Annotated in this window: 47 protein-coding genes, 1 pseudogene and 1 riboswitch (2 of these 49 only partly in view); of the genes and pseudogenes, 40 read left to right on the top strand and 8 right to left on the bottom strand. The window is 29.9% G+C overall.

All coding sequences use genetic code 11. From position 1 onward, the window contains the following. From AXY43_RS12515 to AXY43_RS12485, 7 genes are all read left to right on the top strand, one after another. Window positions 1-1,214 carry the 3' portion of a methyl-accepting chemotaxis protein gene (locus AXY43_RS12515; RefSeq protein ID WP_105411628.1) on the top strand. Its footprint begins 511 nt before the window's first position, so 1,214 of the gene's 1,725 nt are visible here — the last part of the coding sequence; its start codon lies beyond the left edge, outside the window; the stop codon is at window positions 1,212-1,214. 575 nt (window positions 1,215-1,789) lie between these two features. Then, a complete protein-coding gene (gene motA, locus AXY43_RS12510) occupies window positions 1,790-2,575 on the top strand; it encodes a flagellar motor stator protein MotA (protein ID WP_039773013.1) in 786 nt (261 codons plus the stop codon). 17 nt (window positions 2,576-2,592) lie between these two features. Further along, on the top strand, window positions 2,593-3,327 hold the full coding sequence (locus AXY43_RS12505; protein ID WP_039773011.1) for a flagellar motor protein MotB: 735 nt from the start codon (window positions 2,593-2,595) through the stop codon (window positions 3,325-3,327). Window positions 3,328-3,585: 258 nt separating this feature from the next. Then, window positions 3,586-5,655 (top strand): chemotaxis protein CheA, encoded by a 2,070-nt coding sequence (locus AXY43_RS12500; RefSeq protein WP_105411627.1) that lies wholly within the window; start codon window positions 3,586-3,588, stop codon window positions 5,653-5,655. A 52-nt stretch (window positions 5,656-5,707) separates the two neighbouring features. After that, entirely contained in the window at window positions 5,708-7,429 is a 1,722-nt protein-coding gene (locus AXY43_RS12495; RefSeq protein ID WP_087702296.1) for a methyl-accepting chemotaxis protein, read from the top strand. A gap of 15 nt (window positions 7,430-7,444) precedes the next feature. Next, a complete protein-coding gene (locus tag AXY43_RS12490; RefSeq protein ID WP_039773005.1) occupies window positions 7,445-8,260 on the top strand; it encodes a CheR family methyltransferase in 816 nt (271 codons plus the stop codon). 42 nt (window positions 8,261-8,302) lie between these two features. Beyond that, a complete protein-coding gene (locus AXY43_RS12485; protein ID WP_087702297.1) occupies window positions 8,303-9,328 on the top strand; it encodes a protein-glutamate methylesterase/protein-glutamine glutaminase in 1,026 nt (341 codons plus the stop codon). 11 nt (window positions 9,329-9,339) lie between these two features. Here AXY43_RS12485 and AXY43_RS12480 read toward each other — a convergent pair whose 3' ends face one another. Further along, on the bottom strand, window positions 9,340-9,996 hold the full coding sequence (locus AXY43_RS12480; RefSeq protein WP_039773002.1) for a response regulator: 657 nt from the start codon (window positions 9,994-9,996) through the stop codon (window positions 9,340-9,342). A gap of 442 nt (window positions 9,997-10,438) precedes the next feature. On the opposite strand from AXY43_RS12480, the gene AXY43_RS12475 reads away from it, so the two are divergent. From AXY43_RS12475 to AXY43_RS12435, 9 genes are all read left to right on the top strand, one after another. Then, on the top strand, window positions 10,439-10,810 hold the full coding sequence (locus AXY43_RS12475; protein ID WP_023975972.1) for a response regulator: 372 nt from the start codon (window positions 10,439-10,441) through the stop codon (window positions 10,808-10,810). Between the two features lie 98 nt (window positions 10,811-10,908). Beyond that, window positions 10,909-13,533: a methyl-accepting chemotaxis protein gene (locus AXY43_RS12470; protein WP_087702298.1), complete on the top strand. Its 2,625-nt coding sequence runs from the start codon at window positions 10,909-10,911 to the stop codon at window positions 13,531-13,533. Between the two features lie 34 nt (window positions 13,534-13,567). Beyond that, window positions 13,568-14,065 carry a chemotaxis protein CheW gene (locus AXY43_RS12465; protein WP_105411626.1) on the top strand — a complete coding sequence of 166 codons (498 nt, stop codon included), beginning with the start codon at window positions 13,568-13,570 and terminating at the stop codon, window positions 14,063-14,065. 15 nt (window positions 14,066-14,080) lie between these two features. After that, the gene (locus AXY43_RS12460; RefSeq protein ID WP_039772998.1) at window positions 14,081-15,685 is read left to right on the top strand and encodes a methyl-accepting chemotaxis protein; all 1,605 of its coding nucleotides are present in this window, start codon (window positions 14,081-14,083) and stop codon (window positions 15,683-15,685) included. 41 nt (window positions 15,686-15,726) lie between these two features. Further along, window positions 15,727-17,199 carry a hybrid sensor histidine kinase/response regulator gene (locus AXY43_RS12455; RefSeq protein ID WP_039772996.1) on the top strand — a complete coding sequence of 491 codons (1,473 nt, stop codon included), beginning with the start codon at window positions 15,727-15,729 and terminating at the stop codon, window positions 17,197-17,199. A 26-nt stretch (window positions 17,200-17,225) separates the two neighbouring features. Next, window positions 17,226-17,633, top strand: coding sequence for a response regulator (locus tag AXY43_RS12450; RefSeq protein ID WP_023975967.1), 408 nt, complete (start codon window positions 17,226-17,228; stop codon window positions 17,631-17,633). A 118-nt stretch (window positions 17,634-17,751) separates the two neighbouring features. Beyond that, entirely contained in the window at window positions 17,752-18,159 is a 408-nt protein-coding gene (locus AXY43_RS12445; RefSeq protein ID WP_039772994.1) for a bacteriohemerythrin, read from the top strand. 33 nt (window positions 18,160-18,192) lie between these two features. After that, window positions 18,193-18,420, top strand: a complete 228-nt coding sequence (locus tag AXY43_RS12440) for a hypothetical protein (RefSeq protein ID WP_012060969.1) — start codon at window positions 18,193-18,195, stop codon at window positions 18,418-18,420. A gap of 93 nt (window positions 18,421-18,513) precedes the next feature. After that, window positions 18,514-19,071 carry a bacteriohemerythrin gene (locus AXY43_RS12435; RefSeq protein WP_242976408.1) on the top strand — a complete coding sequence of 186 codons (558 nt, stop codon included), beginning with the start codon at window positions 18,514-18,516 and terminating at the stop codon, window positions 19,069-19,071. Between the two features lie 118 nt (window positions 19,072-19,189). Here AXY43_RS12435 and AXY43_RS12430 read toward each other — a convergent pair whose 3' ends face one another. From AXY43_RS12430 to AXY43_RS12420, 3 genes are read right to left on the bottom strand one after another with little or no spacing between them, the layout of a single operon-like run. Next, window positions 19,190-19,552 (bottom strand): Hpt domain-containing protein, encoded by a 363-nt coding sequence (locus AXY43_RS12430; RefSeq protein ID WP_039772992.1) that lies wholly within the window; start codon window positions 19,550-19,552, stop codon window positions 19,190-19,192. A gap of 41 nt (window positions 19,553-19,593) precedes the next feature. Further along, the gene (locus tag AXY43_RS12425) at window positions 19,594-22,533 is read right to left on the bottom strand and encodes an ATP-binding protein (RefSeq protein ID WP_105411625.1); all 2,940 of its coding nucleotides are present in this window, start codon (window positions 22,531-22,533) and stop codon (window positions 19,594-19,596) included. Between the two features lie 29 nt (window positions 22,534-22,562). Continuing rightward, on the bottom strand, window positions 22,563-22,952 hold the full coding sequence (locus AXY43_RS12420; RefSeq protein ID WP_023975963.1) for a response regulator: 390 nt from the start codon (window positions 22,950-22,952) through the stop codon (window positions 22,563-22,565). A 547-nt stretch (window positions 22,953-23,499) separates the two neighbouring features. On the opposite strand from AXY43_RS12420, the pseudogene AXY43_RS12415 reads away from it, so the two are divergent. From AXY43_RS12415 to AXY43_RS12340, 15 genes and pseudogenes are all read left to right on the top strand, one after another. Next, window positions 23,500-23,843 (top strand): annotated as a pseudogene (locus AXY43_RS12415) (phenylpyruvate tautomerase MIF-related protein). Window positions 23,844-23,943: 100 nt separating this feature from the next. Then, window positions 23,944-24,741, top strand: coding sequence for a carbon-nitrogen family hydrolase (locus AXY43_RS12410; protein ID WP_105411624.1), 798 nt, complete (start codon window positions 23,944-23,946; stop codon window positions 24,739-24,741). 23 nt (window positions 24,742-24,764) lie between these two features. Then, a complete protein-coding gene (locus AXY43_RS12405) occupies window positions 24,765-25,793 on the top strand; it encodes a CPBP family intramembrane glutamic endopeptidase (RefSeq protein ID WP_023975960.1) in 1,029 nt (342 codons plus the stop codon). Window positions 25,794-25,843: 50 nt separating this feature from the next. Then, the gene (locus tag AXY43_RS12400; protein ID WP_023977003.1) at window positions 25,844-27,031 is read left to right on the top strand and encodes an amidohydrolase; all 1,188 of its coding nucleotides are present in this window, start codon (window positions 25,844-25,846) and stop codon (window positions 27,029-27,031) included. Between the two features lie 300 nt (window positions 27,032-27,331). Continuing rightward, window positions 27,332-29,095 carry a sensor domain-containing diguanylate cyclase/phosphohydrolase gene (locus tag AXY43_RS12395; protein WP_023977002.1) on the top strand — a complete coding sequence of 588 codons (1,764 nt, stop codon included), beginning with the start codon at window positions 27,332-27,334 and terminating at the stop codon, window positions 29,093-29,095. Between the two features lie 185 nt (window positions 29,096-29,280). Further along, window positions 29,281-30,006: a MurR/RpiR family transcriptional regulator gene (locus AXY43_RS12390; protein WP_031276441.1), complete on the top strand. Its 726-nt coding sequence runs from the start codon at window positions 29,281-29,283 to the stop codon at window positions 30,004-30,006. Window positions 30,007-30,246: 240 nt separating this feature from the next. Next, window positions 30,247-31,842: a PTS transporter subunit EIIC gene (locus tag AXY43_RS12385; protein WP_077829073.1), complete on the top strand. Its 1,596-nt coding sequence runs from the start codon at window positions 30,247-30,249 to the stop codon at window positions 31,840-31,842. Window positions 31,843-31,863: 21 nt separating this feature from the next. Next, the gene (locus AXY43_RS12380; protein ID WP_087702301.1) at window positions 31,864-33,192 is read left to right on the top strand and encodes a 6-phospho-alpha-glucosidase; all 1,329 of its coding nucleotides are present in this window, start codon (window positions 31,864-31,866) and stop codon (window positions 33,190-33,192) included. Between the two features lie 391 nt (window positions 33,193-33,583). Continuing rightward, window positions 33,584-33,850 (top strand): metal-sensing transcriptional repressor, encoded by a 267-nt coding sequence (locus AXY43_RS12370; protein ID WP_012060955.1) that lies wholly within the window; start codon window positions 33,584-33,586, stop codon window positions 33,848-33,850. A gap of 140 nt (window positions 33,851-33,990) precedes the next feature. Next, window positions 33,991-36,420 (top strand): heavy metal translocating P-type ATPase, encoded by a 2,430-nt coding sequence (locus tag AXY43_RS12365; RefSeq protein WP_105411623.1) that lies wholly within the window; start codon window positions 33,991-33,993, stop codon window positions 36,418-36,420. A 149-nt stretch (window positions 36,421-36,569) separates the two neighbouring features. Beyond that, window positions 36,570-36,776: a heavy-metal-associated domain-containing protein gene (locus AXY43_RS12360; protein WP_017212153.1), complete on the top strand. Its 207-nt coding sequence runs from the start codon at window positions 36,570-36,572 to the stop codon at window positions 36,774-36,776. A 315-nt stretch (window positions 36,777-37,091) separates the two neighbouring features. Further along, window positions 37,092-37,925 (top strand): transporter substrate-binding domain-containing protein, encoded by an 834-nt coding sequence (locus AXY43_RS12355; RefSeq protein WP_087702303.1) that lies wholly within the window; start codon window positions 37,092-37,094, stop codon window positions 37,923-37,925. Between the two features lie 499 nt (window positions 37,926-38,424). Next, the gene (locus AXY43_RS12350) at window positions 38,425-39,393 is read left to right on the top strand and encodes an SIS domain-containing protein (RefSeq protein ID WP_105411622.1); all 969 of its coding nucleotides are present in this window, start codon (window positions 38,425-38,427) and stop codon (window positions 39,391-39,393) included. Between the two features lie 26 nt (window positions 39,394-39,419). Beyond that, window positions 39,420-40,262: a fructoselysine 6-kinase gene (locus tag AXY43_RS12345; protein ID WP_023974381.1), complete on the top strand. Its 843-nt coding sequence runs from the start codon at window positions 39,420-39,422 to the stop codon at window positions 40,260-40,262. Window positions 40,263-40,440: 178 nt separating this feature from the next. Further along, entirely contained in the window at window positions 40,441-41,172 is a 732-nt protein-coding gene (locus AXY43_RS12340; RefSeq protein ID WP_023974380.1) for a GntR family transcriptional regulator, read from the top strand. Window positions 41,173-41,632: 460 nt separating this feature from the next. Here AXY43_RS12340 and AXY43_RS12335 read toward each other — a convergent pair whose 3' ends face one another. Continuing rightward, complete coding sequence (locus AXY43_RS12335) at window positions 41,633-42,844, bottom strand: alanyl-tRNA editing protein (RefSeq protein WP_039772973.1); 1,212 nt, start codon at window positions 42,842-42,844, stop codon at window positions 41,633-41,635. 300 nt (window positions 42,845-43,144) lie between these two features. On the opposite strand from AXY43_RS12335, the gene AXY43_RS12330 reads away from it, so the two are divergent. Then, complete coding sequence (locus AXY43_RS12330) at window positions 43,145-43,669, top strand: putative ABC transporter permease (protein WP_023974378.1); 525 nt, start codon at window positions 43,145-43,147, stop codon at window positions 43,667-43,669. A 95-nt stretch (window positions 43,670-43,764) separates the two neighbouring features. Here the strand turns inward: AXY43_RS12330 and AXY43_RS12325 are convergent, their stop codons facing one another. Further along, window positions 43,765-44,955 carry a pyridoxal phosphate-dependent aminotransferase gene (locus AXY43_RS12325; RefSeq protein WP_039770800.1) on the bottom strand — a complete coding sequence of 397 codons (1,191 nt, stop codon included), beginning with the start codon at window positions 44,953-44,955 and terminating at the stop codon, window positions 43,765-43,767. Window positions 44,956-45,623: 668 nt separating this feature from the next. Between AXY43_RS12325 and AXY43_RS12320 the strand changes: the two genes are divergently transcribed. After that, window positions 45,624-46,886 carry a methyl-accepting chemotaxis protein gene (locus AXY43_RS12320; protein ID WP_023974376.1) on the top strand — a complete coding sequence of 421 codons (1,263 nt, stop codon included), beginning with the start codon at window positions 45,624-45,626 and terminating at the stop codon, window positions 46,884-46,886. 60 nt (window positions 46,887-46,946) lie between these two features. Here the strand turns inward: AXY43_RS12320 and AXY43_RS12315 are convergent, their stop codons facing one another. Together AXY43_RS12315 and AXY43_RS12310 are read right to left on the bottom strand one after the other, a co-directional pair. Next, window positions 46,947-47,873, bottom strand: a complete 927-nt coding sequence (locus AXY43_RS12315) for a DUF4097 family beta strand repeat-containing protein (RefSeq protein WP_023974375.1) — start codon at window positions 47,871-47,873, stop codon at window positions 46,947-46,949. After that, window positions 47,870-48,865 carry an HAAS domain-containing protein gene (locus AXY43_RS12310; RefSeq protein WP_023974374.1) on the bottom strand — a complete coding sequence of 332 codons (996 nt, stop codon included), beginning with the start codon at window positions 48,863-48,865 and terminating at the stop codon, window positions 47,870-47,872. The genes AXY43_RS12315 and AXY43_RS12310 overlap by 4 nt, the downstream gene beginning before the upstream one ends. A gap of 847 nt (window positions 48,866-49,712) precedes the next feature. Here AXY43_RS12310 and AXY43_RS12305 point away from each other — a divergent pair. From AXY43_RS12305 to helD, 7 genes are all read left to right on the top strand, one after another. Continuing rightward, the gene (locus AXY43_RS12305; protein WP_023974373.1) at window positions 49,713-50,387 is read left to right on the top strand and encodes a hydrolase; all 675 of its coding nucleotides are present in this window, start codon (window positions 49,713-49,715) and stop codon (window positions 50,385-50,387) included. A 178-nt stretch (window positions 50,388-50,565) separates the two neighbouring features. Continuing rightward, window positions 50,566-50,736, top strand: a riboswitch (Lysine riboswitch). 315 nt (window positions 50,737-51,051) lie between these two features. Then, complete coding sequence (gene lysA / locus AXY43_RS12300) at window positions 51,052-52,347, top strand: diaminopimelate decarboxylase (RefSeq protein WP_105411621.1); 1,296 nt, start codon at window positions 51,052-51,054, stop codon at window positions 52,345-52,347. Between the two features lie 303 nt (window positions 52,348-52,650). After that, window positions 52,651-53,235 (top strand): signal peptidase I, encoded by a 585-nt coding sequence (gene lepB / locus AXY43_RS12295; protein ID WP_051144800.1) that lies wholly within the window; start codon window positions 52,651-52,653, stop codon window positions 53,233-53,235. A gap of 207 nt (window positions 53,236-53,442) precedes the next feature. Continuing rightward, window positions 53,443-53,985, top strand: coding sequence for a signal peptidase I (lepB, locus tag AXY43_RS12290; RefSeq protein ID WP_065418582.1), 543 nt, complete (start codon window positions 53,443-53,445; stop codon window positions 53,983-53,985). 207 nt (window positions 53,986-54,192) lie between these two features. Beyond that, on the top strand, window positions 54,193-54,417 hold the full coding sequence (locus AXY43_RS12285) for a DUF3006 domain-containing protein (protein ID WP_105411620.1): 225 nt from the start codon (window positions 54,193-54,195) through the stop codon (window positions 54,415-54,417). A 209-nt stretch (window positions 54,418-54,626) separates the two neighbouring features. Beyond that, window positions 54,627-56,606, top strand: coding sequence for an ATP-dependent zinc metalloprotease FtsH (gene ftsH, locus AXY43_RS12280; RefSeq protein WP_243099209.1), 1,980 nt, complete (start codon window positions 54,627-54,629; stop codon window positions 56,604-56,606). A 509-nt stretch (window positions 56,607-57,115) separates the two neighbouring features. Further along, window positions 57,116-57,671: the beginning of an RNA polymerase recycling motor HelD gene (gene helD, locus AXY43_RS12275; RefSeq protein WP_077829084.1), read on the top strand. Its footprint extends 1,619 nt past the window's final position; only the first 556 of its 2,175 coding nucleotides appear in the window; its start codon is at window positions 57,116-57,118; its stop codon lies off the right edge, out of view.

Below are 57,671 nucleotides of genomic sequence, written 5' to 3'. Positions count from 1 at the left end.
CAGATGTAATGGAAAAAGCAGCAAGTGAAACTCAGGGCAACATGAAGGAATCTATAGATTTTACTAAAATTCAATTTATTGTGTTGGGAATTTTCTCTGTTTTAATAACTTTGTTTGTTGGAATAGCAATATCAAGAGATTCATCAAAAGTGTTATTTAAAATAAAGAATTTAGCAACTAGACTTTCGAATTACGATTTTTCAGAGGATTTAGTTTTAAAGAGATATGATGAATATGGACAAACAGCAGATACTTTGAATAGGGCACAGCAAAATGTACGTGAACTTATAAGTGCAATAACTGAAAATATACATAATGTAAATTCGTCCAGTGAAAATTTGACTATATCTGTAAATGAAATAAGTAGTAATTTAATTGCAGTAAATGAAGAAACAAAGAAAATAAATACGAGTGTTCAAGAAAATAGTGCAATTGCAGAGGAGATATCTGCATCTGTAAAAGAAGTAAACTTGACCGTTAATATATTATCTGAAAAGGCAATGGATGGAACAAGTAATGTCACAAATATAAAAGTACGGGCAAATACCGTAGAGAATAGTAGTAATAAGGCAATTCAATCTATAAGTAAAGTATATCGTGAGAAGGAAGAAAAGATTATTAAAGCTATTGAAGAAGGAAAGGTAGTGCATGAGATTGGGATTATGGCCAATGCTATTTCTGCAATAGCTGAGCAAATAAACTTGTTATCATTAAATGCTGCAATAGAAGCTGCGAGGGCAGGAGAACAAGGAAGAGGATTTGCTGTAGTGGCAGAAGAAGTTAGAAAACTTGCAGATCAATCTTCAGAAGCAGTTGAAAATGTTAAAAAAGTTATTGGAAAAGTGGAAAAATCTTTCAATGACCTATCTTTAAGTAGTAATGAACTTTTACAGTTCATGGATGTGGATGTAAATAAACAGTTTGAGGAATTTTCGCATATAGGAAAGCAGTATTATAAGGATGCAGACTTCGTAAATTCCATGTCCTCCGAATTAGCAAGGATGTCTGAGGAAATTAATGAAGTAATAAGTCAAGTATCAGATGCGGTTCAACATATGGCCCAAATGTCTCAAAGATCTTCTGAGAGCACTAACAGCATAGAAAATAGTTCGAGTAATTCAATCTCTTCTATGAAGAATATTTCAGTTAATGCAAAAGAACAGCTTACTCTAGCAAAGAAATTAGAAGAGACCATAGAGAAATTTAAAATATAATTTCTAAGAATTTTAGTTATTAAATATGAAGAAATAGATGTACAATTCATATAAAAGATTTTAATTGCTTTAAGTGATTATTAGCCGTAGATGAATTGTACATTAATTTATAATGGGGTAGTAATTAGTGTTTGATGAATTAGTAAAGTGCTCCAATACCTACTTTTTTGTTTAGTAAGGTTTGTAATTGTTTTATATTGAATAAAATTAGTATAGATTTTTAAATAATCCATGTATTAAAGCAGCATTTTTGTATTCATATAACAGAAAGCGAACTCTATTTCGACAATAAAGATAATGCTGATAAATAGATTTTAACTTAAATTTAGCATGTTTAACAAATTAAATGAATAATGGAAAATAAAGATGTGATAAGGTCAGAATATATAGAATTTATGTTATATAATATGTCAAAATATAGTTTTCGATTGTTCAAGATTATGGTATTATAGTTATAGGTTGTAGATTCCAAATGATTAAGAAAAACGACAAAAAATGTAATTATATGTTATATTGCTAATAAAAAGATAACATTTAATCATATGACGTGCGAAGAACAATAAAGGGGGACAAACATGGATATATTTTTAGTAATTGGTCTTATTGGAGGTTTAATAATTGTAGTTGCAGCCATGCTAGAAAAGGGAGCAAGTCTTCAAGTACTTATGAGTGCTGAAGCGATGCTGGTAATCATTGGTGGTACTGTAATAGCCTTGCTAAATTCTTTTCCAAAAGGAGAGTTTACTAAGCTTCCTAAGATTTTTGGTGTTCTTTTTAGTGCTAAGGGGCAAGAAGATCCAGCTGAAATTATAGCACAGCTTGTAGAGATGTCTCAGACAACTAGAAGAGATGGATTACTATCTCTTGAAAGTACTATACAAGGCTTAGAAAATAAGTTTATGAAAAAGGGATTAGAAATGGTGGTTGACGGTTTAGAACCAGATCTTATAAAAGAAGTTCTAGAAATAGAGATTGAGAGTATGGAAGATAGACACCGTCTTGGTGCTACAGCGTTTACAACAGCAGGTGGTACAGCGCCAACACTTGGAGTTTTAGGAGCTGTTATAGGATTAATAGGTGCTCTTGGAAATCTTAATGATATTGAAAAGCTTGGAGAAAGTATAAAATCAGCCTTTGTTGCAACTGTTTATGGTATCTTTACTGGATATTTAATATGGCATCCATTTGCAAATAGGTTAAAAAGAAAATCCCAAGAAGAAATAAAAAATATGAATATTATGCTTGAAGGAATTTTAGCTATTCAGGCAGGAAATAATCCAAAGAGTATTGAAAGAAAGCTAGTAGGAATGCTTGAGCCAAAACAAAGAATAAGATTTGAAGAAAATAATAATGATAACTAGTTAAAAGGAGAAAAGTGATGAGTAAGAAAAAGCAACATCATGAAGAGCATGTAGATGAAGCATGGCTTCTTCCATATTCAGACATGTTAACACTTCTACTAGCACTATTTATCGTTATGTTTGCCATGGGACAAACAGATAAGGCAAAACTTCAGTCAATGGCTAAAGAATTTAATATAATATTTGCTGGTGGATCTGGTGTTATGCATCAAGATGGTAACTCTGCAATTCCTATGGAGGAGTCTGGTATCAGTGATAATAAGGCTGAAGAAGATAAAATGACTGAAATTAAAAAGATGATAGAAGCGGAAATTAAAGAAGAGGGCTATTCTGATAAAGTTAAAGTTGATCTTAATAATGAGGGATTGGCAATTTCTATACAAGATGTTGTACTTTTTAATTCAGGTGAAGCAGATGTACTAAAAGATGTATCACCACTGCTTTTAAAAATTTCACATATGCTTTATGGTTTGGATAATGAAATCAAAGTTGCAGGATATACTGATAATGTGCCGATTAATAACGGGAAGTTTCGTTCAAATTGGGATTTAAGTGCTATGCGTGCTATAAATGTGTTAAATTATATGGTTAGTACAGGTGGTATTAATCAGGAGAAGATATCAATACAGGCTTATGGAGAGCATATGCCCAAAGCATCTAATGCAACAGAGGATGGAAGAGCTAAAAATAGACGAGTGGAAATTTTTGTGGTACGTAAATACCCAGTACCTACAGAGGAGAAATCAAATTAACTAGATAAGAGCTAAGAGATTAATAAGAAATTTTACATATAGCTAACTCAGAGCATTCAATCTATATAGATTGAATGCTCTTTTTATATAAAATTCAAGATATTTTGTGCAATTTGCATTTATGTGTAGTATAGTAGTGCATTTTGCATCAAAATCAATGACTTAAGTGACTTAAAAGATTGTAATAAAAAATTTAATATAGAATATAGAGAGATTAACGTTTTATATAAGAAATATGCAAAAAAGGAGGGAATTAAGATGTCGGAAAGCTTTATAAATGAATCTATGTTAGATATGTATATTTTTGAAACAACTCAGCTTATAGAACAATTAGAACAATTAGTTATTGATGGAGAAAAAGAAAATGGATTCTCAAATTCGATAGATGAAATATTTAGAATTATGCATACAGTCAAAGGATCATCAGCTATGATGCTTTTTAATAACATTTCTGGACTCTCTCATTCTGTTGAAGATTTGTTTTATTATCTTAGAGAAAATAATCCGGATGAAGTTGATAACAATATATTAAGCGATATTGTATTAGATTCAATTGATTTTATCAAAGGCGAAATTTCTAAAATTCAGCAAGGAAATACACCAGATGGAGATTGCGCAAATAAAATTACTAGCATAAAGGAGTTTTTAAATGAACTCAAAGGAATAGAAACAATTGATAGTGATACAGCTCCTAATGAGAATAAATTTGAGCAGCAAAAATTTTTTATAACCAGCGCAAAAAGTAAAAGGGACGCATCTAATCAAAAATACAAAGCTAAAATTCAATTTTCAGAAGATTGCGGAATGGAAAACATAAGGTGCTTTGGCATTCTTCACAAACTATCAGAAGTAGCTGAAATAATATGCAGTTCACCAGAAAATATAATAGATGATGATGAAAAAGCCTGTGAAGAAGTCAGGAAAAATGGGTTTAAAATATTCTTTTCTTCAGATTTAAATCTAGAAGATGTAAAAACGATTTTGAATGAAACTGTTTTTTTAAGTGCACTTGATATTAGATTAATGGGAGAAGATGATGATGAATTTTTAGACAATAAAGAAGTTATAGAAGAAATAGCTATAGAAAAAGAGTGTAGCAAGAAGGAAGAAGAAAAGAAAAATATAGCTGAGGAAAATAAAGGTGAAAAAATATCTTCTCATCAAGGATTTATAAGTCTAAGTGTAGTTAAAGCGGATAGACTTATGGATCTTATTGGGGAGTTAGTAATTTCGGAATCAATGGTTACACAAAATCCGGATTTAATTGGGCTTGAAATTGATAATTTTCAAAAATCGGCAAGGCAACTTCGTAAGATTATAGCAGAGATGCAGGATACAGTAATGTCAATAAGAATGGTTCCACTTTCTGCAACATTTCAAAAGATGAATAGAATCGTTAGAGATATGAGAAAGAAAATGGATAAGGAAGTCAAATTAACGATCATAGGGGAAGAAACAGAGGTAGATAAAAATATAATTGAACATATATCAGACCCTTTAATGCATTTAGTTCGTAATTCCATTGATCATGGAATAGAGACGGTAGAAGAAAGAATTGATAAAGGAAAACAGCAAGTAGGAAATCTGGTGTTAGAAGCTAAAAATGCAGGTAGCGATGTCTTAATTATGGTAAAAGATGATGGCAAAGGCTTGAATGAAGAAAAGATACTAGAAAAAGCAAGAAAAAATGGATTACTTACTAAAGATGAAAGTGAAATGAGTAAAAAAGAAATATTTAATTTGATATTTTTACCGGGATTCTCCACTAAAGAAGCTGTATCAGAATTTAGTGGCAGAGGAGTAGGGATGGATGTTGTAGTAAAAAATATCGAAAAAATAGGGGGGACGGTTAGTGTAGATAGTGTGTTGGAATTTGGTACAAGCATTACTATTAAGATACCATTAACTCTTGCAATTATAGACGGAATGAATGTAAGGGTTGGGAATTCAAGATACACACTTCCAACTAGCTCTATAAAAGAGTTTTTTAGACCGAAAGAAAGCGATATTATAAAAGATCCAGACAATAATGAGATTATTATGGTTAGAGGTCAATGCTATCCTATACTTAGATTAAACGAGCATTTTTCTATAAGAACTGATACAAATAAATTGTCAGATGGAATTCTAATAATGATAGAGCAGGATGAAAAGTGGGTATGCATTTTGGTAGATGAGTTATTAGGACAACAACAAGTAGTTGTTAAAGCTCTCCCAGATTATATAAAGAATATTAGAAATATTAAGGATTTAGCTGGATGTACTCTTTTGGGAGATGGAAATATAAGTCTAATAATTGACATGGATGGATTGATGACAACAGTATAGATATTAAAAACTTAAGTTTAATTAAAATAAGTGGTTAATGGAGGGAAAGAATATGAGGTGGTTAAACAATATAAAGGTTGGAGCAAAATTAATAATTGGGTTCATAGTAGTAGCTTTATTAGCTGGAATAGTTGGTGTTATAGGAATTACAAAAATAAAGAAAATAGATCAGAACTATACTAATTTGTATACAAATTATGGGGCATCAATTGCTGATGTTGCTAATGCATCTATATCTTTTCAGAGACTTAAAATAAATTTGAATAATATTACAATGTATAGAGATGGAAGAGATATGGGCGACTATGTTAATAGGATAAAAAATTACGATGTAAAAATTCAAGAGAGTTTAAAAAAGTTTGAAGGTTCACTTCAAAGTGATGAAGCAAAAGCTGAGTTTTCTAATCTTAATACACTTTTAAGTAAATATGATGCAATAAAGGATAAAGTTATAGAGTTATCTCTTTCAGGCAAGAGAGATGAAGCGCTTGAATTAATAGGGCAGGATTCAACGCAAAAACTATCTGACCAAATAAATAATTCTGTAGATAATCTGTTACAATTAAAGGAGTCAGCAGGCTTTAGTAAATCAAATGAGTATTCCGCAGAGGTTAATAATGCTGTTGTGACTATGATAGTTGTAATAGTGGTAGCTATAATTATAGCCATATCACTTGGAATTATTATTTCAAAAGCTATAAGTAACTCTATAGCGAAGCTTATGACTGTAACAAGTGAAATTAGTAAAGGGAACTTAGATGTAGAGATTATTAATGACTCAAAAGATGAAATTGGAATATTATCAGAATCAATGAAAAGAATGAAATATAGATTAAATGAAGTAATTGGTCAGATAGGATTTGCGGCAGAGCAAGTTACAGTTGGATCTAGACAAATAGCAGACTCAACTATAGCTTTATCGCAAGGGGCTACAGAGCAAGCAAGTGCTGTTGAAGAATTGACAGCTTCTATCGAAGAAATATCTTCTCAAATATCAGTAAATGCTGAAAATGCTAAAAAGGCTAATATTATAACAGATAGTACTAAAACAAATGCAGGGAAAAGAAATAATGAAATGAAATTAATGCTTAAGGCAATGGATGAAATTAATGTCTCTTCTAATAATATATCAAGAATTATCAAGGTGATTGATGAAATTGCATTTCAAACCAATATACTTGCTTTAAATGCTGCGGTAGAAGCTGCTAGAGCAGGTCAATATGGGAAAGGCTTTACTGTGGTAGCTGAAGAAGTTAGGAACTTAGCAGCAAGATCTGCAAAGGCAGCTAAAGAAACTACAGAAATAATAGAGGAATCAATTGTTAAAATTCAAGATGGAACCAATATAGCAAATCAAACTGCAGATGCGCTCGAAAGTATTGTTAGTGATATAGAAGAGGTTGCAAAAATAATTAATGGTATATCAGATGCATCTGAAGAACAAGCTACAGGAATTTCACAAATATCACAAGGAATAATACAGATATCACAAGTTGTACAAAGCAATTCAGCGACTTCAGAAGAAAGCGCAGCTGCAAGTGAGGAACTAGCAGGACAGGCAGAAGTTTTAAAGGAACAAGTTCAAATGTTTAAATTAGCAAGTGCTAGAAGTTCAATGACTAGCTTGGACAATAGCTATATGAACCATAGTATTCATGATGATATTAGTAAAAACACAAGAGATTTAAGTGAAACAAGAGATAAACACTTAGAGAGAAAAATATCAAATTCTAAAAAAATAATACTTAACGATAATGAATTTGGAAAATATTAGAGATAAGGTGATTATATGATTTCAATTACGGAAAAAGAATTTGCTCAATTATCCAACTATATAAAAGAGAACTATGGGATTAATCTCAGGGAAGAAAAAAAAATGTTGGTAATTGGAAGGCTCCATAATGTGTTAGCAGAGCATAATATAGAAGATTTTTCTCAATATTATCAATATGTAGTTTCTGATAAGAGTGGAAAGGCAGTTAGTACACTGCTCAATAAAATTACAACAAATCATACATATTTTATGCGTGAGAAAACACATTTTGACTACTTGAAGGAGAAAGTACTTCCTTATTTGATTAATTCAGTAAGGGACAAAGATTTAAGAATATGGTCAGCTGGGTGTTCTTCTGGAGAAGAGGCATACACCATTGCTATGATATTAAGCGAATTCTTTAAACAAGAAAAGTTATGGTGGGATAAAAAAATACTAGCCACAGATATATCCGAAAAGGTATTAAGCATTGCTAAAAATGGAATATATCATAAAGAACAAATCGCACCCTTACCAGAGATGTGGAAGAAGATTTATTTAAAAAAATACGATGAGGAAAATTTCGTATTTTCAGAGAATATTAAAAATGAAATTATATATAGAAAATTTAATTTAATGGAGGATGTATTTCCATTTAAGAAAAAGTTCCATGTTATTTTCTGTAGAAATGTAATGATTTATTTTGATAATAGAACAAAGAATGAGCTAATCCGTAAATTTTATAACAGCATGGAGTACGGTGGATATCTTTTTATAGGGCATTCGGAATCACTAAGTGGTGATACAGCTGGATTTAAGTATATAATGCCATCTGTATATAGAAAGGAATAGACTTATCTTAAGATAATTTAAAGGGCTAAGAAGGTGAAGTTAATGAGATCAATTAGAGTTTTAATAGTTGATGACAGTATAGTATTTAGGGAAGCAATATCAAGAGGAATATCAACGGCACCTAATATAGAGGTTGTTGGAAAAGCGGTAGATCCCTATGATGCTAGAGATAAACTATTAGAATTAAATCCCGATGTTATGATTTGTGATGTACAAATGCCAAAATTAAATGGTGTAGAATTCATTAAAAGGCTTCTTCCTCAATATAAAATTCCAATAATAGTTGTAAGTTCTATAAGCGATGTAGTCTTCGATGCTATGGATGCAGGAGCCGTAGACTTTTTAAGTAAGCCTGATGCTAGAACTCCTAATGGATTTGAAGTTTTTATTAATGAGTTAATAATCAAAATTAGAGGAGCAGTAAATGTAAATCTATCTGCTAATTTAGGGCAAATTCCAAAGAGTGGTAGTAATAGGGGAATGGAAAAGAGCATAAATGTTAGAAATAAAGTGATTGCTATAGGAGCATCGACTGGAGGAACAGAAGCTATCTATAACCTATTAAAAAATCTTCCCAAAGATATTCCGGGGATAATTATAGTACAACATATACCACCAGTATTTTCTAAGATGTTTGCAGATAGATTGAATTTGCAAACGCATTTTACTGTTAAAGAAGCTCAGACTGGAGATACTATTGAGCCAGGTAAGGTTTTGATAGCACCAGGAGATAAACATATGAAACTTAAGAAGGCTGCGGATAAGTACATTGTAGAAACTATTCAAGGTAATAAAGTTAATGGACATTGTCCATCTGTAGATGTGCTTTTCGAATCTGTGGCTAAGGTGGCGTCAAAAAATGCTATAGGAGTTATTCTAACAGGAATGGGGCATGATGGAGCAGTAGGGCTTATGTCAATGCGAAGAGCAGGGGCAAGAACTATAGGGCAGGATCAGAAATCCTCTGTTGTATATGGTATGCCAAAAGTTGCTTTTGAAATTGGAGCCGTTGAAAAGCAAGTGGCTATTTCAAATATACCTAGTGTTATTTGCGATATGTTAAAATAAAAATGGACTACTTATACTAGTCCATTTTTTACAGCATAAACTGCAAGTTGAGTACGATCTCTCAAACTAAGCTTTGAAATTATTTCTGTAATAATATTTTTAACAGTACCTTCAGCAATAAATAAAGATGATGCAATTTCTTTATTATCTTTTCCATCAACAATCATAGATACTATTTTTAGTTCTCTTTCAGTTAATGAGATATTTATACCATTAATATCAATAATTTTTTTCTTAGCTTTTTTATTTTCTTTACGCAGATTTAATATCATAGGACTTAAGATATCTTTAGTAATTATGCCAAGCCCTAGTGAGGTGCTTTTTATAGATAGTATAAGTTCCTCAGTACTTATATCTTTTAAGATATATCCGTCAGCACCATTACTTATAGCATCTGTGACATCAGATTTATCATTAGATGCAGTTAAAACTAGTACCTTAACTGATGGAAGTTCTGCTTTTATTAGTTTTGTAGCTTCCGTACCATTACATATAGGCATAGACAGATCCATTAAAACAACATCAGGCATATATTCTTTACATAGATCATAAGCTTCATTTCCATTAGTAGCGCAAGCTACAACTTTTATATCACTGTTATTTTCAATTATGTTTTTAAAACTTTCTCGTAAAAGTTTCTGGTCTTCTGCAATAATTACTCTTGTCATATTCGAACCCTCTCTTTACCCAAATAAGCAATATATTAAATTTTCGTGAAAAATAGACAAATAATATTTATTAAATCTAATGAAAACACAGATTAACCGCTTGTAGATTCTAATATAAATTATAACATTTTACAAATACATGAACAATGTATAAAGCTAATCTTAATTAAACTAATAAAATTTTGTTTGTAAACTTTATTAGTTTAATTTTTAAATTGCAATTGTAAAGATTAGGGGACTATTCATGGTGAAAATCCTTATAAATGTCATCTATATGAAGTAGATTTTAAATAAAAATGCAATCGGCATATTTATACAAATTAATTGTGCAATTTGCATGATACTACATGACTTGTGGTACTACAAACCAATTTTAAAAACATTTAAAATAAAATTAAAGGAAAAGTGGTATTTTTATAGCATTTCATGGGGGTGAAATTATATGAAAAGAGTTTTAGTAGTAGATGATGCGGAATTTATGAGACTCGCTTTAAAATCTATTTTACAAAATTGCGGATTTGAGATCATAGGTGAAGCTGATACTGGTATAAAGGCCGTAAAACTATATAATTTATTAAAACCAGATATTGTGACAATGGATTTGACCATGCCAGAACTTGGGGGAGTAGAGGCAATAAAGATCATTAAGTCAATAGATGAAAATGCAAAGATTATAGTAATTTCGTCATTATCGCATGAAATCCAAGTTAAGGAGGCTATGCTAGCAGGAGCTATATCTTTTATAGTAAAACCTTTCAGGGAGGACATTGTATCTAAACAACTATTAAATATTGAAAGAAATATTAGAAAATAAAACTTTAATATAAGCATGTAATTGAAAGCATTAGGAAATTAACTTGAAATTTAAGATAACATCATAAGAGTAAATTTTATTAGATGGGATGGATTAAGATGTTTGAGGTAAGTAATCTGAAAATAAAAAATAAAATTGGGTTAATATTTACAGGTATTATAGCTATGGAAATTGCTTTGTTTGCCGCATTTAATATCGGAGTGGGAAACGTGGCAGATATAAAAGAAATGCGAATTAATATGATAATAATATTACTGTTTTCTATAATAATCACAGTAATCATGGGATTATTACTAATAAATTTCATCTACAAACATATAAGAAAAATTAATAATATTGCAAGGAAAATTGCTAACGGAGAATTTGACGAAGATATACAGGTAGATTTTATTGATGAATTCGGGGATCTAGCTAATTCACTTAAACAGATACAAAAAAATATAAATAATCTGATCGATGATTCTAATTTAATTGAAGATTGCATTAAAAAAGGTAATTTTGATATAGCTTTAGATTTATCAAAATACTCAGGGGCATGGGGAAATGTACATAGGAAGAGTTTAGCAACAATGAATGTGTTTATAAAGAATATTAGAGCAACTTCACATTACATAGAAAAGATAAGTAAAGGAGAATTCAATGAGAAATACACTAGGGAGGAAATAGGATCATTTAATGTTATAAAAATAAGCATTAATAAACTTATAGATAATCTCAATAATGTAATGGAAAATATTCATTGGTTCAAAGAAAGCTTTAGATTAGGGAATACAAGAGATAAAATAGATGCTACAAAATTTCAAGGCTCTTATAAAGAAATGTTGGAATGTATTAATGATACTACATGGATATCGATAGAAGTATTTATTAAGTTATTTGCAGTGCTTAAATCATATTCAAAAGGAGATTTTACAGCTGAGCTTGAAAAATTCCCAGGAAGGTATGGATTAGTAAATGAGCATATAGAAGACTTAAGAAATAATTTATTAAATATATCTAAGGAACAGATTAATATAGCCAATGAAATTAAATCAGGAAATTTAGCAAAAAGGATAGATTCATCCAAGTTTAATGGATCATGGGCTAAAATGATTGATGGAATTAATGATGTAATTGATGCGTTTGTTGAACCTATTAATATCACAGCTGATTACGTGAAAAGGATAAGTAATGGGGATGTACCAGAAAAGATTAAAAATGAATACCAAGGTGAATTTAATAAGATAAAGAACAATCTGAATACATTAATTGATACTTTAAATTTATTTGTTAAAGAAGTTAATTGGATGAATGATACATTTAAATTAGGTAATACAAGAGATAGAATAGATGTTTCAAAATTCGATGGGGTATATAGGCAAATGGCTCAAAGTGTTAATGATGGAATGTGGATATCTATAGATGTATTAATAAAAATATTTGCAGTATTAAAATCTTATTCAGAAGGAGATTTCTCAGTTGAGCTTGAAAAATTGTCTGGAAGATACGGAATTGCAAATGAAAGTCTGCATGGATTAAAATCTAATATTCTTAAAGTTGTTGATGAACAAATAATGGTTCTTTCAGCAGCGGCTGAAGGAAATTTAGATATTAGAGGTGAAAGTGAAAAATATACAGGAAGCTTTAAAGAACTCATAAGTATAATAAATAAAGCTGTTGATGCTTTTGCTAAGCCAATAGGAGAAATAAAAAGTGTTTTAGAAGAGATGTCAAAAGGTAATCTCAATGTTCGCATTGAGAATTCTTATAAAGGTGATTATGGAAATATAATGAACGCTTTAAATTTATCTGTACAAGAAATTAATCAAGTACTTACTGATATAAATATATCAGCAAATGAGGTGGCTTCGGCATCAATACAAGTCTCAAATGCAAGCCAAAACCTATCGCAAGCATCTGCGGAACAAGCAAGTGCTGTGGAGGAAGTAACTGCTTCGCTTTCAGAGATAGGAGAACAAACAAAATTAAATGCTATAAGTGCTAATGAAGCTAATGAGCTGGCTACAAAAGCAACAACGAATGCTGTTAATGGAAATACAGAAATGAGTACTATGCTAAAGGCTATGAATGAGATTAATGAAGCATCTGAAAATATTTCTAAAATAATAAAAGTGATAGATGAAATAGCTTTCCAAACTAATATATTGGCTCTTAACGCAGCGGTAGAAGCCGCAAGGGCAGGACAGCATGGAAAGGGATTTGCGGTAGTTGCTGAAGAGGTTAGAAATCTTGCAGGTAGAAGTGCAAATGCGGCTAAAGAAACAACAGCTTTGATAGAAGGGTCAATAAGAAAAGTGAATTCTGGAACTCAAATAGCTAACAATACAGCAGAATCACTAAATTCAATAGTTAAAGATATCAGTAGTACTTCTGAGATAGTAAGAAAAATAGCAGCATCTTGTAACGAACAGGCAACTGCAGTATCACAAATAAATGAAGCGATTGAACAAATATCGAGAGTTACTCAGATAAATTCTGCGACATCCGAAGAAACTGCCTCTTCGAGTGAAGAAATGTCTAGCCAGGCAGAAACTTTGAAACAAAGGGTTGCTCAATTCAATCTAAAAAAGAGAAGTTCAAATAAAATATTTTTAGACAGCATAGAAGAAAAGGAAGCATCAAGGCTAGAAAATTCCATAGAGGAGAGAGAATTTGGACAAACATCTAATATAAGAAAAAAAATTAGTATTAATTTAGATGACACAGAGTTTGGAAAGTATTAGTATCGATTTCTAGTAGAAGAGAGGAAGTGTTAGCATGAATACAAACATAATTAATGATAATGCAGATATGGAAGAAGATACTCAGAAGGGAAAATACCTCACATTTATACTTGATGATGAATCTTATGGTATAGGAATAAATAATGTTACAGAGATTATTGGAATACAACCTATAACTTTGGTTCCAGAACTTCCAGATTATATAAGAGGAATTGTTAATTTAAGAGGAAAAATAATTCCGGTGATGGATGTGAGATTAAGATTTAAGAAGGATTTTAGGGAGTATAATGATAGGACTTGTATAATCGTAATAGATATTAATGACTTATCAATAGGTCTTATTGTTGATAGTGTTTCTGAGGTTCTAATAATACCAGATCAAGACATTGTACCTCCACCTAATCTAAGCAAAGTTAGCAATAAGTACATAAAGGGGATAGGAAAAATAGATAATCAAGTTAAATTAATTTTAGATTGTAATAAGTTAATAAACGATGAGGATGCTGAAACCCTAAATAACATTGAACAATAGAGGGAGGACATTATTATGAAATGGTTCAAAAATATGAAAATAGGTTTAAAAATACTTCTGGGATTCTTATTTGCAGCTTTTATTGCAGGTATTACGGGGATATATTGCATTTCTAATATAAATAAAATTAGTGATCTTGATACTAAATTATATGATAAAATGACTCAGCCATTGGGAGATGTTATTGAGGTTTCAAATGACTTTAATAATATAAGAGCTAATACTAGAGACATTTTGCTTTCAGATAATACAGGGGAAATTCAAGATTATATTAGTGGAATTAAGGACAATAGCGATAAGTTTGATTATAGCTTAAATAAATTGTCAGAAACAACATTAACTATTGAAGGAAAAAAGGCTATTGAGGAGATAAAGGTTTCTAAATCAGAATATATGAATCTTATAAGTAAAATAACTCAACTAAAGAATCAAAATAAAAATCAAGAAGCAATTAATATTTTATATTCAGAGGGAAAACCAGTTTTAGAAAAGTTACAGTCAAATTTAAAAACATATACAGATTTAAAACTAAAGATAGCTAAAGAAACTTCGGATGGTAATAGCAAAACAGCAGATAACACAACATTATTAACAGCAATAATATTAATTATAGGAGTAATTTTATCAATACTAACAGGAGTATTTATCTCTTTATCTATAAGTAGACCAGTTAATAAGATAATAAGAATAGCAGATAAAATTGCAGATGGAGACTTCAATATAAGTGTTAATATAGAGAGCAAAGATGAGATCGGATTATTGGCTCTTTCTTTTAAAAGAATGGCTGAAAAATTAAATAATACTATCTGCAATATAAATTCAGCAACAGAACAAGTTTCAGCAGGGGCAAAACAAGTTTCTGATTCAAGTGTAGCACTTTCAGAAGGGGCTATGGAACAGGCTAGCTCCATTGAAGAATTAACAGCATCTATTGAAGAGATATCTGCCCAAACAAAAATGAATGCAGAGAACTCCACAAATGCTAATGAAATTGCTGTTAGCGCAAAAATAAATGCTCAAGAAGGATATGAGCAAATGAAAGCAATGAAAATAGCGGTAGAAGATATAAACAATGCTTCAACAAGTATATATAAGATTATAAAAGTTATTGATGAAATTGCATTTCAAACTAATATTTTAGCTTTAAATGCGGCGGTTGAAGCGGCAAGGGCTGGACAGCATGGAAAAGGTTTTGCAGTGGTTGCAGAGGAAGTTAGAAATCTGGCAGCAAGATCTGCAAAAGCTGCAAAGGAAACTGCAGAGATGATTGAGGGCGCTATTAGAAAGGCAGAAATGGGAACTAAGATAGCAAAACAGACATCTGAAGCACTAAATAAAATTGTAGAAGATACTGTGAAGGTTGCTGAATTCATAAATCAAATAGCAGTAGCTTCAAATGAACAGGCAGAAGGAATATCTCAAATTAATCAAGGAGTTATTCAGATATCAGCAGTAGTGCAAACTAATTCAGCGACAGCAGAAGAAAGTGCATCTGCAAGCGAAGAGTTGGCATCTCAAGCAGAGATGTTGAAAGATCAAGTTTCAAAATTTAAATTAAGGGAAACTAAAAGCTGTTTAGTAAATAATTCAATTAAAAACATAGATTTTGATATGATGTAAAAATATGAATGATTTAAAATTAGTTTCATGGAGTGAAGCCTATGATAAATGATATTAGAGTTTTGATAATAGAAGATTCAAAAGCCTCTTTGAATTTTGAGGTAGCACAACTTAAAAGAAGTGGTTTCAATGTAGACTATGAGCAAATAGAAAATGCAGAAGATTTAAGAAAGGCGTTAAATTGTAAGGAGTGGGACATAATTCTATCTGATCATGTAATGCCAAATTTTAATTCTATTGAAGCATTGAAAATATTAAATGAAACAAAGTTAGATATACCATTTATTATAGTATCAGGTGAAATTGGGGAGGAGACAGCTGTTGAAGCCATGCGTGCTGGATGCAAGGATTATATCATGAAGGATAAAATGGCACGTCTTGGAATGGTTGTAAAAAGAGAACTTAAGGATTTGCATGAAAGAGTTGAGAGAAAAAGAGTAGAGGAAGAGATGAGAAATCTTCTTATAAGGTCAAAGGAAGAAGCAGAAGCAGCAAATAAAGCAAAAAGCAATTTTCTTGCAAATATGAGTCATGAGATAAGGACGCCACTTAATGGTGTTATAGGGATGATTGAGCTTACATTAATGAATAGTGAGTTAAAAGATGAATTGAGAGAAAATCTTCTAATTGCAAAAGATAGTGCTTATTCATTGATTAATATTGTGAATGCGATACTGAATTTTTCAAAATCAGAAGCAGGAAAAATGGAATTGAGGGAATCGAATTTTAATCTTAAAAATTTGATATATAACACACTTAAAATCTATTCATACGATGTAAGAAAAAAAGGAATTACCCTAGAATACAAAGATTCAGATGAAATTCCGGATTTATTGTATGGAGATTCTGAAAAGTTACAACAAATACTTAATAATTTGATAAGCAATGCAATAAAATTCACAGATGAAGGAATAATTTCATTAATAATAAAAAAAGAGCAGATAATAGGGGAAAAGGTTATTTTAAGGTTTTTAGTTAAAGATACAGGAATAGGAATTAGTGAAGAAGATAAGAATTTATTATTTAAAAGTTTTAGTCAATTAAATAATTCTTATTCCCGTGAATATAATGGAACTGGATTAGGACTTGCATTTTCAAAACAATTGGTTGAAATATTGGGGGGAGGGATTTGCGTTGAAAGTCATATGGGACTAGGAAGCACATTTAGTTTTACAGCGGCTTTCAGACTAGTAAAGAGAGGAAAAGTGAATATTAATTCACATGAATTACAAGAGAAAAGAAATTTCGAAAATTCGAATGAAATAAATAGAAGCACAGAGTTAAACACAGAATTAAGAAGATTAGTTGAAAAAATGGATGAGGCAAATAATGATCTAATCAAAATTGAGAAGATAGCAGAGATTATAAATAACTCTATAGTTATTTCTAAATTTGATGAACTAGTGATGATGGGATTTAAGTTAAAAGCAAATGCACGAAGGGGAAATGAGGAAAAAGTAAAAGTGACTTTTGAGCAATTGAGAGAACACATTATTAGTCTAATGCATATATAAAATTTGGGTTGAAAAGAGGTTGGTATATGAGAATTCTTATTGCGGAAGATGATTATGTAAATAGACGGTTTTTATTTAAGTTTTTTTCACAATATGGCGATTGCGATATGGTAGTTAACGGAGAGGAAGCAGTACAGGCATTTATGTTTTCAGTGGAGGAGAAAGATCCATATGATGTTATATGTCTTGACATAATGATGCCAAAGTTAGATGGGTTAAAGGCACTGAAGATGATTAATTCAATTGAGAAAGAAAAACAAATAACCTATGAAAATTTGTCTAAAAAATTTGTAATTACGGCCTTAGATAATGCAAAAGATGTTCAAAATGCTTTTGAACTAGGGTGTGAAGTGTATGTAACTAAGCCAATAAATACTGATAAATTAATTGAGGTTATGAAAAAATTAAATTTAGATATAGATGATAAAAAATAATTTAAATTATATGGATATTTGGTATAGGCAAGGGTGTTTTAAAGTGTATTCGTATAGAAGATATTTTTATATAAAGGAAGTAACTTATTAAAAGTAATTTATGAGAGGGTGTTTTATTATGAATTTAAATTGGGACAATAATTTAGCAACGGGGATTGTAAATATCGATAATCAACACAAAGAACTATTTGATCGTATTAATAAACTATTGATTGCTATGAAAGAAGGAAAGGGTAAGGATGAGGTTATAGGAACTTTAAATTTCCTTGAAGATTATGTTATAAAGCATTTTACTGAGGAAGAAGAAATCCAAAAGAAAAATAATTATCCTAAATATAGCATTCAACATAAGCAACACGAAGAATTTAAAGATGAGCTTAAAGAATTGAGAAGAACCTTTGAAAATAATGGAACATCTGCATTATTTGTGATAAAGGTACAAAATAGAATGTCAACTTGGTGGAAGAGTCATATACGGGATTTAGATAAGGATTTAGGAAAATTTTTAATAGAAAATTCTAAATAATATTAAGATATTTTGGATAAGGGGGATACATATATGAGAAGTTGGGTTGTAAATTTAAATTTGAAGTTTGTAAATAAATATAATGTTCCATTCAATAGTTTCGTTATTAAGGCAGAAGAAAAGGAAGAATTTCTAGTGAAAATGGATAGGGTATTAATAAAGGTTATGGAGTTAGTCAAATTTGAAATTGATGATATATCACCATTTGATTACAGAGAATTACCAGAAGAGATTGTTAATGAATATATTTGTGTAGATTAATTATGCTAAACATTTAAAATCTTAGGGTGAGGATTATATATAGATAATGATATTTGGGTATAGAAGTATAAATTATGAGAGGGTGTATGAAATATGTATGAAGTATTGAAAAAGGATGAAAGAGGATTAATAAATAATAAAATAGCGTCATCAATGGTAAAGTTTATTCATGAAGATAATGATTCGGTTATTATGGATATTAGCAGAATCAATATTAGTGGTGAGGTACTTATGCATTTTATGAATTCAAATTGGGATGCTGTGTTATCCACTGGAGTTGATAATATCGATAGACAGCATCAAGAATTATTTAGATTAATTAATAATTTGGTAAGTGCTATGAATGAAGAAAAAAGCAAGGTAGAGATTATTAAGGCGTTGGATTCTCTTGAAGAACATGCAATTCGTCATATTAATGAAGAAGAAGCAATTCAAAAGGAAAATAACTATCCAGGATTAGATATTCAGCAGATGCAGCACGAAGAATTCAAAGATTGCTTAAGGCACATAAGAAGCTTCTTAGAAACCAGAGAAATATCAACATTATTTATTATACATATGCAAGAAAAAATATTTAAATGGTGTAGAAAGCATATGCTAACCACAGATAAAGATTTAGGAGAATTCCTAATAAATAGTCGCAGAAATTAGCTGATAATTTAAAAGGATAGTACTAAGAACGAAAATAGAACCTATGAAATAGATACTCTGAAAAGAGCTATTTCATAGGTTCAGTTTAAATAATTCTTTAGTACCGTCTTTTTTTTATTTATATGAGTATAGACATCTCATAAAAGAAGCTTCTGATTTTTTTTAAGGCTATGGAGATGACAGTAAGTAGATTACTTAAATGCGGTTCGATATTATTATAATTGCTATTTTTCAATAAATTATTAATTTTAGTAGTTTCCTCATAGACATCAGTTATTCTATAATTTCCGGAAAGACCTTTTAAATTATGAATTATTTTTTGAATATTTTTTAAATCACTTCCAATCATGGCGGTCTTTAACTCTGATAGTGCTAGATTAAATTCATTAATCAATTCAGCATAAAGTTCTGACACTTGTTGAAGATTAAGTCCTAAATCATTTGAAAAACCAATTATGTCATAATTTTTATCGTAATTCATAAATTATATAGCTCCTCTTTCTTAAAATATAGTATGTCCTATTAATTGATATCTTCTTTATTAATTCTAGCTAACATAGCGCACACCTTTTCGATAAAGTTTGGAATATCAATTGGTTTAGTAATATAATCAGAAAATCCTAATGATAATCCTTTTTCTATATCTCTAGGCATTGCATGAGCACTAACAGCGATGATTGGGATATCTTTAGTCTCCTTATGCATTTTGAGTCTTTTGAAGACTTCATAACCGTCTATTCCAGGTAAATTTATATCTAGTAATATAATATCTGGCTTATGAGCAATGGCTAAATCTAAACACAGCTCACCAGAATTTGCTGAAAGCATTTTTAAATTACTAATTTGAGATAGAGCACGTTCAACAAGTCGTAAATTAGCAGGATTATCTTCAGCATATAATATTGTACGAAATTTATCGTTAGGGAAATAAGTTCTATTTTCAGATGTCATCATATTTTCAGAAGTTTGCAAAATAGATGATTCGATGCAAGGAAGTTCAATCCAAAAGTGACTGCCAGCACCTTTTTCGCTAGTTACAAATATTTCACCATTCATTAATTCAGTTAGTTGTTTAGCGACTGCAAGGCCAATACCAGTACCCTCAATTGAATTATTAATTCTGTTTAGACGATAAAATGGTTTAAAAATCAATTCTAAATCAGAATTAGATAAACCAATGCCAGTGTCAATAACATGAAATCTATACTTATCATTAACCTTATCATGATAAAAGATTACTTGGCCATCTTTTTTGTTGTACTTAATTGCGTTAGATAGCAAATTGAGCAAAATTTGTTTTAATCGTGTATGGTCAGCCGAAACAAATTCATCTGAATTATCTATAGGATAATTAATAATTTTTATTTTATGTTTATCTGCAAATGGTTTTATTATGGATATAGCCTCTTCTATTACATGTTTAATCGGAACAGATTCAATTGAAATGCTCAGTTTTCCTGATTCGATTTTTGCTAAATCTAATATTTCGTTAATCAACTCTAGTAAGTGACTGCCAGCTTTGGATATTTCCTTAACACTCTGACTCTGAGAAGGAGTTAATGGAGATTCAGGGTCTAATTCTAGAATTTGAGAAAATCCTAATATAGCATTTAATGGTGTTCTAAGCTCATGACTCATGCTAGATAAAAATTCGGATTTTGCTTTACTAGCCTTTTCAGCCTCTTCTTTTGCCGTAATAATAGAACGAGCCATTTTCTTTTGTTCTGTAATATCACGAGTTAGAACTACTACTCTATCTTTATAGTTTAGATGAGGAGAGATACATGCCTCAAACCATTTTAATCCATCCTTGGATTGGATATTAAAATCCATAGTAGTAGATTTTCTTGATTTAATGACATAATGTATCTTCTCTTTAGCAATTTTAGATGTACTTTCATCTAAAATATCATAGATAGAATTAAGATGACCGTGCATATGTAGTTTATACAAATAAGTATGGACGCTGGACCATAACTTAGTGATATATCCGTTTATATCTATCTCTGAGATTATGTCATTAATTGAATCAACAAGTGACCTGAAATCAACTTCTTTTTTTCTGAGTTCAGATTGGGTAATTAATAAATTTTTATTTGTTTCACCGATATGATGTCCCATTTCTATCAAATTTAATGCTATATATTCTAATTCTGAAATCTTTAATAGTGGATCAGCTATATCGTATTTACCACTACTAATCTCCTGAACAATATTATTAATATTTAGCAGAGAGCCAGTAACAATATGGCTCATATTTTTTACTTTCTTATAAGTAATTAAGAAAAATAAAAGATAGGATAAAATTAATCCTAATATTGTAATGATTCCGATTTTCAATAAATTATTTCTTAGCATATCAGCATTAGAGTATATATTTTTTGTTGGAACAACTATTAATAATTTTAAATCCGTATTAGGTATAGCAGACCAACATGTAATTCTAGGTTCTTCTTTTAGTGTGAAATTTGAAAATCCAGTTTCGCTAGTTTGAATTTCATCCATTAATGAGGATAAATCATTATTGTTATACAAGTTATACTGATAATACCCGTTTCCATATTTTAAAACGAGTTGATCTAAATTCAAATCACTTTTTCCAACATCAGAAAGTGAAAGAATATTACCATCTTTTCCAATCAATAAGTTATAACCATTCCAAGGAATATCAATTTCTAAAACCTTATTGACAATTGAATCCATATTTATATCAATGCCTACAACACCTTCCAAAAAATTTCCGTTATAAACAGGACATATAGCAGAACTTATAAAATTGTTGTTACTTGAATTAAAATCATGAACAACCCATTTTACTTTTTGATCTGGATTATGATTAGCATCAGCTTCATAATAAAATTTGCTAGAAGGTGATTGTAAAGAAGAATTATAGCTATTAAAAACATCAATGTATGGGTAAGTTATATTTAAGGAATCAAAGGTGTTAAAATATATGGAATTAACTAATGGACAAGAATTCTTAATATTTGCCATTAATTTTTGTTGTGTTAATACCTTGGCTATTTTCTTTTCTTTATCATTTCTTGTAGCAGGCAGAAAATTATTATAAAAAATCGCTGCCTCATCAGCCGAATTATTCTCTTTAGTATAGTAAATATTATCATTTAAATATGATAACCTACTGTATTCTGTAGGAGTTAAAGAAGCTGGAGTTGATAAAGCATGTCCCATTTGCAAACTAAAAAACATTGTAGAATTTGAAATAGATGATAAGTGCTGATCAATTAAGTTGACTTCTTGTTTAATGATTTTATTAAGTTCACTTTTTGATTGATCTTTGTAAAAGGCAACTGAACTCTTATGAGACCAGTAATTTGAGATGAAATATATACAAATAAAAATTATTTCAATAATTATCAATGGAATTAACGCATTACGAATATAGGACTGCCAAATCCATTTATAAAGAGAAATGTTTTTATTAGTATTTGTTTTATTCATAATATCACCTCATCCACTATGCCTGGTAATCATAAACAGTCCAAGGTACTCGTAATTTTTGAAATTATATCATTATAATTAAATGGTTTAGTAATGAAATCAGCAGCACCTTTAGCCAACGCTTTATCATAGTATTCTTTATCGTTTTCAGCAGAGATCATAATTATAGATAGTTCACTATCATCCTTTATAAGATTTAGTTCATCTATAATTTGAAGTCCATCAACAAATGGCATCCTAAAGTCTAATAGTATCAAATTAGGTTTATATGTAGAATATAATCTTAAAATTTCTCTAGAGTCTGTTAATGTTTTTATATTATTATAACCAGATATGTTAAGCATTCTTTCAAGTAGTAAAACATTAGCAATATTATCATCAACTATCAAAATTTTTGACATTGATTTATCGACATTCATAATTTAATCCCCTCTCAAAAAAACTTAAAAGTCAACACCTAAATACTTACAAAATTAATACCTACTATGAATAATATAACATATTTTAGAAAAAAGTTTAACCAAATTTTAGTTTTTTCTTATAATTATTTCAGTATCTAATATTAAAATAATTATGAGATTAACAAACGAAGTTCAACAACTAAAAAATAAGAGAAGTGATGAATATATACAAAAGGAATAAATTACATATTTAAATTATATACATACTATATTTAGAAGGTAAGAGGTTAGAATATTTATAGTATTCCTAAGTTAATATAGTATTCTTATAAAACTTAAGAGAGGAGAATCAAACATAGTGGTAAGGTCTAGTACAAGATGTGATATAATTAAAACTAAATAATCAATTTTTAATGTGGTATTTATTGGAGTAATAAAACTGAATGTGATATTAAAAATTATGATATAAATTAAGTATGTACTTGCAAATAATAATAAAATATATAGAATTATGGTATAATTTAGTATATTTAGATATGTATATGTAGAAAGGAGATAAAAAGAGATGCCATTTATAGGATCAAAAGTTAGTGTGAAAATTTCAAAGGAAAAAGAGGAAATTATAAAGAAAAAATTAGGGGAAGCAATAAAATTGATTCCAGGAAAAAGTGAAACCTTTTTGATGGTAGGCTTAGAAGACAATTACTCATTATATTTCGGAGGAGAAAAATTAGAAAAGGGTGCATTTATAGAAGTGAAAATATTTGGAAAATCAAGTAAGGATGCATATGATGCTTTAACAGCAGAAATTTGTAACATATATGAAAAGGAATTAGACATACCTCAAGATAAGATATACGTCAAGTATGAGGAAGTGCAAATTGGGGATGGAATGGAAAGAATTTTTAACCACGACTGGTAATTAGATATAGGCGACCTAAAGTAAAGGGTACTCTGATGTAACAATGCACATAGTATCCTTTATTTATAATATTGAAGGAGGTACAACTTGATTATAGGAATTGCACAGATGGATATAATCTGGGAGAATATTAATAAAAACATGAAGAAAGTTGAAGAATTCATTGAAAGAGCTTTGGAAAATAAGGTTGATTTAATCCTATTTCCTGAGATGGCTTTAACGGGTTTTACCATGAATATAAACAAGCTTGTATTATCTGAAGATGAAATAATAAAATGGATTAGAAAAAATGCTAAGGATAATAATATAAATATAGGAATTGGTGTTGCGGTAAAAAGTGATAAAATGGGTAGCAATAAATATATTATTATGTCAAGAGAAGGGAAATGCTTAACTAAATATACGAAAATACATCCATTTTCCTACAGTGGTGAGGATGATAAATATCATAAAGGAGATAAGATACTCACATGTGAGATTGATGGATTTAAAATAGCTCCATTTATTTGCTATGATCTAAGGTTTCCAGAAATATTTCAAATAGCATCTAAAGAAGCGCAAATAATAACTATAGCGGCTAATTGGCCTAAAGAAAGAGAGAAGCATTGGATAACCTTATTGAAATCTAGGGCTATAGAAAATCAATGCTATATAATAGGGATAAATAGAATGGGAATAGGAAATGATCTTCATTATAATGGAAAATCAATTTTTGTAAGTCCAGATGGTGATATACTTAATGAAATAAGTGAGAAAGAAACATTAATTATAAAAGAGTTAAAAATAGATATGATAAGAGCGGTTAAAGAACAGTTTGATATAAAGAAGGATAGAAGAGAAGATTTATATGAAGCTATAAGTAATTGCAATTCTATTTTACATTAAAGTAATGAATGGTAGGTAAAGCTATGATAAATGATTTTCAAGAAGAAATTGAATATAGAAAGCTCGCATTAAAAAAGGATATAAAAAAAAGCGGCGGAAACTGTGCAAGGATACTTCTTGCGCTAGTATTGTCAACATATGGATTAGTGTTTATAATGACATTTTCTATAAAATTTATAGGACCAATGATAGGATTCAATGCAGTAACTAATCTAAAGGAAAATATAATTTTAGGACTTTCAAGTGACGCATATAATTTTTTTGCTGGATATTTTACATGTATAGTTGGGGATCTTATAGCAATTCTCATAGCAATAAAAACTATAAAGGTGAAATTTAGGCAAGAAATATTTTCAAAGAATAAGTCAAATAAGATGTTTGTATTATTAGGAGCAACTTCTTGTATAGGGGTAGGAATGATTTCAAGCATGGTATATATGATATACTCAACAATTTTTAAGATTTTAGGATTAAACATTCCACAGCCAGATTTTAGTTTCCCTAAACAAAACACTTTTTTAATATTATTTTTAATATATGTATGTTTAGTGGGACCAATTTTAGAAGAAATTATATTTAGGGGATTTATACTCAGAAGCATGCAGAAGTATGGGAATCTAACAGCAATGATTGTTTCTTCAATTCTTTTTTCCATGTTTCATCTAAACCTAGTTCAATTCATAAATCCAATACTTATGGGAATTGTTTTAGCATTTATTGCAATTAAATCAAAATCTATTATACCGTCGATGATAGCTCATATATTTAATAATACGATAACTTTTGCTACAACAGGAATATCTTTATTAAAGATGCCTATATTGGAGTATACATTTGGAACTTTGTACTTTTTAGTTGGTGTAGCTGCATTATTGCTATTTATTAGTAAGTATAAAAGCGAATTTTTAGAAATAGTAAAAGAGGATACAAGAATATTAAAGACTCACCAGAAAGTAAGATATTCTTTTAGTGGAGCGTGGTCGAGGGCTTATATAGTATTCTATATAATATTTATCGTTGTAACTATGGCAGCAACTAATTTAGCAAAGTAATCTACTATAAAGGACAAAAGGTTATTTTATGAATTTAAAGGAGGATTAATATGACAAATAAAATATTGTTATCTATAATAGAGAATTTAAATGATGAGCTTATAGAAGTATATCGCAAACTACATGAGAATCCTGAATTGTCTAATGAGGAATATAAAACTACACAACTGATAAAAGATTTGCTAAAAAGAGCAGATATAGATATTCTTGATTTACCTTTGGATACAGGCCTTGTAGCACAGGTAAAAGGAAATCCTAATGGTCCTGTCGTCGCTATCAGATGTGATATAGATGCATTACCAATCAAAGAAGAGACAAGTCTCTGTTATAAGTCTAAAGTTGATGGTATGATGCATGCTTGTGGTCATGATTTTCATATGGCGGTGATTTTAGGTGCAGCATATTTAGTTAAAAAGCATCAAGGGTCATTAATAGGAACAGTAAAATTTATATTTCAGCCGGGTGAAGAAAGTGCGGATGGAGCTAAAAAAATTTTAGAGACAGGTGTTTTAGATGATGTGGATGCAATTTTTGGAATACACAATGTTTCAGATTCAGAAGTTGGAATAATGGGAATAAAAACTGGAGCAATGACAGCTGCAGTCGATAGGTTTGAAATAAATATTACAGGGATTGGTAGCCATGCTGCTAAGCCGGAAAAAGGAATAGATCCAATTATAATTGCCAGTAACATAGTTACATCACTTCAAACAATTATCAGTCGTAATATAGGTCCAACAGAAAAAGCGCTATTAAGTGTGACTCATATAGAAGGAGGAAATACGTGGAATGTAATTCCAGAATCAGCATATCTTGAAGGCACAGTAAGAACATTAGATGAGAATATACGTCAATTAATAGCTAAGAGAATGAATGAAATGGTATCAGGAATAGCACAATCTTTTGGTGGAAGTGCAGAGCTTATTTGGCATTCAGGTTCTCCGGCAACAAATAATACTGAAGAATGGGTAGAGTTTAGTACTAAAATTGGAAAACGAGCTGGATATGATGTTAGAAGAATATCTATGGGTCTAGAGGGTGAAGATTTTGCGTATTATCAAAGAAAAATACCAGGTGCATTTATAATTGTAGGAACAGGAAAATCTTATGCGCACCATCACCCGGAATATAAAGTTGATGAGAAGGCAATTTTAAATAGTTCGAAATATTTTGCACAACTAGCAGAAGGTGCTTTAAAAGAGATAATAGATAAGAAATATAAACATAAGATTAAGTAGATAAAGGTACTTAATTTAAATATTTATTTTGTAATATAGTAAAGAATTAAAAGTTTTAAAGCTACATTACTAGTGATTAAGTTTAATAAAGAAATTGAATTTCAATTTTTAAAATAAGTCCCTAACAAATGATTGCAATGATTGAAAGAAATTACAAGGTGTGATAAGTTGGTTGTAATTAGTAAAATTTGAGGAAATAGTTGCATAAATATTCCAAATAGTTTATTAGAGATTATTATGATGAATCATTTCTGAGAATTATTACGGCAGATTGGAATTCAAAGGAGGGAAAATGAGGAGATGGAGTACAAGCTATTTAAATCATTAGCAGATAATCTTCCACAGCCTATATGGATAAAAGACCTTGAATTGAGATTTATATATGTAAATAAAGAATACAAAGCTATATATAAAGATATAAATAAAGAATTTATTGGAAAAAATGATGCAGAGATATTTGATGGTGTTGTAAGAGAGGAATGTATTAAATATTGCAATCAAGTTATAAACTCCTTAAAGCCATTAACTGAAGAAGGGTACCTTGATGGAAAGCGCAGAAAAATTACTATAGTTCCGCTAATTGATGAGGGAAAAGTATTTGCTGTAGCTGGCATATATGCAAATTTAGATATTATAAAAGAAAAAGATAAGATTATAGAGAAACAAGAAAACATATTAAAAGTTGTAATGGATACACTTCCAGGAAGAGTATTTTTTAAAGATAAAGAAGGCAGATATGTATATGTAAATAAGCAATTTGATGAATTCTATAATAAGGATGGTATAGGAGAAGTAGTAGGAAAGACAAATATTGATATACATCCAACGGAAGAATTGGCTGCAAAATATTCAAGAGAAGATAATGAAGTAATAAAAAATAAAAGAAGTATAAAAGCTGAAACAATACTTTACTCAGGAGATGGAGAGGAAATATATACAGAAGCAGTAAAAGTACCTGTAATCGATAAGAATGGTGATGTTTCAGGTGTTGTAGGATTAGTATTAGATATAACTGAGAAAAAAGAAGCAGAGAAAAAATTAAGACAATTAAGCTTTACTGATATTTTAACAGGTTTATACAATAGAACATATTTTGAAGAAAAAGTGAAAGAGTTCCAAGGTGAAGAGTATCTTCCGGTAGGAGTAATAATGGGGGATGCCAATGGACTAAAATTAGTAAATGATACGCTAGGTCATGATCAAGGCGATGAACTTTTAAGATTAATAGCCCAAGCACTTAAAGATGTATGTGGTGAAAAACAGTTGATTTTCAGAACTGGTGGAGATGAATTCGTAATTTTAAGTAAAAATACAACTGAACAGGAATGTGAAATCATTATTAAAAATATATTTGATCGTTGCAAAATGTATAAGCACGATTTAATCAATGTGAGCATATCTTTAGGTGCATCAGTAGCGGATAGCTTGAATAAGAGTATATATCAAGCATTAAAAGAAGCAGATGATAAGGTATATAGGCAAAAGTTGCTACAAAAAACCAGTCTTAATAGTTCTATAATGTATTCTCTGCAAATGGGTTTAGAAGCTAAGAGTTTGGAAACTGAAGAACATACAGATAGAGTATTAGAAAATTCTATTGCGATAGGAGAAAAGTTATCGCTTCCAATGTCGGTAATGGATGAGCTAACAATAGTTGCTAAGCTTCATGATATAGGGAAAATAGGAATAAATGAAGAAATATTACTTAAGAAGGGTGAGTTAACAGAAGATGAGTTTGAAGTAGTGAAAACTCATACAGAAAAGGGATATAGGATAGTAAAAGCCTCAAATCAACTAGATAATGTAGCAAAAGGTGTTTTAGCTCATCATGAGAGATGGGATGGAAATGGCTATCCGCTTAAATTAGAGGGAGAGAAAATACCACTGGTATCTAGAATTGTTAGTGTCGCAGATTCGTATGATGCTATGACGAACAATGGCATTTATAAGAAATGTTTGAATAAAGAAGAAGCAATTGAAGAATTAAAAAGATGTTCAGGGAAGCAATTTGATCCAATTATAGTTAAGGCATTTATAGAATACTTAGAAGAAATTGAGGAATAATAAAATCTATTGGGAATTTATAATAAGAGAGAAGATATTCATGATGTGAGATATAAGTAACTTAATGAAAGCTGCAATTTTTGATTACAATCCCTACGTTAAGGGATTTTTTTATGTATTCATTAAGTAATAAAGATATAAGTATGATATCATATGAAGTAATTACATTATATTGGAGGTGTGATATGAAATTTGATATTTATAAAATAGCTGATAATTACAAGCTCTCAGAAACAGAGAGACAGGTTTTGCAATACATATTAACTAATATTGATTCTGTTTTAACTAAAGGTGTAAGAGATGTTGCAACAATTAATTATACATCGGCGGCAACAATAATAAAGCTATCAAAGAAGCTAGGTTATACAGGCTATGTCGATATGATATATCGACTAAACTTCATAGTAAAAAATCATCAAAACAATCAAGAACATACCTCTGATATTACTAGCTTCATATCAGAAATTGAAAATAAGAAAATAGAAGATTTCATTTCTATGATAATTAAACATAGAGAAGATATAATTTTCATAACAGCCACTGGATTCTCTGATTCGATTGCAGATTTCTTTTGGAGAAAGATGTTAGTGCTTGGGTTTAAATGCATTAAAACAAATTCTTATGGAGTATATGACAGCAATCAAATAGGAGGCGCCTTAGTTATTGGAATATCTAAAAGTGGAGAAACGGAAAGTATAACAAAAGTGATTGATTATGCATCAAAAAATCAATTGGATATTATAACTTTTACTGGCAAGCCAGAGAATCACATGGCTAAAAAGGCAACCTTAAATTTTATGATATTGGATGATAAAGAATTAGATGATAGAAATCTTACCGCGAACTATTTTTATGCTAGGGTAATGATTGTAATGGAATATTTGCTAGATAAGGTAATGAGTAATTTATAAAATATAGATATCCAAACTAGTCATACTCATGTGGAAACTTACCGAAATTATATATATAAAGCTATCTCAAGGTTAACTAATGAGATAGCTTTTTTGTGTGTAAAGGTAAACATGTTTACTTTTGAGTCAACATGTTGCTGAAACGTTTAAAACTATTAACAATATCTATTAATAATGATATCCTATTCTCACAGGTAATTACCCAAAGAAAATTATAAAATAGTGAAGGGGAATATTTAAATGAAAGATAAGATTTTAAATAGTATGCAGAAATTTGCCAAAGCTATGATTGGACCGGTCTTATTCTTACCCATTGTAGGTATGTTGATTGCATTAACAGCAGTTTTCACCAATACAACATTTGTAAAAGAAGGCGGAGCAATTTGGGTAACAGGAAAATTCTTTAATGGAATGTTATCACCGATTATGGGGAACTTAAGCATTTTGTTTTGTGTCGGAATAGCGATGGGGATGTCAAAGAAGAAAAAAGCGGAAGCAGCATTCATTTCCATTATGTCATATATTTTGTTCCTAGGCGCGAATAGTAAGTGGTTAGAGCTATCTGGAAAAATAATTAAAGGTGATACAGCATCAGCTTTATATGGAACTGGGCAGACAATCCAACTAGGATTCCATGTGACAGATATGGGAGTGTTTCTAGGAATGATTCTAGGAGTACTAGTTGCTATAGTTCATAACAAATATATAGATAAAGAATTTAGTGGCGCTATGGCTCCATACGGTAATAGTAAGTTTGTATTCGTTATCATGATTCCTGTAGTAGCTATATTAAGTATTGGTACCACATATGTATGGCCTACAATAGCTGCTGGAATCACAGCTCTTACTGGATTTATGAGTTCTGCAGGGGCGGCTGGAGTGTTTGTTTATGGATTTTTAAATAGATTCTTAGTTCCAACAGGATTACATCATTTAATTTGGTCTCCATTCCTATATTCAGCAGTTGGTGATCAGATGATAATAAATGGCCAAAATGTAATTGGAGCGAAACCAGTTTTCTTAGCATTGCTTAATGATTCAACAATCTCTATTATGCCTGACTCAGCAAGATTTTTAACATATGGATTAGTTAAAACTTTTGGTGTAATTGGAGTTGCCTTAGCATTTTACTTCACTGCTAAAAAAGCAAAGCGTAGTAATTTAAAGGCACAATTAATACCATCAACTTTAACAGCAGTAATCGCAGGTATCACAGAACCATTAGAATTTACATTTATTTTTGCTGCACCATTACTATGGTTTGTTTATTCAGTAATTGATGGATTATTCCAAATGTTTGTATACCTATTAAATGTAAGAGTATGTGCAACCAATGGAATATTAGATTTTTTAGTAATAAACTTGCCAGCAGGTATAGGTAAAACTCATTGGCCTGTGTATATACTAGTAGGATTAGTTGAAATAGTTGTGATTTTCTTAGTATTCAAATTTATGATTGAGAAGATGAATTTAAGAACACCTGGAAGAGAAGAAAATAATACAGATGCTGTAATTGATTTAAATGAGAATGCAGCAAAAGTTAAGCAAGATATGAAATCAGAAAATAAAAATAATAGTAAAGCTAATAACGATGATGAAAAAGCATTAACAATAATTAGAGCATTAGGTGGAAAAGCAAATATAGTAACAGTAGAAAATTGTTTTTCAAGACTTAGAGTGGATGTTATAGATAACACCTTAATTGATGAAGAAGCTTTAAAAGGAACAGGCGCAGCAGGTGTTGTGAAAAAGGGAAATAATATACAAGTTGTATATGGCCTTTCAATTAATAAAATTAGAACAATAGTAGATGAAGCATTAGACAGAGCAGAATAAAATGAAGGAGGAATCATTAAAATGAAAAAATTTAAATTAGTAATAGTAGGCGGAGGAAGCACATATACACCAGGGATCGTAAAGAGTTTACTTTCAAAGAAAGAGGATTTTAAAATATCAGAATTAAGATTATATGATATAAATGCGGAACGTCAAAATAAAGTAGGAGTGATAGTAAAGAAAGTAGTAGAAATGTTTGATCCAGATGTAAAGCTTGTTCTTACAACTGATCCAGAAGAAGGATTTAAAGATGCAGATTTTGTTTTTGCTCAAATGCGTGTTGGATTATATAAGATGAGAGAACAAGACGAAAAAATTCCACTAAAATATGATGTGGTTGGTCAAGAAACATGTGGTCCTGGAGGTTTAGCATATGGATTAAGAACAATATATCCTATGGTTGAAATGATAGATTTTTGTGAAAAATATGCAAATAAAAATTATTGGATTGTTAATTATTCTAATCCAGCAGCTATTGTAGCAAAAGCTATGTATAAGTTAAGACCAAATGCAAGGATTTTAAATATATGTGATATGCCAGTTGCAATTATGAGAAATATGGCTAATATCTTAGATTGTGATAGACATGATATAGAAGCAGATTATTTTGGATTAAATCACTTTGGGTGGTTTACAAAAATTAGAGTTAGTGGTGAAGATAAAACTGAGGAGTTAAAAGCATATGTAAAGGAACATGGTTATATTCCACCGGATTCAAGAAGTGAAGTAAGACATAATGATGCATCATGGCTTCATACATTTGATAATGCTAAACATATAATGCAAATGTTCCCTAAATATCTTCCAAATACGTATATGCAATATTATCTTTTAGGAGATAGAATTGTAAAGGAAGCAGATAAAAATCATACTAGAGCTAATGAAGTAATGGAAGGAAGAGAGAAGAAGATATTTGATGCTGTAGACCAATATAATGCTACAGGAGAAATTGATCTTACACAATTCTTTACTGGAGTGCATGGAGAATTTATTGTTGAAGTTGCTATGAGCTTAGCTTTTGATTTAAGAAAGAGACACCTAGTTATGGTAGAAAATAATGGGGCAATAAAAAACTTACCTGACGATGCCATGGTAGAAGTACCTGCATATATAACTAAAGATGGACCAGAACCAGTACGTGTAGGAGAAATACCAACTTTCTATAAAGGAATAATTGAACAACAAGAAGCATCAGAAAAACTTGTAGTTGAGGCTGCTATTGAAGGCTCATATGAAAAAGCACTTATGGCATTTACCATGAACAAAACAATTCCATCTGCATTTGTAGCAAAACAGATTCTAGATGATATGATTGAAGCTAATAAAGAATATTGGCCAGAATTGAAGTAGGATAGAGAATGTTTAAAAATATATTAAAAAGAAATAAAAATAAATTATTATATGCTTTTACAGATGGAGTTAGCGTAGATATAAGTGAAGTTAAAGAAAGCCCTACAATTGAATATAAATAGATATTTATAGAAATAAGCTTCATTGTTATATGGAGCTTATTTTTTTAGCAAATTTCTACGTTAAAGCCAGCATTTTATCTTATCACGGCATTAGGGGAACGTGGAGTTAAGTGCCTAGAATAAAAAAATGAGTATTCAAGGTGAGTATAAGAATAGATAGAAGAGCAAGATAATCGCAAGAATATATTAGAAATGATATTGACAAAATAATTTATTAATATATAATGAAATTAATAAGACCCCCCTACACAGGGGGAGGGGAGGAAGAAATGAGCGAGGAAAGAAAAAAAGCATTACAATCTTTAAAAACAGCGAAGGGTCAAATAGAAGGAATAATAAAAATGATTGAAGATGATAGATATTGCATAGATGTTGCAAATCAATTGATGGCAGTTCAATCTTTAATAAAAAAAGCAGATTTAATGATTTTGCAAGGCCATTTACGTCATTGTGTAAAAGAGGCTTGCTATAACAACAATCCAGATGAGAAAATAGAAGAATTTAATAAGGTTTTAGAAAAGCTGCTTTCAAAATAGAACCGATTATTAAGAGATGACAATATGAAATAAAATATAAAAGCATTATTGCATTAATTAAATATAGAGAAAAGTTGTAAATTGCTTAGTGAAGTTAAAATTAGCTTAATGTATATGCTAAATAAGTAAAGAGGTGAAGTATGAATAAAAAAGCATTTAAAATTGAAGGAATGACATGCTCAGCATGTGCAAATAGAGTTGAAAGATTTGTTAAAAAGTTAGAAGGCGTAAATAGCGCAAATGTTAACTTTGCAACAGAAACGCTGAACGTAGAGTTTGATGAAAACAAACTTAATAATGAAAATATAGAAGCAACCGTAGTTAAAGCCGGTTACGGTGTTAAGAAGAATATGAAGACTTATACTTTTAAAGTTGAAGGAATGACATGCTCGGCGTGTGCAAGTAGAGTAGAGAGAGTTACTAAAAAGCTTAAGGGGGTTCAAGATTCTGTTGTTAATTTAGCAACAGAGAAGTTGACTATAAATATAGATGAAGATGAAATTGGATATAGTGAAATTAAAGCTGCTGTAGATAAAGCAGGGTATAAGCTAATTAAGGAAGAAGAGCAAGTTGAAGAAAAGAAAAAACTAGAGGCAAGTCAATTGTTATTAAGGAGATTTATTATATCTCTAATATTTGCAATTCCGCTTTTAGTAATAACTATGGGACATATGTTAGGTATGCCTCTTCCATATATTATTGATTCTATGATGAATCCATTGAATTTTGCTGTGATTCAATTAGTATTAACAATACCTGTAATGATAGCTGGATATAAGTTCTATCTAATTGGAATAAAGAATTTATTTAAACTAAGTCCTAATATGGATTCGTTGATAGCTATAAGTACTTTAGCAGCAGTTTTATATGGAGTATTTGGAATTTATAAAATACAAACGGGCGAAACTGAATATGCTATGCACTTATATTTTGAGTCAGCAGCAGTCATTTTAACTTTAATAACACTTGGAAAATATCTGGAGGCAGTTTCAAAAGGAAGAACATCACAAGCTATTAAAGCACTAATGGGGTTAGCACCTAAAACTGCAACAATAATAAGAAATAATGCTGAAATTACAATACCTATAGAAGAAGTAATTGTTGGTGATATAGTCTTAGTTAAACCAGGTGAAAAGGTACCTGTAGATGGAGAAATTATTGATGGTAGTACATCTATTGATGAGTCAATGCTTACAGGGGAAAGTATTCCTGTAGAAAAGATAGTAGGAAGCAGCGTAATTGGAGCAAGTATTAATAAAACTGGCTTTATAAAGTATAAAGCAACTAAGGTTGGAAAAGATACTGCACTTGCACAAATAGTTAGGTTAGTTGAAGAGGCACAAGGATCTAAAGCTCCAATAGCTAAACTTGCAGATGTTATATCAGCATATTTTGTGCCAATAGTTATAATGCTAGCAATAATAGCTTCAATAGGATGGTTAATTTCAGGAGAAACAACAATATTCTCTCTAACAATATTTATTGCAGTACTAGTTATAGCTTGTCCGTGTGCATTAGGCCTTGCAACTCCAACTGCAATAATGGTTGGAACAGGTAAAGGTGCAGAGAATGGTGTGTTAATTAAAGGTGGAGAAGCATTAGAAACTACTCATAGTATAAAAACTATTGTATTTGATAAAACTGGGACTATAACAGAAGGAAAACCAGTGGTTACAGATATAATAACAAATGGAATTTCAGAAGATGAGATATTAATTTTAGCTGCAAGTAGCGAGAAAGGTTCAGAGCATCCGTTAGGAGAAGCAATAGTTAAAGAAGCGAATGATAAAAACTTGGAACTTAAAGAAATTCAACAATTCAATGCAATTCCAGGACATGGAATAGAAGTTAAGATAGAAGAAAAAAATATTTTACTTGGAAATAAGAAGTTAATGATAGAAAAAAATATTGATATTGCTATGTTCGCAGATGAAAGTGATAGATTAGCAGCTGAAGGTAAGACTCCTATGTATGTAGCAGTTGATAATACTTTAAGGGGAATAGTAGCTGTTGCAGATACTGTTAAGCCAAGTAGCAAAAAAGCTATAGAAGCTCTTCATAACATGGGAATAAAGGTAGCTATGATTACTGGAGATAACAAAAAAACTGCAGATGCAATAGCAAAACAAGTTGGAATTGATATAGTGCTAGCTGAAGTATTACCTGAAGACAAGGCTAATGAGGTCAAAAAGCTTCAAGGGGAGAATATGAAGGTGGCTATGGTTGGAGATGGAATAAATGACGCTCCAGCATTAGCACAATCTGATGTTGGAATTGCAATAGGATCAGGTACTGATGTCGCAATAGAATCAGCAGATATAGTTCTTATGAAAAGTGATTTGATGGATGTTATAACAGCAATAAAACTAAGTAAAGCAACCATTAAAAATATAAAACAAAATTTATTCTGGGCATTTGGATATAACGTACTAGGTATACCAGTTGCTATGGGGATACTTCATGTATTTGGAGGTCCATTATTAAATCCTATGATAGCAGCTGCAGCAATGAGCTTAAGTTCTGTTTCAGTACTTACAAATGCATTAAGACTTAAAAATTTTAAAGCCTAATCAATAAGATATGATGATAAGCAAAAATAGAATATTAGGACATTTCTTAGGTAGTAGATAATTGTATCTAGATGCTTCAAGAAAAGTATTTCAAATATCTATATTTTGATTTCTAAATTTTAATCATTAATAAACGGGAGGTAATAGATATGAAAAAGAAAATATTAATTGAAGGAATGAGTTGTGAACATTGCGTTGCTCACGTAAAGGAAGCACTAGAGAATTTGGATAAGGTAAATTCAGTTGAAGTTAGTCTTAAGGATAATTGCGCAATAGTTGAAACTGAAAATAGCAATGAAGAAATAAAAGAAGCTATTGAAGAAGAAGGCTATGATGTAGTTAAAATAGAAGAATAAGACAAATAATATTCTTTCAAAAAATCTGGTTAAACGTAAAATTTCTAAATTTAATGAATAGATTAAACAATTTTTATAGATAGTTAACAACACGGAAAATAAATCCTTGTTGTTAACTATCTATTTTTATTGATTTGAGCTATCTGTTTAACAGTTATAGAAAAAAATAATATGCATATAAAATACTATTACTTATTAATACGTATTAAAACATCATTATAATGTATTGACATTTTTATCTTATAGCAATATTATTCAATTAGTAGAAAAATACTAAAGAATAATACTTAGATAAAATTTAAAGGGGGACAATATATGAAAAAATTTTTATTAAAAAAGTTAATAGTATTTGTGGCAATTAGCAGTATAGCGTTTGGAATTATAGGATGTAGTAGTAACACTAATAGTTCTGGCAAAAATTCAGATGTTAAGTCATCATCATTAAGTGATATAAAATCAAAAGGCAAAATTGTAGTTGGAACGAGTGCTGATTACCCACCATATGAATTTCATAAAGAAATAGATGGTAAGGATCAAATTGTAGGTATTGACGTAAGTATTGCAAAAGAAGTTGCTAAAGATTTAGGTGTAGAACTTGAAATTAAGGATATGGATTTTGATGGACTTCTTGTATCGCTTCAGGCAGGAAAGTCCGATTTAGTATTTGCTGCAATGAATCCAACTGATGAAAGAAGAGAAAATGCTGATTTTTCAGATATATACAATAAAGAGAAAAATATATTTATAGTAAGAAAAGGTGAAGCAGATTCAATAAAATCAATGGATGATTTGAAAAATAAGAAAATTGGGGTTCAAAAGGGATCAGTTCAAGAAGGCTTAGTAAAAGATAACTTACCAAGTGTGGAAGTGAAGGGATTAGGAAAAGCTACTGACTTAGTACTTGATTTAAAGAATAAAAAAGTTGATGCAATATTACTTGATTCACCAGTGGCTAAATTTAATTGTGATAAAAACAATGATATAGAATTGACTTCTGTAACTATTGAGGCGAAGGAAGATGGAGCAGCGATAGCAATGAGGAAAGGTTCGACTGAATTGCAAACAGAAATCAACAAAACAATAAAAAGATTAAAGGATGAAGGAAAAATTGATGAATTTGTTGTAGAGGCAAATAAGCTAATGGATTAGGTCCGAATAAAGTTTGATCATTTACATAATTATTGATGTAAGGAAGTTACTGATACCTTACATCAATAATTTTATATTTTAAAGGGAGATGTTTTTGTAATAGGTCAATCAGGTTCGAGAAAAAGTATCTATATAATATACTCAAATAATTGGTGAATAATATTTCTAGCAAATTACACTGTTTAATCAGAAAATATATACTTACTATTTAAGTTCAAAATAAGTTGCATAACATTATACAATACGTTATAATACGTATCAATAAGTTCGATTAAGAAAAATATTTATTCCAAGATTAGTAGTAACGTTATTATGATACAGTTACGCAAGGTCAAAAGAGATAAATAGATTATTAGTTGCAGTAAGTAATGTACTTATTAAAAAAGTAAAAATGATATATGCTTATACGTTACTATTTGGGTTAATGATCTTAAGCATTTGCCAATGTAAAAAATATAAATTCGTAGAATGAGATTATAAATATATAGGAGGAATAACAATGAATATTAGGGAAATCGTAGGGAAAATTAGATCAAGTAAGGAAGATGGAATAAAGGAAGTGTTTTTAGTAGCATGTGGAGGGTCTTTAGTAGATATGTATGCATCACAATATTTTTTACAAAGTGAAGCAAGAGAATTAAGGGCTTTATCATATACAAGTAATGAATTTGTACATGCGATACCAAAATCATTAGGAAAAAGTTCGGTAGTAATAGTATGCTCACACGGTGGAAATACTCCTGAGACAGTTGAAGCGGCTAAAGTAGCTAGAGAGAAAGGTGCAGCAACTATAACATTAACACATAATAAGGATGCAGATTTAATTAAGTATGCGGATTACAATATCCTTTACGAATGGGGAAATGATACAAGCGTAGAAGACAATCCAATGGCAATAATTCTAAATATAGCAGTCGAAATATTAAATCAAACAGAAGTTTATGAAGGATATAATAAATTTATGGAAGGTTTAAAGATTGTAAATGATGTTGTAAAAAGAGGCCAAGGTTTAGTTGCAGAAAGAGCAAAGAAATATGCAGAAAAATATAAAGATGAGCCAATAACATATGTATTAGGAAGCGGAGCATCATATGGTCATGCCTATGGATTCTCAATATGTTCACTAATGGAAATGCAATGGATGAACGCATCAGCAGTGCACTCAGGTGAATACTTCCACGGACCATTTGAAGTAACAGATAAAGAAACATTATATTTATTACTAATGAATGAAGGAAGAACTAGAGAATTAGATGAAAGAGCACTTAAATTCTTAAATGAATATGGTGCAAAAGTTGAAGTTGTGGATTGTAAGGAACTTGGAATTAGTGTAATTGATAGTTCAGCAGTTGAATTCTTTAATCCTATAGTATTCTATAGCATCTTATGTGTGTATAGAGGGGAATTAGCAAAACTTAGAAACCATGATTTAGATACTAGAAGATATATGGGGAAAGTTGAATATTAAAATATTTTAGCATAGGAGAAGATATTATGGTAAAAGTTATTGGGTTAGGAGATAACGTTGTAGATAAATATGAGCATATTAGAACAATGTATCCAGGCGGAAATGCTTTAAACTTTGCAACCTATGCAAAAAAAATAGGAGCAAGTTCAGCATTTTTGGGAGCATTTGGATCAGATGCTGAAGCAGAACATGTTCAAGATACAATTCGTGAGCTTGATTTAGATATTTCAAAGTGCAGATATTTTAATGGAGAAAATGGATGTGCAAGAGTAACTTTAGAAGATGGTGATAGGGTTTTTCTTGGAAGTAATGAAGGTGGAGTTTTAAGAGAAAATGGTTTGAATCTTACACAAGATGATTTAGATTATATTAAAACTTTTGACTTATTACATGCAGGTTTGTACGGATATACAGAACCAGAACTTGATAAAATAAGAGCATTAAGCATACCAATATCTTTTGATTTCTCTGATGATTTTACAATTGAGGAAGTTGAAAGAATTGCTCCTAAAGTAGATTTTAGCTTCTTCTCATGTAGTCATTTAAAGACTGATGAAATGCTTAATCTAATAATGAAAGCTCATAAGCTTGGAAGTAAAATAGTAGTAGTTACTATGGGAGAAAAAGGTGCATTATTATATGATGGAACTAAGTTCTATTCACAAGAGCCAGAGCTTGTTGAAGCTGTAGATACAATGGGAGCAGGAGATTCATTCATAACAGCATTCTTGATAAATTACATAAGCAAAATTAAAGAAAATGAATTGGATAGGGAAAATATAATTAAAGAAAGTCTAAATGAAGGTGCTATATTTTCAGCTAAAACATGTCTAGTAGAAGGCTCATTTGGATATGGTAAAAAATATTAATTAAAAGTATAGTGGCTGTTGAATAGTTATTATTTAATGAGCAATATCAAACAGCTATTTTAAGATTACTGTAATAAATCAAAGAATTGATATTATCACAACAATAGATTAATTGAAGTTTCAAAAATGTTGTGATAGTATATAGTTAATATTATAGATGTTTAAAAGGAGTCTTTATATGCTAATACAAGATAATATTATTCCTTTATATCAACAATTAGCGGATATTATACGTAATTCAATAACGAGCGGAGAATTAAAATATGGAGATAAGATTCCAACAGAAGTTGAGTTAAGTGAAAAATATAATGTTAGTAGGATAACAGTACGTGCAGCTATAAATGAATTAGTTGAGTCAGGTTTTATTATAAAAAAACAAGGAAAAGGAACATTTGTAAGTAAGCCAAAAGTTCAGAGGAAAATTGAATATTTATCTAGTTTTACTGCTGCCTGTGAGGCCAGTGGCTTAAAAGTGACTAATGAAATCATTAAAAGAGAGGTAATGGAGCCCAAAATAGAAGACAAGAAAGCTCTAGAACTAGATGATGATGATAAGTTAATATATATTCAAAGAGTTAGATTTGCAGGTGGAGATCCATTAATGCTAGAAAATAATTATTTTTCTTTTAAAAGGTTTAATTTTTTACTAACAGAAGATTTAAGTGGTTCACTATATGAATTATTAAGAGATAAATATGATATAAATCCATCTGATTCGCCTAACTCAGGAAATGATCATACCACAATAGAAATTGCAAAAGCTATGGATGAAGAGGCTGCGCTATTGATGGTGCAAAAGGGTGAACCCTTGTTTTATATAAAGACTGTTATTTATGATGATAAGAATAGACCGGTACATATAGGAAAACAGTACGTTATAGGCGAAAGATATAAATTCGTAATATCATAGTATATAAATTCTTAAATGTAAAATATTGAGAAGTACTAGATACCTAAAGTTATATATAAAAACCGAAAGAAAGGTCATGCATTTGTTCCAGGTTGCTGGAGTATTTAGCTGTGAATTTCCAATAGCAAAAATTGCACCATTCCTGCATGCTCCCGAGGCAAGCTCGTGACAAGCAAAAATGGAACAACTTCTACTAAGGAAATATCTACAGCTAAATGCTCAATGCAACACTTCCATAAAAGTATGACCTTTCTTTCTGGTATATACTACAATTAAAATTATATGTTTGGGTTTGGGTTAGATATCTAGGCGCGAAATAATTAGAAATAAATATGGTGGATTGTGCTCTTAGAACACTTAAGCAAAATCTTCAAAGGACCGAAACAAACGCATATTCCCTTTCGAAGGTTTAGCAGTAAACTTAAAATTTCTTCATATTGTAAGTGTTTTTATATTTCACCTAGTTCGCAACACCTATAATTTGAGATACTTTATTAAATGCATAGTCCATTGCACTTTCTAAATTTGAATTATTTTTTCCTGCTCCTTGAGCTTGGAAAGGACTTCCGCCGCCTTTTCCATCGATAAGAGATATAGCATCTTTTAAAAGTTCATTCATTTTGATATCTTTAATGTCTTTAGAACAAGCAAATAATAGATTTACTTTTTCATCAGATTTTACTGCCATTAGAGCTATTGTGTTCTCATTTTCGATAAGCTTAGAAGTAAGGTTATTCACATACTTTAGGTTTTCACCATCAAATATTTGTTTAATTACTTTAACATTATTTATTTTAGCTGCATTTTCAAGAATTTCCTTAACTTGATATTTAGCTAGTAGAATGTTAAGATTTTTATTTGTTTCATTAGCTTCACGAAGATTTTGATTTAAGTTCTTTATACCATTTATAGCTTCATTTTCATTACAACTTAAATATCTGCATATAGAAGTTTGAAATTCATCTTTCTTAAATGAATCAGAAATAGCACGTTCGCCAGCTAGAAACTCTATTCTTGTTCCCTCTTTATGTTTCTCAAATTTTTTTATTTTAATAAGTCTTAAGTCAAGAGTAGATGTAGGGTGGAGTCCGCAGCAAGCATTAATATCAAAATCTCCTATTTTTACGATTCTAATATCCTCTTCAGTATTTGGAAGAGCACGTCTAAGAGATAACTTTTTAAGTTCGGCTTTAGTTGGAACAAAAGATTCTACAGGTAGGGCATCCCCTATAACTTTATTAGCAAGTCTTTCTGCTTCTCTAACTTGTTCTTCAGTTAAGACACCATAAATATCTACTGTGCTTATATCAGAACCTAGGTGAATAGCAAAAGTATTAGCGTTAAAAAGGTTGAAGAAAGATCCTGATAAGACATGTTGACCTAAATGTTGATGCATGCCATCTTGTCTTCTATCCCAATCAATTGAACATTTAACCTTATGTATTTTGAGTGGTTTCTTTTCAACCACATGATAAACAATTTCCTCTTTTTCGTATACATCAATAACTTTTTGATCTTCTAGAGTTCCAATATCACAGCTTTGTCCGCCACCTCCTGGGAAAAATGCTGTTTTATCCAATATAACATGAAATTTATTATCAATTTCTTTTATATCAATAATTTCAGCAGTAAATTCTTTAAGGTATCGATTATCATAATATAATTTTTCCATATGTAAATTAGCCTCCTAAAATATAATAATATCTAAGGCTCAGCTATAAATAATTTTTATAGTTTGTTTAACCTGAGTCTAAGAAAAGTTCAATAATATCATTATAGCAGATAGTTCATTAATATTGCATTTTTAAGAATCAAGAAATAGGTACAAAATTTCCTTAAAAATTATTATTACCCTATAGTAGAAGTTTTTTACGGGATAAAAGAGTTAAGCCCTACAAATAATATTAGTGACTTTAGGTGTACAAAAAGATATATATCTTTTATGTCTTGATATTTAGAAGAGGTGATTAATATGAATGTAGTGTTTTATCTGGTATTTAATTTTATATTTTATTCATTTATAGGGTGGATATTAGAGGAAGGTTATAGTTTTTCAACTACAAAAAAGTTTCAAGAGGATGGTTTCTTAGTAGGACCATTTAAGCCGATGTACGGAATGGCAGTTATGTTTCTTATAATATGCAATGAACTGTTAGAGATTTCTGGAATTCCATTAATATTATTATGTTTCTTAATACCAACGACAGTAGAATATATAAGTGGGTATATACTTAAGCACTCTTTTAACAAAGTATACTGGGATTATTCTGAATTTAGGTATAATATTCATGGATTTGTCACTCTTAGATTCTCTATATATTGGATGGTGCTTAGCCTTATTGGCCTTTATTATTTGCAACCCAGTTTATATGAGTTATATATGGAGAATATGAAAATTATTAATATCTTTGTAGTTTTAGGAGGCTCTATATTATTAATAGACCTATATATAACTGTAAAGAAATTAGAATATGAGAAGCTTAGAATGATACAGTAATTTTATTGAAAAAATAATAGAAATCATATTTTTATAAAAAATAGATATAAATATTATTTGAGTAATATTTATATCTACCTAAATTATATAATTTATTATTTTAAATTATATAAAGAAGCTAACTTATCAAAAGCAGGCAAAGATTTTTCTATTTTCTCATATGAAGTGCAATAAGCTAATCTTACGTGTCCAGGGCATCCAAACGAAGAGCCTGGAACAAGTAATAAATTAAATTGTTTTGCATCTTCGCAGAATTTTTTATCATCATCGATTGGTGATTTTGGAAATAAGTAAAATGCACCTTGTGGTTTAACACAAGTGAAACCAAGAGATATCAAATGATTATATAAAAGATCACGATTTTTCTTATAAATATTTACATCCACTTCAGCATCTAAGGATTTTGCAATTACCCTCTGGAATAAAGATGGAGCATTTACAAATCCTAAAATTCTAGTTGCAATATTTAGTGAAGCCATCATATCTGTAAAATCAGCCATAGATGAGTTAGCAACTACATAACCAATACGTTCACCAGGCAAAGATAAAGATTTACTATAAGAGTACCCAATGAAAGTATTATCATAATATTTTAAAATACAAGGGACTTCAATATCATCATAAACAATTTCTCTGTATGGTTCATCAGAGATCAAATATATTGATGTATTAAATTCTTCTTGCTTATTATTAAGTAACGTTGCTAAGTGTTTTATTATTTTCTCTGAGTAAATAACACCGGTAGGATTATTTGGGTTGTTTATTATTAAAGCTTTTGTTCTAGGAGTAATAACCTCACTTAAAGCCTTTAAGTCAGGCTCAAAAGTTTCAATGTTAGTAGGACAAGTCACTAGTTTACCATCAAAATTTTTTACATAGTTCCCATATTCTCCAAAGTAAGGAGAAAAAGTAATAACTTCGTCATCTGGATTTAATATAGATTTTAGGATTATATTTAATCCGCCTGCAGCCCCACAAGTCATAACAATATTATCTTTAGAAAGTGTTAAATTATGTTTTCTGTTTATAAAATTACTTATATTTGTTCTAACATCATCATAGCCAGAATTGTTCATATAACCATGTACTAAATTTGGTGTTTCTTCATTCAAAATTTCAAAGATAACTTCCTTTACTTTACTTGGAGGTTCAACATTTGGATTCCCTATACTATAATCGAAAACATTTTCTTCTCCATATATTTCTGATAATCTTTTTCCTTCTTCAAACATAGCTCTTATAATGGAATTATTTGCAACAAGAGATTTCATTTTATTTGATATCATTTCTAGCCCCCCGATTTATATTTAAATTTTATCATAATTTTTGAAAATACATTCAATTTGATTGATATATATAGTTTATCACATTTTGTAATAATAATTAATAACACAGTGATTTATTTAGGAATATATTACAATTAAATTTACATAATTTTAGTTTTAATTTGGAACTCAACTTGTAAGATTTATGTATATATTGCAAAAATAAACCTTCATCATAATTCTAAAAATATTAAAAAGGTTTTACCCAAAATTATGAATTGTGCATTGTGAATTACAATATATATAAATTTATTTTTAAAATATAATATGTATCTTAGTGAGCGCTTAGAAATTATATTATATATTTCAATATTAATTTAAGTTTAGTGAAGCTTAAAATAACGTGAAACTTTAATTAATGTGGTTGAAAATAAAAAAATCGCATGATATGCTAATATGTGTACAAAAAAGTAGAAATTTTACATTAGGTATTGAGATATGGTAGAACGGTTTCAGTGGATAATAGTTATTATAGATTAATATAACACTATATTAATTATCTAATAATGTCAGAGAAGCTTTTAGATATTAGGTAATTATAGTCGTTAAAAATCAAAGTATATATGATTTTAATAAAATTAAGTATAAGTATTAATTAGATGACAAAGTAGAAAGAAGGGGTGTTTTAAATGAACGAAGACAAAAAAATTAGTTTATTACAGTCTGTTGGAGTGAAAATTTTCTCTGGATATTTCATAATGGCATTAGTTGGAATTGGGATAGGAATAGGGATAAAAACTAGTACGACACTTACGGCTATAGCTGTAGGAATTGCCGTTATATTAGGGGGCGCATTTGTAGTTACAACATTAGGTAAAATAATTACACCACTACATGAAATAAAGAAGTTAGCAGAAAGAATGAGCGAATATGATATTTCAACTAATATTACAATTACAAGAAAAGATGAATTTGGATTTATAGGACAAGCTTTAAATAAAGCTCAGGATAATTTAAGGCATATGATAGAAGTGTGTGCAGATAACGCAACAAATGTGTCCGCTTTAAGTGAAGAAGCATCTGCGGTTGTTCAAGAAATATCAACTAGTTTGGAAAATATAAATCTAGAGTTTGAAAAAATCGATTCAAAAACACAAGATAATAGTAGCAATGTTGAAGAAGTATATGCATCAATTCAACAAGTAAATGCCAATATGGAAGAATTAGAAGCACAAGCGGAAAAAGGTAATGATAATTCAAATGGTATAAAGGAAAGAGCTAAGGCTGTAGAAAAAAACAGCAGAAGAGCAATTGAAAATACAGCACTTGTATATAACCAAAAGGAAGAACATATAAAGAAAGCAATAGAAGAATCAAAGGTAGTAGAAGAGATAAAAGTAATGGCGGACTCAATAGCTAGTATAGCAGAGCAAACTAATTTGTTAGCATTGAATGCAGCAATCGAGGCTGCTAGAGCGGGTGAATCAGGTAAGGGGTTTGCAGTTGTTGCGGAGGAAGTGAGAAAGCTTGCAGAGGAGTCAGCATCATCTGTAATTACTATACAAAATACTATAGAAAGAGTAGAAAAAGCATTTAATAATCTTTCAGAGAATAGTAAAGAAATAATTGGTTTTATTAAAACTAATGTAAAAGAAGATTTAGAAGGATACGGAAGTATCGCTTTACAATATACTAAAGATGGTGAGTTTGTAAGTGCAATGTCTAAAAAGATAGCCGAGATGTCTGAACATGTAAATGCATCAATTGAACAGGTTAGTGCAGCTATATCAAATACTGCAAAAAATTCTGAGGAGGTTTCCGGTAGTACACATAGCATACAACAGGGAATAGACGATACATCAACTGCTATGAAACAAGTAGTTGAAACAATAAGTAAGGAAGCTATTAAGGCAGAAGAACTAAGCAGTATTATTTCAAAGTTCAAACTATAGGATATATAATATAATGCACAATGAACAATTAGTATAAGATTGTCATTGTGCATTAAAATTTTACTTTATATTAAGATTTCCACTTTCAGTAGTAATATTTATAAGAGAACTTTCATCGCCGGAAGATAATTTATCGTTAGGAGAATTTAAGCTTCCAGATTTCGTTTCGTAGTTTATTTTATAGCCTGAGCCTTCTGGTATAGATAAGTGTATGGATCCAGAATGAGAGCTTAAAGACATATTGTTCAAGGAATTAATCATTCTCAAATTGATATCTCCAGATAAAGTATTTCCATTTATACTTCCTAAGTTACCATTTCCAATAATATCACCAGAAGAAGAAGATAGTTTGGTTTCAGTTGATGTTTCTATGTTATCAAAGGTTATATTTCCGTTGGAACTATTTAAGTCTAAATAATTTAAAAATGAATCTGAAAGAGCTATAGATCCACTAGTAGATGAAAGATTAAGTGTATTTAATGATAAGCTAGAAATATTTATATCGCCGCTGCTTGTGGTTATTTTTAAAGTGCTCTTATCTTTAAAATTATAAGGTATACTTACTGAAATACTTGCGTCACTTGGAGTATCATATCTAGCGTTAAAAGCTAATCTATTACCACTTTCAATTTCATACAAGTCATTAGAAATATTATTGTTGCTTTTGATTTGAATTTTTAAATCATCACCATCATAATCAACGACTTTAATATCTTGCGAGTTTAAGCTGAAGTCGATCTCGTTGACATTGTCATTTAGGACATAATCTTTAGACAGATATGAAGTATTAAAATCCAAGTTGAAATTGTTAAAATTCAAATTATGTTCAAAGGCACTGGGGCTTAGATGAAGTTCATCGGCGTAGTTAGAAAGTTTGTAGCCACTTTGAACTAGAGCAATGCATCCAGAAGTATAAAATGTAATGGATAGAAGTAATAGTATTAACATAAATATCTTCATATTAGAAGAAATGAATTTCTTTTTCATAGCGACGCCCCACCTTTAAACTTTAAGAACTTATATGTTTTAGCCAAAATTAATATGAGAAATTTGCAGAGATAGAAAAATATAATCATTAAAAGCAGTGATAATGAGATTGAACCGAAAGAAAATAGTACTATTACCGGGTATGGAAAATTCGAGACAAATGCCGGAATATTAGGTAGCGTAAAAAAGTTTGTAAAAGTTCCACCAATTAATACTCCAATACTAGCGATAAAAATACTTATTGCTATTCCCAAGAGTCCGATAAAGCAGCCAATAACACCAGTTATAACTGGAAAGAATATTACTAAAGATAAGATTACAATAAAAAATTTTAAGATAATATTTATATTGAAGTTAGAAATCTTATTTTTAGATTTATTATTAAAAATACTCATTATTTGACGCATATTAAAATTAAATTCTGAGATGAAGGAAATATGATTACTGCGTTTAAAGTTATTCTCATTATTGATATTATATTTTGATTCTTTTAATTCAGCACATTTATAATTGCTTTTTTGAATATCAAGTGATATATTTTCATTATGAAGGTCATAAAAACAATCATTTGAAGCATAAGAATTATTAGACTTAAAATCATTAAAGTTGGAATCAGTTTTTAAATCGTTCTTGTTTTCTGAATAGATATTACTGAACTTTTTATCAGTTTTAAAATTGTGACATGCATTGATATGTTTATTATCAGTGCTCACATCAGTGGCATCTATGTTAGAAATCTCGTCGCTAGTTTCAGTGCTAGCATTATTAGTTAAATTATCTAAGGTAATGGTAATATGCAAATGTTCATTTCTAAGTTTATTAACTATTAAATTAGGATCACCTAATTCCTTTGCTATATCGTCTTCTGTTCTTCCAACAGTTAATCTAGTTTTAAAGTAATTTTCATAATAAGAAATAATATCTTGCAGCTTTATTTCAGGAAAGTCTTTTAAACCATCCATTAAAATGTTGAAAAATTCATTTTGGGTCATTACAATAAATCTCCTTTTACCTAACTTCAGAATATATTTCCTGATTAAAAGTATATGATAGGAATGAAAAGATCACAAGATATTACTTTATACTTTAATGTTTTATTAAGGTGTTGTAACTTAGAAATTAACAAAGTATTAAGAAATTCTTAAGTATGCCCATAGTATTTTATTGGTAGTGCTATTATTATCCACATAAATATGATTAATTATAAAATCGAATTTTGTAATTATACGCGTCAACAAGAAGTTTTGTGAATAAACTTGTGGACAAACTTAAATGATATAAAATAAAACTAAGGCTTAGCCTTGTAAATATAAGGCTTGTTTATACTGTGGATAATAGTATAAAATCTGTGGATAACTTAATTGTCAAATATGATATTCAATTAGTTCTTTATGAATGTTTTAGAATTAATTATGGACTTGATTTCAATAAATATGGAGATAATTGATTATAGAGAGAGAAATTTGTAGAAAGTCTTTCCTAACAATTTTTCGTTGAGAAATTTAATGATATGTATTTATAAACAATATGCACATATTTGTGGATAAAAACTGTGGATATTGTGGATAAATAAAATTTAACTTTAAGAAATACGAGAAAGTAGTATAATATAAATAGTAATTAATGGAATTTAACATATTGTATGAAGATAAGTGATTTATTTTAAAAATATTATAATTATAAGTATATATGCGAAAGATAATTTTAATTTAGAAAATTTTTAATAGAGGTTTAATTTATAGGAAAGTATAACTATAAAGACAATAAAAGAAAAATGTATAACTAGAGAAATTTATTATAAAAATCTAACCGATAGTTAATGGGGAGGGGATAAAAATTATGACCAATAAAGATGTTAAATATATTCCTCAAATAAAGGGTACGCTTAGGAATCATGTAATTGAGGTTCCAGCAGTTATAAGAAATTGTGGTGGAATTAAAATTTTTGGGAAGAGAATAAAATCATTGCTATTTAGTACAGATGTAGCATTAATAAGAAATAGCAATGCTGATGCAATTATTGCGGTATATCCATTTACACCACAGCCTGTAATAACACAGGCACTTGTTATGGCAGCTGATGTTCCGGTTTTTTGTGGCGTAGGTGGAGGAATAACACAAGGAAAAAGAGTTGTGAATTTAGCTATGGATGCAGAATTTAAAGGTGCTATGGGAGTTGTTGTAAATGCACCTACGAGTAATGAAATTGTTAATAAGATTAGGTCAACAATAGATATACCAGTAATAGTAACGGTCATTTCTGAAGATGAAGATGTTACTAAAAGGATTGAAGCTGGAGCTACAATACTTAATGTTTCAGGTGGAAGAAATACCGCTAATATAGTCAGAAATATCAGAAAGAGATTTCCAGAGTTTCCTATAATAGCAACTGGAGGACCAACTGAAGAGTCAATTAAAGAGACAATTCAAGCTGGAGCAAATGCTATAACTTTTACGCCACCAACATCAGCAAGTATTATGGGAGATCTTATGGATGAGTATAGGAAAGAATAAGAACTTAATAAGCTTGGGTTTTATACCATTAATTTAAAGTTAAAAAAGTATTGCTTTAAGTTTAATTTATGGTATCATATTTGTAACAGTTTAATAAAATGATATTGTGCAGATAATGATTTATAATGTCATTAATATTAAAATATTAATGAATTCTAATAATATAATATATAACATGACCTGGGGTAGAGGTGCTGCAATAAATAGTAGGTATGAGGAGTTGGCAAACGTTGATTTATACTAAAAGGTATTACAGCCGAAGAAAATAGATTATTATGCGATAATCTTTTTCTGGGTATTCATAGAATATGTGAATAACTGTCACGAAGAGTGTTGAGCTACAAGGTACTTTTTTCAGTTATAAATTAACAGTTTGAAAAGAATAATAATGATTTTGTTAGTATAGACGTTCAAATTCATTTATTAATCTTTTGCGAAGAATTGATAATTAATGAAAATATTGTGCATAAATTTAGCGTAAATATCTACCACTCGTCACAGATACACTCTGTGGCGTTTGTTTTTTATTATAATTATTAGTTAATACAACATCAATAATCCGGAGGCAATGCAAAAAACGGATATTTTTTATTGAAATTGGTGTTGTGATTTATTTTAATCAATGAAGCAATAGCTAATAAAATATAATTTGGGGGTTAATCAAATGAAGTTGTTTGGAACAATGAAAGTAGAAGACAATCAATTAATGATTGGAGGCATCAGTGCTAAAAATTTAGTGAGAGAATATGGGAGTCCGTTATATGTATTTGATGAAGATTTAATAAGAGAATACTGTAGGGATTATAGAAAATATTTCAAGTGCGAAGAGAATAATAATAGAGTAGCTTTTGCAGGAAAAGCATTTTTGACACTTCAAATGTGTAAATTATTGAAGGAAGAGAATATGTGTCTTGATGTTGTATCTGGGGGGGAATTATACACTGCATATAAGTCTGAATTTCCACTTGAAAAAGTTATGTTCCATGGAAATAATAAGACTCTATCTGAGATTGAACTTGGCGTAAGACTAGGTGTAGGTAATTTTGTAGTAGATAATTATTACGAAATAGACGCATTAAATGATATAGCTAAAGAATATAATAAGGTACAAAATATTTATTTAAGAATAACACCAGGTATTGAAGCGCATACTCATGATTATATAAAGACTGGACAAATAGATTCAAAATTTGGCTTTGCTCCAGTTGATACTATAATAGAAGATGCTATTAAAAAAGCTATAAGTTTAGAGAATATAAATCTTGCAGGAATACATTGTCATATAGGTTCGCAAATATTTGACTTAGAGCCATATGAAGATGCTGTTGAAATAATGTTAGAACTTGTGAGAAATACAAAGGAAAACCTAGGTTACCTAATAAACGAAGTAGATTTTGGCGGAGGTTTTGGTATATATTATACCGAGGGAGATGAACCAAGAAGTACTGAAGAATATTGCAGCACAATAATTAATAAAGTTGATGAAGTGTGTGCGAGAACAGGTCAAGAAAGGCCAATTCTTACAATAGAGCCAGGAAGAAGTATTGTAGCTAATGCAGGAACAACTTTATATACTGTAGGATCAGTCAAGGAAATTCCGAGTGTTAGAAAATATGTATCAGTAGACGGTGGAATGACTGATAATATAAGACCGGCTCTTTATAATGCAGAATATGAATGTATTATTGCAAGTGGAGTTGAAGGAGATAGAGAAGAAACAGTTACAATATCAGGAAAATGTTGTGAATCGGGAGATATATTATTAGAAAATATTAAAATTCCAGAAGTTAAAAGCGGAGATATTCTAGCAATAATGACTACAGGAGCATATGGTTATTCTATGTCAAGCAATTATAATAGAATACCAAAGCCAGCGGTTGTAATGGTTAAAGATAATGAAACAAGACTTATTTGCAAAAGAGAATCTTATGATGATCTATTAAAGAATGATGTTGAATAGATATAAGTATTTGAATATGTTTAAGTAAGAATTTAAATTATATAGATTTCCTAAAAGGATTATGCACTAATTTTTAAGATTGGTGCATATTTTTGTTATAAAATTAACATCTTATAAATATTTTAGATAGTAAAATATGTTATACTAATATAGCATATTAAAATATGCACATTAGAAAAAAGCGCGAAGCGCAACCAAGATCATTTTAATTAGAAAAAAGCGCGAAGCGCAACTAAGAACTTCTTAAGTGAAATGATTTATATAATTAAGGATTATGAAAAAATGGGGTATTAATGAAAAATTATGTGTAATATGGGACATGGAGGTAATATTGTGGCAGAAAATAACGAAGATGAAATTGTAGCAGATAAAAAAGAAAAAAAGAAGTCCATATTAAATGAATGGATAATTGATATTGCAGTTGTTCTTTGCATAGCGCTTCTTGTATGGAATTTTGTGGGATACGGTGTTTGGATTACAAGTGGATCTATGATTCCAACATTAGAAGTTAAAGATAGATTGCTAGTAACTAGGGTGCATAATCCTAAAAATTTAAAAGAAGGAGATATTGTATTATTTAAAAATGACGAATTTAAGGGTGAGATTTTAATAAAAAGATTAATAGGACTTCCAGGAGATACAATAGAAATTAAAAACGGTGTTGTTTATAGAAACGGTCAGGAGCTCAAGGAAGACTATGTGAAAAATAATGAGATATACAATGGAAGTTTTAAAGTACCAGATAATAAGTATTTCTTCCTAGGTGATAATAGAGCTAACTCAGATGATTCTAGGTATTGGAAAGATCCTTACGTTGATGAATCATATATAGAAGGAAAGGCTCAAGTAAAGTATTATCCTATAAAAGATTTTGAAATATTAAAATAATATGAGTTAAATTTTTTACAAAGTGTGAATAATACTTAGTATGTGGTATAAGATAAACGAATCTTGCAAAAGGGAGAACATTTAATGAATGAAAATGATTATGTAATGGAATCAAAGGACATAGATTTAAATTGTTCTGATAACATCACTAATAGGTCAGATAACGATTTTCTAAAGAAAAAATTAGACAAAAAAAAGAATAAAGAATTGCTATCTAATAAAAATATTATAGGAAGTTTTTCGTTTGAAAGCACTTTCTTTAGAGAGTGGATAATTCCTATAATAGCAGCTATAGGAATGGCTTTTTTAATAAATAAATTTTTGATTTACACCGTATATATACCTAGTGAATCAATGGTTCCTACTTTAAATATTGGTGATAAATTAATAGTAACTAGAATTTATGACACTAGTAGGATTAATAGAGGAGATATAGCAGTATTCTATTCAAAGGAACTTGATGAGGTTCTTATAAAAAGAGTTATAGGTCTTCCAGGAGATCACATCGAAATACACGGCGGTACTGTTACTGTAAATGGATCAGATATTAAAGAAGATTATGTGAAAAATAACGAAAATTTTGATGGAGTTTTCGATGTGCCTGAAAATAAATTTTTCTTTTTAGGAGATAATAGGAGCCGATCAAATGATGCAAGAAGATGGATTAATCCATATATAGATGCCTCAAATATACAAGGAAGAGCTGTATTAAAATTCTATCCATTTAAAGATTTTGGAAGCTTAAATTAATAGTAAGACTTAGGAATATAATATGGTGCAAGATAGACTAGCATGTTCACTTGTTATTTTTTAGTGGTTACTAAGAGTTATTGGTGATATTTTCATAGATATACTGTATAATTTAGGTGATTAGAGGAAAACTTACTTGCGTTCGCTCTCTAAGTAAGCTATTCACTATTCTTGGAATTAATTTATACTGTGAAAAGAGGATGCTAAGTGAGTGAAAAGTATATAATAGATAGAGTAGAAGGAAATTATGTTATAATTGAAAATGAAAATGGGGATATAGATAAAATATCTATTAGGAATGTTACAGGGGATTTTAAAGAAGGAGATATTTTAATTAATATAGATAATAAATATTTTAAAGTCGATAAAAAGTCCACAAAAATTCGCAAAAAACAAATACATAATAAGATGAAAGATATGTGGGAAGAATGAGCTGATTTATGAATATTAATAAAATATAAATTTAAAATCAATTCAGATATAATTAAGTTTGAGCTTTAGCCTAACTTGTAACAAAGGTGAAAAGGTAAATGAAATTCTATATTGTCTGAAATTGTGTTACTTATATAGGAAATTGATGAATATAAAAGTAGTACAGTATTGGACATAATGATTAATAAATATAATGGGAAGGTGATTAGATGCAGAATAATAATAATGGTAATAAAAAGAATAACAAAAATAAGAATTCTTTTACTATAGCAATTACTTATTTTTTAATAGCTTTTGCATTTTTGATGGCATTTAACTATGCAAGAGAAGAAGCTACAATGAAAGAAATTAACTATAATGAGTTTTTAACTTTATTAGACAATAAGGAAATTTCAAAAGTAGTCATAACTAGTGAAAACTTATTAATAACACCAAGCGAAGATAATGAAGAATACAAAGGTAAAACTTTGTATACAGCAAATATGAAGGATGAAGCATTAATAACTAAGCTTAATGCAGCTGGAATTGATTTTACAGGTAAAAATCCTAAAGAATCACCAATGATGAATATTCTGCTTACTTGGATATTGCCTATGATTCTTATATTCTTCATGTGGAGATTTTTATTCTCTAAGATGGGCGGCGGCGGAGGCGGTGTCATGGGCATCGGTAAAAATAACGCTAAGGTCTACATGGAAAGCGAAATAAAAGTAACTTTTGATGATGTGGCAGGTCAGGAAGAAGCTAAAGAATCCTTAAAAGAAGTAATAGACTTCTTAAATGCGCCAGCCAAATATACTGAAATTGGAGCTAAATTACCTAAAGGTGTTTTACTTGTAGGACCTCCGGGGACAGGAAAAACTCTTATTGCAAAAGCAGTTGCAGGAGAAGCAAGAGTTCCATTTTTCTCGCTTTCAGGTTCAAGTTTTGTTGAAATGTTCGTTGGAGTTGGAGCATCAAGAGTAAGAGAATTATTCAAAGATGCAGTAGCTAAAGCTCCATGTATTATTTTTATAGATGAAATTGATGCAATTGGTAAGAGCAGAGATAATCAAATGCAAAGTAACGATGAAAGAGAACAAACTTTAAATCAATTACTTTCTGAAATGGATGGATTTGATTCATCTAAAGGTGTAGTTTTACTTGGAGCTACAAATAGACCAGAAATACTTGATAAGGCTCTTTTAAGACCAGGTAGATTTGATAGAAGAGTTATAGTTGATAGACCAGACTTTAAAGGAAGAGAAGCTATACTTCATGTTCATGCAAAGAATGTAATGCTAGGACCTGATGTGGATTTAGCTGAAATAGCTAAGAGTACTCCAGGTGCTGTAGGGGCAGATCTTGCGAATATCATTAATGAAGGTGCTTTAAGAGCTGTAAGAAGAAGAAGAAAAACAGTTCTTCAAGAGGACTTAAGAGAAGCCGTTGAGGTTATAATTGCAGGTAAAGAAAAGAAAGATAGAATTCTATCACCTAAGGAAAGAGAAGTTGTTGCATTCCATGAAGTTGGGCATGCACTTGTTGCAGCAATGCTTAAAGGAGCAGATCCTGTACATAAAATAACAATAGTTCCTAGAACTATGGGAGCATTAGGTTATACTATGCAATTGCCAGAAGAAGAAAAATATTTGACATCTAGAGAAGAATTAATAAATCAAATTACTGTAATGCTTGGTGGTAGATCTGCTGAAGAGGAAGTATTTGATTTAGTTTCTACAGGAGCTTCAAATGATATAGAAAGAGCTACTCAACAGGCTAGAAGCATGGTTTCTATTTACGGAATGAGTGATAGATTTGATATGATGGCTTTAGAATCAGTGCAAAATAGATATCTAGATGGTAGAGCTGTCAGAAACTGTAGCGAAGAAACTTCTACTATTTTAGATGAAGAAACACTAAGAATAATAAAGCATGCTCATGCAAATGCCAGACAGATTCTTAGGGATAATAGAGATTTATTAGATAAAATTTCGGAAGTACTTTTAGAGAAAGAAACAATATTTGGAGAAGAATTCTTTGATTTAGTCTATGAAAAATATCCTGAAGTGAAGGAAGAAAAAGAAAAGGAAAAATCAGAGAACGAAAAGAGAGTAAAAGAGTTAGCAGAAAGAAGAGCTAAAAAGCATGCTTTAGATATTGTTATAGATGTAAGCCTGAAAAGTCACAAAGAGATTTTCAAGATTTAGGAAAATCAGAATTAACAACAAGTAATCAAACACCTGTAATTATGGAAAGTGATGCGAAGGCAGAAGGCGCAGCTGAAAATATTAATGATGATAAATTTATATCTAAAGAAGAGGAATCTGATAAAAAGGATTCTGAAACTGATAATATTTAAAGAAACAAGTTGACATTAATGGCAGGTTTCAAGTGATAAGTTAATGAAGAAAAGCCATCGGCTCTTCATAAGATAATACTTTTAGAAATAGAGAACTATAAAAATGTAAATATAGTATTTAATGCACAGTGGAGGAATGAAACCTAAAAAGAGTTTTTAGCCATACATTGTGCATTTTATAGTTTAAATGTATAATTAACAATACAAAATTCATGGAATTTGTGTGAAAATATTGGCATAAGGGTATAATAATATTTCACAGGAAGAAATAAAAGATTAGTTATTGGTAGTTAATCGCCTTATATGATACTTCAAGGTAATGAATTAACTGCCTATTGATCTAAGGGGGTCACAATATTGAGCAAACAAGTAGATTTTATAAGAGAAGAGGAAAAGTTAAGTGAAATTTTAGAAATTCTAAATAAAGAAATTTTAAAGTATTTAGAAAAAAGAAAGAATGTCACAAGCTATATCCTTGAGGCTAGAAAAAAATACGTTGAGGAATATAAAGATGATGAAGACCAGATTATAGATTATTTTGATCATGAAAATTATGTGAAGGAAGAAGCTTATAGAACAATTGACAAAAGGCTTATGGAATATACAAAGCTTAAGGAAATACCTTATTTCGGAAAGGTTTCGTTTAAAGAAGGAGAAGACATTCCAGAAGATATGTATGTGGGTAGATATGGATTGACGCTTGAAAATAGTTTTGAACCATTAATTGTTGATTGGAGAGCACCTATTGCATCACTTTTTTATAAAGGAACTCTTGGTAAATCAAGTTATAATCCACCTTCAGGAGAAATAGAAGTAGACATATTATCAAGAAAGCAACTTGTAATTAAGAAAGGTCAGTTAAAGGGAGTATTTGATTCAGCCATAGATGTTAAAGATGAAATACTACAAATGG

The organism is Clostridium sp. MF28, assembly GCF_002969175.1.
GTDB classification, from domain to species: domain Bacteria; phylum Bacillota; class Clostridia; order Clostridiales; family Clostridiaceae; genus Clostridium; species Clostridium beijerinckii.
This window is presented reverse-complemented; position numbering and strand designations above follow the sequence as displayed.

Coding starts and splice junctions, on each gene's coding strand:
- AXY43_RS12440 (WP_012060969.1), top strand. CDS start 18,193: ATGAGAAGTTGGGTTGTAAATTTAAATTTGAAGTTTGTAAATAAATAT.
- AXY43_RS12325 (WP_039770800.1), bottom strand. CDS start 44,955: ATGATATCAAATAAAATGAAATCTCTTGTTGCAAATAATTCCATTATA.
- AXY43_RS12475 (WP_023975972.1), top strand. CDS start 10,439: ATGAAAAGAGTTTTAGTAGTAGATGATGCGGAATTTATGAGACTCGCT.
- AXY43_RS12310 (WP_023974374.1), bottom strand. CDS start 48,865: ATGACCCAAAATGAATTTTTCAACATTTTAATGGATGGTTTAAAAGAC.
- AXY43_RS12480 (WP_039773002.1), bottom strand. CDS start 9,996: ATGACAAGAGTAATTATTGCAGAAGACCAGAAACTTTTACGAGAAAGT.
- AXY43_RS12495 (WP_087702296.1), top strand. CDS start 5,708: ATGAGGTGGTTAAACAATATAAAGGTTGGAGCAAAATTAATAATTGGG.
- AXY43_RS12305 (WP_023974373.1), top strand. CDS start 49,713: ATGACCAATAAAGATGTTAAATATATTCCTCAAATAAAGGGTACGCTT.
- AXY43_RS12490 (WP_039773005.1), top strand. CDS start 7,445: ATGATTTCAATTACGGAAAAAGAATTTGCTCAATTATCCAACTATATA.
- AXY43_RS12470 (WP_087702298.1), top strand. CDS start 10,909: ATGTTTGAGGTAAGTAATCTGAAAATAAAAAATAAAATTGGGTTAATA.
- AXY43_RS12460 (WP_039772998.1), top strand. CDS start 14,081: ATGAAATGGTTCAAAAATATGAAAATAGGTTTAAAAATACTTCTGGGA.
- AXY43_RS12385 (WP_077829073.1), top strand. CDS start 30,247: ATGAAAGATAAGATTTTAAATAGTATGCAGAAATTTGCCAAAGCTATG.
- AXY43_RS12390 (WP_031276441.1), top strand. CDS start 29,281: ATGAAATTTGATATTTATAAAATAGCTGATAATTACAAGCTCTCAGAA.
- AXY43_RS12355 (WP_087702303.1), top strand. CDS start 37,092: ATGAAAAAATTTTTATTAAAAAAGTTAATAGTATTTGTGGCAATTAGC.
- AXY43_RS12405 (WP_023975960.1), top strand. CDS start 24,765: ATGATAAATGATTTTCAAGAAGAAATTGAATATAGAAAGCTCGCATTA.
- AXY43_RS12380 (WP_087702301.1), top strand. CDS start 31,864: ATGAAAAAATTTAAATTAGTAATAGTAGGCGGAGGAAGCACATATACA.
- AXY43_RS12450 (WP_023975967.1), top strand. CDS start 17,226: ATGAGAATTCTTATTGCGGAAGATGATTATGTAAATAGACGGTTTTTA.
- AXY43_RS12395 (WP_023977002.1), top strand. CDS start 27,332: ATGGAGTACAAGCTATTTAAATCATTAGCAGATAATCTTCCACAGCCT.
- AXY43_RS12320 (WP_023974376.1), top strand. CDS start 45,624: ATGAACGAAGACAAAAAAATTAGTTTATTACAGTCTGTTGGAGTGAAA.
- AXY43_RS12455 (WP_039772996.1), top strand. CDS start 15,727: ATGATAAATGATATTAGAGTTTTGATAATAGAAGATTCAAAAGCCTCT.
- AXY43_RS12425 (WP_105411625.1), bottom strand. CDS start 22,533: ATGAATAAAACAAATACTAATAAAAACATTTCTCTTTATAAATGGATT.
- lepB (WP_051144800.1), top strand. CDS start 52,651: ATGTGTAATATGGGACATGGAGGTAATATTGTGGCAGAAAATAACGAA.
- motA (WP_039773013.1), top strand. CDS start 1,790: ATGGATATATTTTTAGTAATTGGTCTTATTGGAGGTTTAATAATTGTA.
- AXY43_RS12435 (WP_242976408.1), top strand. CDS start 18,514: ATGTATGAAGTATTGAAAAAGGATGAAAGAGGATTAATAAATAATAAA.
- AXY43_RS12330 (WP_023974378.1), top strand. CDS start 43,145: ATGAATGTAGTGTTTTATCTGGTATTTAATTTTATATTTTATTCATTT.
- AXY43_RS12345 (WP_023974381.1), top strand. CDS start 39,420: ATGGTAAAAGTTATTGGGTTAGGAGATAACGTTGTAGATAAATATGAG.
- AXY43_RS12340 (WP_023974380.1), top strand. CDS start 40,441: ATGCTAATACAAGATAATATTATTCCTTTATATCAACAATTAGCGGAT.
- AXY43_RS12485 (WP_087702297.1), top strand. CDS start 8,303: ATGAGATCAATTAGAGTTTTAATAGTTGATGACAGTATAGTATTTAGG.
- ftsH (WP_243099209.1), top strand. CDS start 54,627: ATGCAGAATAATAATAATGGTAATAAAAAGAATAACAAAAATAAGAAT.
- lysA (WP_105411621.1), top strand. CDS start 51,052: ATGAAGTTGTTTGGAACAATGAAAGTAGAAGACAATCAATTAATGATT.
- AXY43_RS12505 (WP_039773011.1), top strand. CDS start 2,593: ATGAGTAAGAAAAAGCAACATCATGAAGAGCATGTAGATGAAGCATGG.
- AXY43_RS12400 (WP_023977003.1), top strand. CDS start 25,844: ATGACAAATAAAATATTGTTATCTATAATAGAGAATTTAAATGATGAG.
- AXY43_RS12430 (WP_039772992.1), bottom strand. CDS start 19,552: ATGAATTACGATAAAAATTATGACATAATTGGTTTTTCAAATGATTTA.
- AXY43_RS12360 (WP_017212153.1), top strand. CDS start 36,570: ATGAAAAAGAAAATATTAATTGAAGGAATGAGTTGTGAACATTGCGTT.
- AXY43_RS12350 (WP_105411622.1), top strand. CDS start 38,425: ATGAATATTAGGGAAATCGTAGGGAAAATTAGATCAAGTAAGGAAGAT.
- AXY43_RS12500 (WP_105411627.1), top strand. CDS start 3,586: ATGTCGGAAAGCTTTATAAATGAATCTATGTTAGATATGTATATTTTT.
- AXY43_RS12420 (WP_023975963.1), bottom strand. CDS start 22,952: ATGAATGTCGATAAATCAATGTCAAAAATTTTGATAGTTGATGATAAT.
- AXY43_RS12445 (WP_039772994.1), top strand. CDS start 17,752: ATGAATTTAAATTGGGACAATAATTTAGCAACGGGGATTGTAAATATC.
- AXY43_RS12365 (WP_105411623.1), top strand. CDS start 33,991: ATGAATAAAAAAGCATTTAAAATTGAAGGAATGACATGCTCAGCATGT.
- AXY43_RS12315 (WP_023974375.1), bottom strand. CDS start 47,873: ATGAAAAAGAAATTCATTTCTTCTAATATGAAGATATTTATGTTAATA.
- AXY43_RS12335 (WP_039772973.1), bottom strand. CDS start 42,844: ATGGAAAAATTATATTATGATAATCGATACCTTAAAGAATTTACTGCT.
- AXY43_RS12370 (WP_012060955.1), top strand. CDS start 33,584: ATGAGCGAGGAAAGAAAAAAAGCATTACAATCTTTAAAAACAGCGAAG.
- AXY43_RS12465 (WP_105411626.1), top strand. CDS start 13,568: ATGAATACAAACATAATTAATGATAATGCAGATATGGAAGAAGATACT.